Origin of the sequence: Altererythrobacter sp. CAU 1644, from assembly GCF_029623755.1 — a bacterium.
Lineage (GTDB): Bacteria > Pseudomonadota > Alphaproteobacteria > Sphingomonadales > Sphingomonadaceae > Erythrobacter > Erythrobacter arenosus.
The window spans coordinates 57,672-111,283 of the sequence record NZ_CP121106.1 but is presented as its reverse complement, the minus strand read 5'-3'; the positions used below and the strand labels follow the sequence as shown (position 1 = coordinate 111,283).

The following is a 53,612-nucleotide window of genomic DNA, read 5'->3' as shown; positions in this document are numbered from 1 at the left end:
TATCTCTTCGCAGCACTCGTGATCGCCGTGCTCCTGGCGCTCGCGCCACGCGCGGCGATGGCGCAGGACGCCGCTGCAACAGAGACGACGGCTGAAACGGCGGAGGTCGCAGCGACTGCGGCAGACGTGGCCACTCCGGCAACGGAAACGGCTGGCGCCTACACGCCGATGGCACCGACCGAAGGCAAGGGCATGCCCGTGGATGGCTTGCTCGACGTCCAGGACCAGTATTCGCCCATCGGTCAGAGCGCGCTCGGCCTGCACAACGGCCTCGTCTGGGTAATGGCGATCATCAGCATTTTCGTGCTCGGCCTGCTGCTTTACGTCATCGTTCGCTATAACAAGCGCGCTAACCCCGTCCCTTCGAAGACGACGCACAATACACTGATCGAGGTAGTCTGGACGCTGGTACCGGTTCTCGTTCTGGTTGCGATCGCGCTCCCTTCAATCAGCCTGCTGGCGAAGCAATATGAGACCCCGCCGGCTGACGCGGTGACGGTGAAGGTCACCGGGTACCAGTGGTACTGGGGCTATAACTATCCCGACAACGGCGACTTCGAGATCATCTCGAACATGCTGCCCGAGGCTGACGCCATCGCCAATGGCGAGCCGCCGCAGCTGGCGGTGGACAACCGACTGGTCCTGCCGGTCGATACGCCGATCCGCATGCAGATCATCGCCGCCGACGTGATCCACTCGTTCGCGATTCCGTCGCTGTGGTTCAAGCTCGATGCGGTCCCCGGCCGCCTCAATGAAAAGCTGCTGACGATCAGCGAGCCGGGCGTTTACTACGGGCAGTGTTCGGAACTGTGCGGTATCAAGCACGGCTACATGCCGATCGCGATCGAGGCTCTGCCCCGCGATCAGTGGGAAGCCTGGGTCATCGCGCAGGGTGGAACCCTTGCCGGTGCGGAAGAAGCTGCCGAGGCCGATGAAGCCGCGGTTGCCGATGCCGGCGACACCGAAGGCGCTGCCGATACGGCCGCCGCTGCCGAATAAGCCCGAGACAGAATTCAAAGAAGGTCCAGAGAAGCACCATGGCCACTACCGCAGACGGTTTCGACGCTCACCACGACGATCACGCGCACCACGCTGATCACAAGCCGGGTTTCTTTGCCCGCTGGTTCATGTCGACCAACCACAAGGATATCGGCACGCTCTACCTGATCTTCGCGATCTTCGCGGGGATCATCGGCGGCGTCATTTCGGGCATCATGCGTGCCGAACTGGCGGAACCGGGCATCCAGGTCCTGGGCTATTGGGTCGAGCTTCTCGGTGGCGAAGCCAGCTTCGACGCCAATCTGCACATGTGGAACGTGTTCATCACTGCGCACGGCCTGATCATGGTCTTCTTCATGGTCATGCCCGCCATTATCGGCGGCTTCGGCAACTGGTTCGTCCCGCTGATGATTGGTGCGCCGGACATGGCGTTTCCGCGCATGAACAACATCTCGTTCTGGCTGACCGTCGCTGGCTTCTGCAGCCTGCTGTTCTCGATGTTCGTGCCGGGCGGCGCGGGCGGTAACGGAGCGGGCGTGGGCTGGACGGTCTATGCGCCGCTGTCGACATCGGGTTCGACCGGTCCTGCGGTCGACTTTGCGATCTTCTCGCTCCACCTTGCAGGTGCGGGCTCGATCCTCGGGGCGACCAACTTCATCACCACCATCTTCAACATGCGTGCGCCGGGCATGACCCTGCACAAGATGCCGCTGTTCGTATGGTCGGTTCTAGTCACCGCATTCCTGCTGCTGCTGGCACTGCCGGTTCTGGCGGCCGCGATCACCATGCTGCTGACCGACCGCAACTTCGGCACGACCTTCTTCGATGCCGGCGGTGGTGGCGATCCGGTGCTCTACCAGCACCTGTTCTGGTTCTTCGGTCACCCCGAAGTCTACATCATGATCCTGCCGGGCTTCGGCATCATCAGCCAGATCATCGCGACCTTCAGCCGCAAGCCGGTGTTCGGCTACCTCGGCATGGCCTATGCCATGGTTGCAATCGGCGTGGTCGGCTTCGTCGTGTGGGCGCACCACATGTACACTGTCGGCCTCGACGTGAACACGAAGATGTATTTCACCGCGGCGACCATGGTCATCGCAGTGCCGACCGGCGTGAAGATCTTCAGCTGGATCGCCACGATGTGGGGCGGCTCGATCGAGTTCAAGAGCCCGATGGTCTGGGCGCTCGGCTTCATCTTCCTGTTTACCGTCGGCGGCGTGACCGGCGTCTACCTCGCCAATGGCGGCATCGACGATGTCGTGCATGACACCTATTTCGTGGTCGCGCACTTCCACTACGTGCTGTCGATGGGTGCGGTCTTCGCCCTCTTCGCCGGGTTCTACTATTGGTTCCCGAAGATGAGCGGCAAGATGCACAGCGAGTTCCTCGCGCATCTCCACTTCTGGGGCTTCTTCGTCGGGGTGAACGTGATCTTCTTCCCGCAGCACTTCCTGGGCCTCCAGGGCATGCCGCGTCGTTATCCCGACTTCACCCCGGCTTATTCCTACTGGAACGAAATCAGCTCGATCGGCTACGAAATCATGGCCGCTTCGATGCTGCTGTTCTTCGCTAACGTGATCTACGCGTTCGTCGCCGGCAAGAAGGCAGCCGACAACTATTGGGGCGAAGGTGCGACCACGCTCGAATGGACCCTGTCGAGCCCGCCGCCGTTCCACCAGTACGAAACGCTTCCGGTGATCGAAGACCACCACGACTACCACGATCACCGTCCCGCCACGGCCTGAGGCTGAGAGCAGGGCGAACAGCTTCCGGCCAGTCCGCAAGGGCTGGCCGTTTGCTTTGAGACGAGGACTTGACCATGCCCGAGATGCGCCAGATCGACACCGGCGAGGTATCGCTGCGCTGCGCGATCGAGGGCGAGGGCCCGCTGGTCATATTTGTCCACGGCTTCCCGGAAAGCTGGTACAGCTGGCGCCATCAGCTTGGCCCCGTCGCAGAGGCCGGCTTTACAGCCTGCGCGATTGATGTGCGCGGATACGGCGGATCGGACAAGCCACCGGAGATTGCCGACTATTCTCTCGAAAAGCTCGCAGGGGACCTGGTGGGCCTAAGGCAGGCGTTGCAACCCGACACGCCCGCCATCCTCGTGGGCCATGATTGGGGTGCGCCGATCGTGTGGAACACGACGTTGACGCATCCGGAACATTTTCTCGCGGTCTGTGGGATGTCGGTACCTTTCGCCGGGGCGCCGCAGCGACCTTTCAACGAGATCTACCACGAGCATTTCATCAGCCAGGGCAAGTTCTTCTACCAGGAGTATTTCCAGGAGCCTGGTGTAGCCGAGGCAGAGGCTGAGGTAGACCCGCGCGACTTCGTGCAGCGCATGATGTATTCGATCAGCGGCGATGTTCCGCCCGGCGACTATTGGAGCAAGCCCTATGGGGCGACCTTCCTCGAGGGTTTGCCTGATCCGCAACCGGTGCCGTGGCTGACCGACGAGGATATGGATTACTACGAGCAAGAGTTTCGCCAATCGGGTTTTCGCGGACCGCTCAATCGCTATCGCAATCATCAGCGCGACTTCGAGTGGCTGCAGGCGTGGCGAGGCCAGCGCATTGAGCAACCCGCGCTCTTCATCGGCGGAACGCGCGATCCGGCCACTTACCTGTTCGGCGCGGTCACCGATCCGGTAGCGATGATGAAGCTGTTCGCGCCCCGGGTCGAAGGCCACATCCTGGACGGCGTGGGCCACTGGACTCAGCAGGAACGCCCCGATGAGGTGAACCGCTTGCTGATCGACTGGCTAAAGCGGCTATAGCCCCCTATATGCACGCCGATTCCATGACTCAGGCAACCACCTCCACCCAGCTCCCGGCTGACTGGCGCGATTTCTACGCGCTGACCAAGCCGCGCGTGATGAGCCTGGTGATTTTCACCGGTCTGTGCGGATTGCTGGCCGCGCCGGGCAGCATCAACCCGGTGATCGGCTTTACCGCCATCCTCTGCATTGCCCTTGGCGCTGGCGGGGCGGCGGCGCTTAACCAGTGGTGGGAGGCCGACCTCGATGCGGGGATGAAGCGGACCATGGCACGCCCCCTACCGGCAGGCCGGATGCAGCGGACCGATGCGCGCGATTTCGGGGTCATGCTGTCGGCCGCCTCGGTCGTCGTCATGGGAGTGGCGGTGAACTGGCTCGCGGCCGTCATCCTGGCTGCATCTATCGTCTACTACGCGGTGATCTACACCATCTGGCTCAAGCCGCGCACACCGCAGAATATCGTCATCGGCGGCGGGGCAGGGGCTTTCCCGCCGATGATCGGCTGGGTCGCGGTGACTGGCGACATCACGCTGATGCCGGTGCTGCTGTTTGCGATCATCTTCATGTGGACGCCGCCGCATTTCTGGGCGCTCGCGCTGTTCGTGCAGTCCGACTATGCCAAGGTCGGTATCCCGATGATGCCGGTTGTCGCGGGCGAGAAATCGACGCGGCGGCAAATCCTGGCCTATTCGATCCTGCTGGTGCCGCTGGCCGCGACACCGTGGTTCATCGGCGGCACCGGCGCGCTCTACGGCATCGCCGCGCTGGCGCTGTCCATCGCCTTCCTGGCGCTGTCGGTCCCGGTCGCATTCCGCACGGCAGGAGAGGGTGACAAGATGCGCCCGGAAAAGCGCCTGTTCGCCTTCAGCATTCTCTACCTTTTCGCGCTTTTCGCGGTGCTGGTCGTCGACCGGATCGCCGCGGCACAAGGATGGCTATAATGACCCCTGAAGATGAAGCCGAACTCCGCAAGCGCCAGAAACAGCGCAACCTCGTCCTTGGCGGGGTCCTGCTGTTTTTCGTGCTGCTGTTCTATGCCATAACCATCGTGAGAATGACGGACTGAGACCATGACGACCGCTACGTTGGAACGGAAGAATACGCGCACCGCCATGTTCGCCTTCCTCGGCGCGCTGGCGATGCTCGGCCTCGGCTATGCTGCCGTTCCGCTCTACGATCTCTTCTGCCGGGTGACCGGTTTCGGCGGCACTACCCAGCGCGCCAGCGAGAGCGACGCCGCGATCGCCGAACGTCTTGCCCAGAGTGCTGGCGGCAAGACCATCTCGATCCGGTTCGACGCATCGACCGCGCGCGACATGCCGTGGAGCTTCAAGCCGGCGCAGGTGACCGATACCGTGCAGATCGGCGTACGCGACATGGCAACCTATGTCGCGCGTAACGACAGCGGAGAGACCGTAACCGGTACCGCGAGCTTCAATGTCGAGCCCGAGCAGGCCGGGCGCTATTTCAACAAGATCCAGTGCTTCTGCTTTACCGAACAGACGCTCAAGCCCGGGCAGGAAGTGCACATGCCGGTGCTCTACTACGTCGATCCCAAGGCGCTCAACGATCCCAACATGGACGGGGTCGAACAGATCACGCTCAGCTACACTTTCCACCGCACAGAGGCTGCTTCTGCAAACTAAGCGCGCTTCCACTCTGGACCCACGCCGCCGAGGCGATTAAGGGCAGGCGCAACAGGCAACAGGACTTTTGGTAATGGCTGGTAACGTCACCCACGACTATCACATTCTCGAGCCCGATATCTGGCCGCTGATCGGCGCGGCATCGGCGCTCACCTTCACTACCGGCATGGTGCTGATGATGCACGAAATGGCCAGCTGGCAGATCGTGCTCGGCCTCGGTGTCATGGGGCTCATCGCCACGTTCTTCAGCTGGTTCGGCAATGTCGTGAAGGAAGCGCATGCGGGCGACCATACCCCGGTCGTGCAGCTGCACCTGCGTTACGGCATGATCCTGTTCATTGCCTCGGAAGTGATGTTCTTCGTCGGCTGGTTCTGGGCGTGGTTCGACTTCGCACTGTTCCCCAACGCGCTGACCGAGGTCGTCGGCGGGCAGTTCCCACCCAAGGCGATCGAGGCAGTGCTCGATCCGTTCGCGCTCCCGCTGCTCAACACGCTGATCTTGCTGTGCTCGGGCACCACCGTTACCTGGGCGCACCACTCGCTGATCCATGGCGACCGCGACGGGCTCAAGAAGGGCCTGTGGGCGACCATCCTGCTTGGCGCACTCTTCACCGCCATCCAGGCCTATGAATACAGCGTCGCGCCCTTCGCATTCGGTGGTAACACCTACAGCTCGGGCTTCTACATGGCGACCGGCTTCCACGGCTTCCACGTCCTGGTCGGCACGATCTTCCTGATCGTCTGCCTGGTCCGCGCCTACAAGGGCCACTTCACTCCGCGCCAGCACTTCGGTTTCGAAGCGGCGGCATGGTACTGGCACTTCGTCGACGTGGTGTGGCTGTTCCTCTTCATTGCCGTCTACATCTGGGGCGGCTGGGGCGCCGCGGTCCACTAATGACCGCGGACGGCGGTCCGCCAATTGAGAAAGGGCAGCCGGGCATCCCCCAGGCTGCCCTTTTCGGTTTGTGCCCCAAGTGCGGATCCCGCACGCTGTTCGACGGAGCCGCCAAGTTCGCGGATCGGTGCCGGGTGTGCGGGCTGGACCTCACGCGGTTCAACGTGGGGGACGGACCGGCGGCATTCCTGACGCTCATCATCGGGGCGATCATCGTCGCGCTTGCCCTGTGGCTTGATGCCACTGTCAGGCCACCGTTCTGGGTCCATGCGCTGATCTGGATTCCCGTGACGGCAGGGGCCGTCCTATGGGGCCTGCGCGTGTCCAAGGCTTGGCTGCTGCAGGCCGAACATCGCAACAATGCCGGAGAAGCAGGAAGCAAGGACCTGTGATCCGCAAGCTGCCGATCTTCTCGACGATTGTCGTGCTGGCGGCTGCCGCAACGATGGTTGCGCTGGGCGTCTGGCAATTGGGCCGGGCGCAGGAGAAAGAAGCGCTGCTCGAGCAGTATGCGCGGACCGAGACTATGTCGTCCGAAGTCGCCTGGCCGACCGACGCGGATGAAGTCGATACTGCGCTTTTCCGCCGCACCACAGTCGTCTGTGCAGAGGTCCTGGGAGTGGAAGCGAAAGCCGGGACGAGCGAAGCGGGTGCCAAGGGCTGGGCGCACTATGCCAGTTGCCGTCTGGCCAATTCGAACAGCTTTGCTGACGTAGTGCTCGGATGGTCGCGCGAACCGCAATTACCCACGTGGGAAGGGGGAGAGGTTCGCGGCGTGATCGCGCCGGGTCCGCGGCTCGTTGCCAGCCCCGCGCAAGCCGGTCTGGAGCAGGTCGCCTATCCCGACCCCAAGGACGTACCCAACAACCACCTCGCCTATGCAGGCCAATGGTTCTTCTTCGCGCTCACTGCGCTGGCGATTTACGGACTCGCCATTCGCAAGCGGATCAAAGAGCAGGCTTGATTGCCCTCAAGGCGAGCTTGCTTGCCCTGCGGAGCGCCTCCGTCTAACCGCACTGCCCAAATGGAATATATCTCGACCAGGGGGAGCGCGCCGGCGCTCGATTTCGAAGGGGTGACGCTGGCGGGGCTGGCCAGCGACGGCGGCCTGTACCTGCCGCGCGAATGGCCGCGTTTCAGCGAGGCCGAGATCGCCTCGATGGCGGGCCTGCCCTATGCGCAGCTCGCCGCGAGGGTCATGGCACCCTTTGTCGGGGACAGCCTGACCCAGGAAGAACTGCTGGCACTGTGCGAGCAGGCCTATGGCCGTTTCGCGCATGATGCCGTGACGCCGCTGGTCCAACTGAACGAACGGCAATGGCTGCTCGAGCTGTTCCATGGGCCGACCCTCGCCTTCAAGGATGTGGCGCTGCAATTGCTCGGTCTGCTGTTCGAGAAGTTCCTCTCCCGCCGCCAGGGCAATCTGACCATCGTCGGCGCCACCAGCGGGGACACGGGTTCCGCCGCGATCGATGCCGTGGCCGGGCGCGAGGGCGTCGACATCTTCATGCTCCATCCCAATGGCCGCGTCAGCGATGTCCAGCGCCGCCAGATGACGACCGTCCGCGCGCCCAATGTGCACAACATCGCCATCGAGGGCAGCTTCGACGATGCGCAGGCGATGGTGAAGCGCATGTTCGCCGACGAAAGCATGACCAATCGCTTCAACATCGGCGCGGTCAACTCGATCAACTGGGCGCGGCTGATGGCGCAGGTGGTCTATTACTTCTACGCTGCGCTGCAGTTCGGGGCGCCAGGTCGCAAGGTCGCCTTCAGCGTGCCGACCGGCAACTTCGGCGATGTGTTCGCAGGCCATGTCGCGGCGCAGATGGGCTTGCCGATCGAACAGTTGATTGTCGCCACCAATGTGAACGACATCCTGCATCGTGCGCTGACCAGCGGCGATTACTCGACCGGGACCGTCACCCCCACCGCAACGCCTTCGATGGACATCCAGGTCAGCTCCAACTTCGAGCGCCTACTGTTCGACGTTGGCGGCCGCGACGGTTCTGCGATGGCCGAACAGATGCGCTCGTTCGACGCGAACCGTTCGATGCAACTGACCAATGCCCAGCGCCAAGGTGCAGCAGGGCTATTCGCCAGCTATCGTGCCGATCAGGACCAGACATCGCGGGCCATGCAATGGGCTTACCAGCATGCCGGCGAAATTATCGATCCGCATACGGCGGTGGGGCTCAGCGCCGCGCTTGCGAGCGAACTCGATCCCGCGATCCCGATGGTCACGCTCGCCACTGCCCATCCGGCCAAGTTCTGTGATGCCGTCGAGCGCGCCACCGGCGTCCGCCCCATGCTCCCTGCCCGGGTTGGCGACCTGTTCGCGCGCGAAGAGGCCTACACCGAACTCCCCGGCAATTACGATGCGGTGCGCGATTTCGTCGCCGAGCGCGCCACGCCGGCCGGCTGATGGTGGAACTGCGCCGCGATCCGATCCTGATGGTGGGCGAGGGCTGGGATGCCTATCGCCTGCTCGACAGCGGTCATGGCCGCAAGCTCGAGAATTTCGGGCCGTACAGTTTCATCCGTCCCGAACCGCAAGCGATGTGGACGCCGCGGCTGGCGGAATGGAGCGCCGACGGCGAGTTCATTCCGGGCTCCGACGAGGATGGCGGCGGGCGGTGGAACCTCTCGCCTGACGTCCCCGACGAGGGCTGGCAACTGGCGTGGGAGGAAGCCCGCTTTACCGCGCTTCCGACGCCGTTCCGGCACCTGCAGTTCTTCCCCGACATGGCTCCGGTGTGGAGCTGGATGCGTGAGCTGCTGGTGGGGCGGACCGATGCCGAGACGCTCAATTTGTTCGGCTATACGGGTGTGGGTTCGCTGGCGCTCAGCGGGTATGGCCGCGTCACCCATGTCGATGCGAGCAAGAAGTCGGTGGCGCAGGCGCGCGAGAACGCCGCGCTGTCGGGCATGGAGGATCGCCCGATCCGCTGGCTTGTGGACGATGCGGCCAAGTTTGCTGCCCGCGAGGTGCGCCGCGGCAATCGCTACGACGGCATCATCCTCGACCCGCCCAAATTCGGGCGCGGGCCGAAGAACGAGACCTGGCGGCTGGAGGAGAGCCTGCCCGGCCTGCTCGCCGATTGCCGCCGCTTGCTCGACAGCGAGAGTCGGTTCCTGTTCCTGACGGTCTATGCGGTGCGGATGAGCAGTCTTGCGCTCGCGGGCCTGGTCGAGGAGTTGTTCCGCGACCTCCCCGGTACGATCGAGCATGGCGACCTTGCCGTCCGCGAGCAGGGCGAGGACGGGCGCCTCCTGCCCACCGCGATCTTCGCACGCTGGAGCAATTCGGGTTAAGGGCGGCACATGACCGATTCGCTGATCCTCGAAGTGGCCGATTTCGAACACGATGTCCTCACCGGCATCTATTCGGAGGAAACGGGTAAGCCGCAGCCGCTGCGCATTACCGTGCAGGCGCGGCTGGCCGTCGCCGAGCATTACGCCCCCGACACGCCGCTCGATGCCAGCAAGAACTATATGGACCTGAAGTTTGCCGCGTCCGATGCGCTGCCCGACGGGGTTCACTTCAAGCTGATCGAGGCGGTGGCCGAGCACATTTGCGAAACGCTGTTCGTGCAGGATCAGCGGGTCGAAGCGGTCACGGTGAAGATCGTCAAGCTGGCCATTTCCGAGGCCGGCGAGAAGATCGGCATCACGCTCCACCGCGAACGCCGGTAATCACGATGCAGGCGGTGCTCTCGGTCGAAACGCTGCCCGAATGCGCGATCGACGCTGCGGCGCAATTCATGAACGTCCATCTCGCCAGCGTCCGGTCGCTGCTGGCGGACGAAGCCGATGCGCTCGCCATCGTGCTTCCTTCGGCGCCGAGGGACCACGACGACTGGCGCCGAGCCGTTGCGCGCGACCTGGCGCGAGCTCACGCCCCCGCGCGGGTAAATGTGGTTGGCACATCGCAGGAATCGCAGCGAATCGCCCTGCTTGGCTATTTAGAGGGTGCACCCGGCATCACGGGGCAGTATCTTCCCGGACATGAGTAGGGTTCGTGACATCCTGATGCCCGAGGGCACTACCAAGCCGCTGGTCGACGGTTTCCAGCGGCGTATCTCCTATCTGCGGCTGTCGGTCACCGATCGCTGCGACCTGCGTTGCAGCTATTGCATGCCAGAGCGCATGAAGTTCCTGCCGCGCAAGGATGTCCTCAGCCTGGAAGAGCTTCACAAGCTGTCCCTGGGGTTCATCGCCCGCGGGGTCACCAAGATTCGCATCACCGGGGGCGAGCCGCTGGTGAGGCGGGACATCATCGAGCTGATCCAGGCGCTCGGTCGCAAGCTGGGTGACGGGCTGGATGAGCTGACGCTTACCACCAATGGCACACAGCTAGTCAGCCATGCCGGTGCGCTGGTCGATGCCGGCGTCAAGCGCGTCAACGTTTCGCTCGACACGCTCGATCAGCGCAAGTTCGCCGAGCTTTCCCGACGCGATGCCCTGCCACAGGTTCTGGCGGGGATTGCCGCCGCCAAGGATGCGGGCCTCAAGGTCAAGATCAACGCGGTCGCGCTGAAGGACATCAACGAGGGCGAGATCGCCGACCTTATCGCATGGGCGCATAGCGAGGGGCATGATTTGACCCTGATCGAGGTGATGCCGCTGGGCGAGATCGAAGCCGATCGGGTCGACCACTACCTTCCGCTGGCCGAAGTGCAGGCGCGGCTCGAGGAACGGTGGCAACTGATCCCCTCCAGCCACAAGACCGGCGGCCCGGCTCGCTATTTCGATATTGCCGAGACCGGCGGTCGCCTGGGCCTGATAACCCCACTGACCAACAACTTCTGCGCCGGCTGCAACCGGCTGCGCGTGACCGCCACAGGGCAGCTCTATCCATGCCTCGGTGGCGGCGAGCGGGTCGACCTGCGGGCGGCGCTTCGCTCAGACGATCCTGATGCCAATCTCAATGGGGCGCTCGACGAAGCGCTGCGCATCAAGCCGGAGCGGCACCATTTCGATATTTCGCAACGCGGCGAGGCCCCTGCGCAGCCGCGCCACATGTCGGTGACGGGCGGGTAGGGTGGCCGTCACGATCCTGTTCCTGGGGCCCTTACGTGATCTCGCGGGCACGGAAGCGCTCGAGGTAGGGGCTCCGCTGGACTGGGCCGGATTGCTGTCCGCCGTCGCTCCTGCGGTGGCGGAGCAACTGCGGCTCGAGCGGGTCAATGTCGCGTGTGCCGGACGGGTGCTGGCCGACAAGACCGGGCTTGCCGCCAAGGACGGCGACGAGGTGGCGCTCCTGCCGCCGGTCAGCGGCGGCTAGCCGATGCGCGATATCCGGCTGCTCACCGAGACCTTTTTTCCCGGCGCGCTGATCGGCCCCTTCACACAGGCCAATCCGGGGCTGGGAGGCGTGTGCACCTTCGTCGGCGAGGTTCGCGCCGAGGCAGATGTCGAGGCTCTCGAACTGACCCATTACGAACCGCTGACGCTGCCCGGCATGCACGAGTTGGCCGACCGCGCGTTCGACAGGTTCAATCTGATGGGTCTGCTGATGGTTCACCGGATCGGCCAGATGTGGCCCGGCGAACCCATCGTCTGCGTCTCGGCAGCTGCGGCGCACCGTCGGGACGCGATCGATACAGTCGATTTCTGCATGGATCACCTCAAGAGCGCGGCATGGTTCTGGAAGCGCGAGAAGCGCGCCGATGGCTGGCACTGGATCGAGCCGCGCAGCGAGGACTATGCCGACCGCGCCCGGTGGGAAAAATAGTTCCTGGCGTTTGACTTTAGTCAAGGTGGCGCCGCCCAGATCATGAAAGAACTTCTCTCACTGGAAGGGAGTTCTCGTCATGTCTCAGAAGGTTTCTGCCGATTTCGTCGCCGAGAAAGCGCGCATTGTGGATGCGCCCAAGATTCCGGTGGTGGTCGATCGCACATTCCAGATTCCCAAGGGTGTCTATGTCGCGACGGTGGCGGGCTATCTCGGCTTCCTGGCCATGATGACAGCAACTTTCGGCAATCCCGGCCTGATCATTCCGATGGCCATCTTCGTGTTCGTGATTGCGGCCGGCTTCGCCATCCCTGCGATCTGGACCCATCTTGCGCCAGAGGCGAAAAGTCGGCCTCTCACGCAGGGTCAAATGGAAATGAAAGGCATCATGACACACACGGGTTGGACCAGCGCCCGGGATGCCACCACACAGGTTTTGATACTGCCCGTGCTTATCCTCCTCTGGGGACTTGCGGTAATGACGATAGCCGCGACTATCTAGTCCTCTTCCTTCCCGGAAAGCATGCGCAGGTACGCGGGGTCGACCAGTTCGATCCCGCGTTTACCTTTGCGGCGAATGGCGCCTGAATCTTCGAGTTCCCCCAGCTTGCGGCTGACCGTTTCGATCGTCAGGCCGAGCATGTTGGCGATCTCGCCGCGTGAAAGCGGCAGTTCGAATTCCTGCGCCGGATGGCACGGCGAATCGCTTGCCGCGCGCGCGAAGTCATGGAGCAGCGCGGCGAGGCGCGCTTCGGCGCTACCGTGGGCGGTTAGTTCCAGCAGGCTCCGGGTCGAATGGAGGTCTTCCTGAGACCTGCGCAGGAGCGCGCGCGCGAGGGCAGGGTAATCTTCGATCGCGCGCTGCATGTCGCGCTTGGGAAAGACGCAGAGGCGGCTTTCGGTAAGTGCGACCACATCGTGATGCGCGAACGGCGCGAACATCTCGCCGATAAAGCCGGAGGGGTGGGCGAGGGCGAGGATCTGTTCGTTGCCGTCGCGGTCGGTAGCACAAATCTTGAGTGCACCGCTCACTAGCGTGGCGCAGGCCGCGTCCTCGTCGCCGGCGGCGAACAGCATTTCCCCGCGCTTCAAGACCCGAGTTCTCCCGGCCTGAGCCAGAGCATCGCGTTCCTTGTCGCTCAGGACCGAGCAGGCGGCGCTGTCGCGGACGGGGCAGGTTTCACAGGTCAGGTTCATTGGGCGAGCCTTCCTCGCAGGCGGGCGAGGACCGCATCCTCCTCGCTCACGAGCATGACGACGCGCTCGCGCGCGGCGCCGATCTGCTCCCGCTCAACAAAGCCAAGCGTCGCGTCAGTGAACATCAGGTCTAGCTCGCCAAGGGCGATCGCGGTTTCGCTACGTTGCGAATCCAGGTCCGCCAGCGCGACCTGGGCCGCGGCCCAGCTGTTGCTGCCCGGACCGGAACCCGCGGCGCCAACCGTCCGTTCGGCGCCGGGCGCAGCGGACAAGAACTGCTGATGTGAGGATTGCGCGGCGGCCAGCAGCGAATCGACGCTCGCCAGCATCTCGGCGCTTGCCGCGGCCGGGGCCGGGCGGTCGCTCTCGGCGGGTGCCGCGAAGCTGCCGCTTACCCTCTCTGCATCGCGAACTGCGAGCGATGGATAGCGATCCGAGCTGCCGGCGCAGGCGCCCAGCACGGTGCAGGCAAGCAGGACAAAAGGGTAACGATGGCTGGATGGACGATTCATCGTCTTGCCCCATAGCACGAGGAACGTGTGGTGCCAGACTTCGCATATGCAAAAACGCGCCAATCCGGCGTTGACTTGGCGCCACTTCTCCCTTAACGGCACCCATCTTTCCGGCAGCCCGCTTACAGGCGGTGCGTCGGGCGCGCCTTCTTCATGGGAAGGGGGCACAGCTTTAGATTGAGAGTATTACCACCATGTTCGCAGTAGTGCGCACGGGCGGCAAGCAATACCGGGTTGCCGCCGGAGACAAGATCGCAGTCGAAAAACTCGCTGGTGAAGCCGGCGACACCGTGACGCTGGGCGACGTCCTGCTCGCGGGTGAGGGCGACAGCATCGCCGACGCCTCGAAGGTCACCGTTTCGGCGGAGATCATCGCACAGGCCAAGAGCGAGAAGGTTGTCGTTTTCAAGAAGCGTCGCCGCCACAACTACCGCCGCAAGGCCGGTCACCGCCAGCAGATGACCCTGCTGCGCATCACCGACGTCGGCGAAGGCAAGAAGGCTGCTCCGAAGAAGGCTGAAGCCAAGAAGGAAGAAGCCCCCAAGGCAGAAGCCAAGAAGCCTGCTGCGAAGAAGGCCGCTCCCAAGAAGGAAACCGCCGAGAAGAAGGCACCGGCCAAGAAGGCTCCGGCTAAGAAGGCTCCGGCCAAGAAAGCCGCGCCCAAGGCCGACAAGAAGTAAGGATTACGGACGATGGCACATAAAAAAGCAGGCGGTTCATCGCGTAACGGTCGCGACTCAGCCGGCCGTCGCCTCGGCGTAAAGAAGTTCGGCAGCCAGGGTGTGGTCGCCGGTAACATCATCGTGCGCCAACGCGGCACCAAGTTCTACCCGGGCAGCAATGTCGGCATGGGCAAGGACCATACCCTCTTCGCGCTCGAAGACGGCGTGGTGCGATTCCACAAGGGCAAGCTCGGTCGCAAATACGTCTCCGTAGATGCGATTATGGAAGCAGCCGAATAACCGGACGGTTCGATAAAGGGATCGTCCAGACGGAACGGTCCCAGCCGGGGTAACCGGCAGACGAAGAGGGAGATGGGACCGACCCGTCTCCCTCTTGTCGTTTCTCCCTCACAGCCTGGCGAAATGATCTTTCGCCGCAATGCAACTGTCACGCATGCTCCGTAACGGGGTGCTGCGGGGCGATGAGGAGAAGACCGATGTTCCATCGCAGCGAAAGATTGCTGTTGAGACCGCCATGGCCCGAGGACTGGAAGCAGGTTCTGGGCGGGATCGCCGACGAAGGGGTCGTGCGCAACCTGGCCCGTGCGCCCTGGCCCTACAACCCGACAGACGCCCGGCAATTCGTCGAGCTGCCGATCGATCCGATGTTCCCGCGTTTCCTCATCACGCGAGCGGACAATGCGATGCTCGTCGGCTGCATCGGCATCGATCGAAACGAGGGCGAAGTCGAATTGGGCTATTGGATCGGGCGCCAGCACTGGGGACAGGGCTATGCCACCGAGGCCGGCCGCGCGGTGCTCGAGGTTGCCAGGATGCTGGGCCACCGGCGGATCGTGGCGGGCCACTTCCTCGACAACCCCGCGTCGGGCCGGGTGCTGGGCAAGCTCGGCTTCGAACCGACCGGGATCGTGCGCCCGCGCCACAGCTGTGGCCGGGGCGAGGCGGTGCTCGCCGCCGAATACGAGCTCGACCTCGCGGCCGAAAGCGGGCTGGCGGTGCAAGCCGCCTGATTCGCTTCGCCGTCTGACAAGGAAAAGCCCCGGTACCGCATGGCGGCGCCGGGGCTATTTCTTTGGAACGTCTCGCCGAGGTTATTCGGCGGGCATCAGCGCCGCTTCGAATTCACCTTCGTAGAGGTTGATCAGCTTGCGATCATCGTGGTCCCAGGGGTGGAAGCCGGGCTTGAAATAGGCCAGCCACGCCGGGAAGATGCGCCGCACGACGCCCGGGCTCACGGTCAGGTACTTGAACAGGCCCCAGCGTGCCTTCCAGCCGGTGATGCCGTCCTGCGCGAGCAGGTTCATGCTGTCTTCCCAGCGGTTTTTGAAGAACCGGCCGGTGACGATCAGCATCATCAGGCTGCGGACCTTCCAGCGCTTCAACGGCGTCCAGTCGCGGGTCGCGTGGTTCCAGACGTCATAGGCGACGCCCTTGTGCTCGACTTCCTCGACCGAGTGCCAGCGCCACATGTCGCGGACTTCTGGATCGGCCTTGGCGAAATGCTTCGGATTGGCGAGGAATTCATGCGCCATCATCGCGGTGTAGTGCTCGAGCGCCATGGTCGCGGCGAGATTGAGGATCTCGGGGCGGCCCTTGGTCAGGTTGAGCATTTCCTCGACGCGCTTGTCGATCGCCTTGATGTCGTAGCCGTGATCTTCGGCCAGCTTGTTGAAGGCGATGTGTTCGCGGGTGTGGTTGATTTCCTGCTTCACGAAGGCGCGGATTTCGGCGGCCAGCTTGGGCGGGGCGCCATCGCGGTGGGCCTTGACGGCCTCGATGAAGAACGCTTCGCCGCGCGGGAAAGTGGCGGAAAGCGCGTTGTGCCAGGCGGTGCCGAAGGGCTCGCCCGCCCACCAGCGACGCGGCGTGGTGTTGCGGTTGAAGCGCTCGTCGCGAACGGTGATTTCGAGATCGACGGGGGTCGGGCCGGTCATCGCGTCGCGGTCGAGTTCGAAAGTGGTCGGTGCATTCATCGTACTACTCGTTGAAACTGTTACTGACAGGGGTGTAAGTAGGCGTTACTTACATTCATGTCAATAGCGTTTTGATCAAGCGCAAATTCCCACGGAAAAACCCTACAGGATGGAACACTTGGAACACGGTCCAAGGGCAGAAAGCACCATTGTGTAAACGTCGGTCGCAAAAGTGTGACTGTCCGGCCGAGTCTGTGGATGTGAGCAGGCATTGTGTGACCTTGGCGCGTAGAGGTGTAACCCTGAACACCCGCGAAGTGTGGCCTTGTGGCACATGAAGCGTGATCAGTAAGTAGCGACATGTCTCTCGGGGAGAGGGCCGGACGAAGTGAAAGGGCGCCGAGGTTTTAGCCGCGCCTGCTTGTGTAGGGAATACGGAGATGGCCAACGCTGGCCTTACTTGCCGATCCTGAAATCCCGGCCCCAAATCCCATATGGTACCCGAATCTCGCTTCCGTTGTGGGCCACAGGTGAAATGGACAGAGAGCTCATTGGATATTGGCCCTTCACTCCTGAAATTCAGGAAGCTCTACCACCATACCGTCCAATGCCGGGGTGACTGGGATCTGGCATGACAAACGTGATGTCGCGCGCACGATGGTCGAACATTCGAGCATATCGCCTTCCATCTCCGAACGTTCATCCAGTTTGGATTGCCACTCGGCATCGATGAAGACATGGCATGTCGCGCACGCACATTGCCCGCCGCAATCGGCATCGATACCCTCAATACCATTGTCTCTCGCGATCTCCATGATCGTCGCGCCGGGTTCGGCCTCGACCTCATGCGTCTTGCCGTCGAAAGTCTTGAAGCTGATCTGAACCATTATTGCGCCTCCTTCGCGACAAGGCGGACAGGTAGGGTCTCAATTCCCATGACGATGCTCGATGGAACGCGCTTGGGTTCGGCGAGCACTTCGATGCGATCGAAGCGCTCGAGTATCTCTTCCCAAAGGATGCGCAATTGCATCTCTGCAACGCGATTGCCCATGCAGCGATGAATGCCGAATCCGAACGAAACATGGCGGCGGGCATTGGGTCGATCGATGATAAAATCATCCGCGTTTTCGAAGACTTCTTCGTCGCGGTTGCCCGAGACATACCACATTACCACCCGGTCACCCTTTTTGATCTTCTGACCCTGGAAGATGATGTCCTCTGTCGCAGTTCGCCGCATATGCGCCAGCGGCGTCTGCCAACGAATGACTTCCGAAACCATGTTGGGAATCAGCGAAGGATCGGATTTGAGCTTTGCGAACTGATCGGGAAATTCGTTCAGTAGATGCACGCTGGCAGACATCGAATTGCGCGTGGTATCGTTGCCACCCACGATGAGCAGCCCGATATTGCCGAGAAAATCTAGCGGATCGTCGATCAAATTCTTGGTCTTGGGGTTGTGGGCGAGCAGTGAAAGGAAATCGAACTTGGGAGGTTGGGCCGCGCGCTCGTGCCAGAGCTTCGTAAAGTAGGGCAGCATTTCGGTGAGTACGATTTGCTGCCGCTTTTCCTCGCCAAGCGACGTGTTGCTGAACGCCTCCGTCGCGGTCGCAACGTCCGACCAGTAGGGTAGCAGGCGTCTATCTTCCCATGGAAAGTCGAACAACGTGGCGAGCATCTGTGTCGTCAGCTCGATGGATACCTTGTCGACCCAGTCGAATTCTTCATTGACGGGAAGTTGGTCGAGCAGGCTTCCGATCCTTTCGCGGATCATCGATTCGAGCTGGGAAAGTTGTTGCGGCTTTACTGCCGGTGCAACGGCCACACGCTGTTCGTCATGCTCGGGCGGATCCTTTTGGATAAAATTGGTCGGTTGGAAGAACTCGGGCTGGTCCCCGACACCGATGTTGCCCTTCGATGAGAACACCCTGTGATTGGTGTCCACCGACATGATGTCGGCGTGTTTGGTGATCGACCAGAAGGGGCCAGTGGGGCCAGTTTTCGAGAAGTGCACCGGCGCTTCGTCGCGCAGCCGTTTGAAATAACGATGGTGCGCCCCGGTCTCGAACAGTTCCGCTTCGCTGACGTCGATGTCTTCCAGCGCGAGGCTGTATGGATCGGGAATTGATTGGGCCTGCATTAACGTGCTCCGATGACGATCTAGGTTGTATCACCTAATTAGGTTAATTAGCCTAGATTGCTGTCGTGTCAAGTCACGCGCGGCAGCAACGTCAGCGCTAGCCTGCTATTGCGTTCTTCAAGTGCGTCAGGGATGAGGCGGGCATATATGGCTTAAGCAACGACAGGTGCTGCAAAAGCGATTGCCTGATGATGCCCGAACCCGCACGTTCGGTCGCTTGAGTTTCGCGGACGAAATCAAGGAAGTAGCGAACCACAATTATTGCACTGATTACCAATGGCTCAACGTCGTCATCGTCGATGTGAAGGTGCCCCTCTTTCTCCAACGCCTTGAAATAGAGCCGAAATTGCCGCCTGGCATCCTTATACAAGCGCTGGAGGTTCTCCTGTATCTCAGGCGCATGGGTACCATAGTCGGCCTGATCGCGGAACAGGAAGCGATAGTCGCGCAGATCAACTGCGACCACATTGAGAAACTCGGCATATTCATCGAGAACGTCACCGCCCGTTGGATGGAGTTTCGCGCGATCCTTCGAACGTTCGACAAACCTCGCGGCAATGGCTGAAAGCAACGCCCGCTTGTCGCGGAAGTGATACCACAGATTGCCAACGCGAATTCCGAGCCGATCTGCCAGGACGGCGTTAGTCACATTTCCGTAGCCTAGTTGGTTGAAGATCGACGTCGCTTGCTCGACTATCCGGTCTTTCGTGCCGCTGGCCATGCCAGGCTTTTGTGGCAGCGCCGACCAAGATGCAATGGAGATTAGGTGGTGGCTCTGCCGAACTTGCCCCACTGGTTCGCATTTTGGGATACTGAGGAGCACAGCTATGAGAGTGGGTAACACCGCCCTTTCATCTGCCGAATTGCTCAGCGGCCCATCCGCCTCGATCATTCCGCCGGCATCACCGCATCGGCATAGGGGCTTTCAAGCTTCCCGATCAGCGCGCGGTCATCATGCTTCCACGGATGGAACCCGGGCGTCAAAATGGTCGCCCATTCGAAGAACATCCGCCGCATCATGCCGGGTTTCCACCAGAGGAAGGCATAGAGGCTCCACTTGGCCTTGCGGCGTGAATAGCCGTCCTGTTCGAGCAGGCCGATCGCATCGCGAATGCGGTTGCCGAAATATTTCTTGGTGATCAGCGCGGCGACCAGCGCGCGGGTCTTGTAGCGTTTCCAAGCTGACCAATCGCGGGTGGCATGAAGCCAGATGTCGTAAACTAGCCCCTTGTGCTCGATTTCCTCGGTTGCGTGCCAGCGCCAGATATCGGCGGCGACCGGGTCGGCGCCGTCGAGATATTCGGATTTGGCCAAGAGCTGGCGGCTGATGATCGCGGCGAAATGTTCGAGCGCGATGGTGATGGCGAGGTTGAATTCCTTGGGCCGTCCGGCGGCGAGGTCGAGCATCGCCTGGATGCCCTGGTCGATGCTCTCGACGTTATAGCCGTGATCGGCGACGAGGCGGTTGAACGCGACATGCTCGCGCGTGTGATTGATTTCCTGGGTGGTGAAAGCCTTGATCTCGCGCGCCAGCTTGGGCGGCAGGCCCTCGCGGAAATCGCGCAAGGTATCGATGAAGAAGGCCTCGCCGCGCGGCAGGCTGGCCGATACCGAATTGTACCAGGCGGTCGCCACCGGGTCGTTAGAGTGCCACCAGCGCGGCACCATCGCCCCGCGATCGAACCGCCGGTCGCGCACGATCAACTCGTGTTCGGCAGGGGTCGCAGACCCTCTGGCGGTGATGCTTTCCACCGGGCCCTTGCCGGGCCGGTCCACGCGTTCTAGGTCAATGCCGGTCCGCTCTTCCATGGGTTAGGATTCTATTAGGCATAAGATTCAATGGCAAGTCGCAAGAGATTAACACCCGAGGAATCGCGAAGTAGTGCGCTCGAAGCGGCACGGGCGTTATTGATCGAAACCGGTCCTCAATCGGTAACATTGAAGGCTGTCGCAGGTAGAATCGGCCGCACGCATGCGAATTTGCTGCACCATTTCGGATCGGCTTCCGGACTCCAGAAAGAACTGGCGCGCCATATTGCCGAGACTGTCTGCGAAACGATCAAACAAGCGGTCGAAGCTAGCCGTGCAGGACTTGGAAGTCCGCGTGAAGTTGTCGACCTCGCTTTCGACGCATTCGACAAGGAAGGGGCGGGCGCACTCGCCAGCTGGATGATTCTCACCGGCAATGAGGACGCGCTGACACCGATCGTCGAGACGATCCACCAGCTGGTTGACGATATCGCTCCGGGCGAAGCGGATGGGCACGAAGGCGTGTTGCGGATGCATCAGGAGACGCTGGCGCTGGTGCTGATGGCGATGGGAGATGCGCTGATCGGATCGGCACTGGCGCGCTCGCTCGGCTTGCCGGAGACTGCCGCGCGCGATCATGCGCAGCGCATGCTCGAAGGCTCGCTCGACCTCGTCAGCCAGCCGCGATAAGCGAAGCCTTCAGCCATTCGGGCGCGAGCGAGGGATCGATGTTCTCGACCCGAATGTGATCGATCGCCCGGCCAAGCTCTTCATGCTGGTGCTTGCGGCGTTTCTCGTCGGACTGGTCGAGCGGCACCACCACCAGGCGCCGGTTGACTTTCTGCCGCCAGTTCATCCGGGCGGTGTTCTCCTGCCCGATGTAGCAACCCTTGTCGAAGCTGACGCCGCGCAGTTCGACGGCATTGGTTTCGAGCCACAGGATATCGCCCAGTTCGGCGCGGCCTTCCGGAACGCCGAGGTCGAGGCGGTGCTTGCGATAGGCGCCATCGGCGCTCTCGTCCGAGTCGCGGGCCGGGGCGATCCAGCGCTGGCCGAGTGCCGCGAGGCGCGGATCGGCGGCCCCGCCAGCGCCCATCTGTACCTGCCAATAGGCCCCGAGGCTGTCGTCGCGCGCAATCGTGATTTTGCGGCGCAGGCGATAGAGCGAAAGGCGCTTGACCAGGTCATCGGCCGCGTCGGCCTCGCACTCGATCAGCAGTTCGCCATTACCCGCTGGCCAGACGAAGAAGTCGAACATGGTCTTGCCCTGCGCGGACAGCAGCGCGGCATAGACGGGGAGCTTGCCGGTCACGTCATTGGTGACGAGGCTCTGCAGGAACCCCGCGACATCTTCCTCGTCGCTTTCGGGGGAAAGCCGGATCAGGGCGCGGGTGAACAGGCGATTTGCGGTCATGGATGACAAGGTGGGGCGCCCGCGGCCACGATCAAGCTTTGAGGCGTCGCTCGATCGCCTCGGCCATCAGTTCACCCAGCCGTGGTCCCTGCTCGGGATAGAGGTAGGGCTCGATCATTTCCGCCTCCATCACCAGCAATCCACCGTCATCGCCGCGCACCATGTCGATCCGCGCATAGAGCGGCGTGCCGAGCGGGATGGCATCGACGATGGCCTGCGCCGCAGCGAGGTCGGCAGGATCTGGTTCGAGCGGTTGCTCGGTGCCGCCGTACAGCGACTGCACGCGATAGTCGCCGCTGGCCGGGCGCTTGACCAGCGCATGCGAGAACTGCCCGTCGACGAAGAGGAACGAGTACTCGCCGTCGGTGGTGATCTGCGCGAGAAAGGGCTGCAGCATCATCGGCTGGCCCATCCACCAATCGCCATCGAGCGAGCCCTTGCGGTGCATCGACTGGCCCTCGGCTCCGGCGCCCACCTGCCGCTTGGCCACGAGGGCGTCGCACCCGAATTCCGCCATGGCCGATTCGATATCGGCGGCGGAGGCACGATCGACCCAGATCGTCGGGATGGTCTGCGCGCCGCGCTCGGCAAGATCGCGCAGATAGGTCTTGCGCGAATTCCAGCGGACGATCCGGGCCGAGTTGCAGACCTGGTGCCCGGCACTTTCGAGTTCCTCGAGCTTGGCGAGGAAGGCCGCCTCGTCGTCCTGATAATCCCACGGCGTTCCCACCAGGATCAGCGGCAGCTCGGCGAAATCGCCGACCGGCGAGCGCCAGTCGATCTCGCGCAGTTCTATGCCGCGTGCCGCCAGGGCAGGGCGCAGCGCTGCGACCTGCACATCATGTTCGAAGGCATCTTCACGGCGGCGCGGCGAGCCGGGATGCGTGCCCGGGCAGGTCAGGAATCCGATTTTCATGGCCCGAGCCTCTAGCCACGCATCTGCTCACTGGAAAGATGCGTCGCACGCTTCTACAGGGGCGCGTGATGACAGAGAGCCTGACGATCCGCCGCCCCGACGACTGGCACGTGCATTTGCGTGACGGCGACATGCTGCACGATGTGGTGGCCTATACCGCGCGGCAATTCGCCCGGGCGATCGTCATGCCCAATCTGACCCCGCCGGTGACGGACACGGCCAGCGCTTCGGCATATCGCGAGCGGATCCTGGCTGCGGTGCCTGAGGGGCTCGACTTCACGCCGCTGATGACCTGCTATCTCACCGATAGCACCGACCCGGACGACCTGGCACGCGGTGCGGCCGAGGGCGTCTTTACCGCGGCCAAGCTCTATCCCGCCAACGCCACGACCAACTCGGCGCACGGCGTGACCGATATCGGCAATCTCTACCCCGTGCTCGACCGGATGCAGCGCGATGGGATCGTACTTTGTGTCCACGGTGAGGTAACCGAAGCCGACATTGACGTATTCGATCGCGAGGCGGAATTCATCGACCGCCACCTGTCGAGGATCGTCGCCGATTTTCCCGGCCTGAAAATCGTGTTCGAACACATCACCACCAGCGAGGCGGCCGAGTTCGTCATGGCCGCTGGCGAGAATGTCGCGGCGACGATCACGCCGCAGCATCTGCACATTAATCGCAACGCCATGCTGGTCGGCGGGATCAGGCCGCATGCCTATTGCCTGCCGGTCGCCAAGCGCGAGCAGCATCGGCTGGCGCTGCGCAAGGCGGCGACTTCGGGCTCGCCCAAGTTCTTTCTCGGCACCGACAGCGCGCCGCATACGCGCGAAGCCAAAGAGAGTGCCTGCGGCTGCGCGGGCATCTTCAACGCGCCCTATGCGCTCGAAAGCTATGTCACCGTGTTCGAAGAAGAGGGCGCGCTCGACCGATTCGAAGGCTTTGCCTCGCTCCACGGACCGGCCTTCTATGGCCTGCCGGTAAACGAAGCGAAGGTCACGCTCGAACGAAGCGAGGTTGCCGTGGCCGACTCGATCGATTTGCCCGCGGTCGGGACCGCCATCGTCCCGTTTCATGCCGGCGATACGCTCGGCTGGAAATTCGTGCCCTAGGCGACCGAGACGGCGCGGCTGCGCTTCCACATATCCCACAGGAACACGGCGATCGCCGTCCAGATAAGTGCGAAGCTCGCGGCCTGCGCGGGCTTGAGCTCCTGCTCGAACACCGTCAGCCCGATGATGAAGACCAGCGTCGGCGCAATGTACTGGAAGAAGCCGAGGGTCGAATACTCCATCCGGCGCGCCGCGACGGCAAACAGCAGCAGCGGGATCGCCGTCAGGAAGCCGCCCAGCACGATGTAGGAGCTCAGTTGCCACGACACGGCGAAGGACGAACCCTGCGGGCCCGAGGCGTACCACCATGCGATCGCGACCGCAGGGAAGAAGAGGACTGCGCTCTCGATCGTCAGCCCCGGCAGCGAACCGACATCCAGTTGCTTGCGCAGCAGTCCGTAGACGGCAAAGGAGGAGGCGAGGGCGAGGCTGATCCACAGCGTATCGAGCGCGCCTGCCAGCAGTACAGCCACTCCGCACCCCGCCAGCAACACGGCGATCCATTGCATTCGCGACAGCCGTTCGCCCAGCAGAACGGTGCCGAGCAGGATGTTGATCAGCGGGTTGATGTAATAGCCCAGGCTCGCCGCGTAGACGTTGCCGTTCTGGATGGCCCAGACATAGATCAGCCAGTTGGCACCGATGATCGAAGCGGTAAGGCACAGGATCGAAATGGAGCGGCGCTGCGCGATGGCCTGGCGCACGTTTGCCCACTGGCCGCGAATCAGCACGATCACGAGGCAGATCGGCAGCGTCCAGATGATTCGCCAGCCGACGAATTCGAACGGCGGGACGCTCTTAACCAGCAGCAGGTACAGCGGCAGGAAGCCCCATATCCCGTAGGCCGCGAGGGCGGCTGGCACCCCCGAAGGCGCGGGATTGGTTTTGTTCGCAGGCATGCACGGCGCTCGTATGCGGGGCGGGCAGTAGCTGCAAGCGCCAAGTTTCATTCGGCTCGTCGGCGAAAATCCTTCGGTTCGTCGCATGAACGGAATGCTGCACGCCGCGTTGCATTTCGTTCAGGTTCGACGTTCTAAAACTGAACACCTCGACAAACACCGCGGGTGGTGACCGCGAATAAGGACCGAAGGACCAAACCGATGCTAAAGCTCGCCAAGCAAGCCGCCATCATTTCTGCAGCAGGCCTCACACTGGCCGTTGCCGCCCCTGTTAGCGCAGCCGAAATTGCCGTGCCGGGTCAGCACGCGCAAACCGCGCATGTCCTGGGTGACATGACATTCGAACACAAGCGCAAGCGCCACAAGCATCGTCACTATCGCGACAGCTATTATGACCGCGGCGACCGCTATTCTGACCGTTATGATCGGTATGATCGGTACGGCGAGCCGGTCCATCGCAACACCCGCATCTGGCGCGGTCGCGACAATCGCTATTACTGCCGCAAGGAAAACGGCACCACCGGTCTGCTGATTGGTGCGGGCGTGGGCGCTCTGGCCGGGCATGAGATTGCCGGGCGCGGCGGCGACCGTACGCTCGGTGCGATCCTCGGTGCCGCGGGCGGCGCAATTCTCGGCAGGGCGATCGACCGCAGCAGCACCCGCTGCCGCTAGACACTAAATTTTCCCAACTTGGGCCATTCCCACCAAGTGGCCCCGGCGCGGCTCCCACCAGGTCGCGGAAGGCGCTCCTTTGCCTAGTGCAGAGGGGCGCCTTCAGTATGTAGGTGGAGGATCTGGGGCGAAAATTAACCATATTGCGCGATGATCGCGGGAGAATTCGTACAGGCGCGCATGGGCGCCGTCATTGAGGCAGGATTCTCGAGCGATGGATCGCGTTTTTCCGACGTTGATGTTGTGCAGCCTTGCAGTAGCGCTTGCGTCCTGCGCGGGTGAGGCGTCCGAGAACACCGCCAAGCAGGAGAGCGATCCGCTGCTGGTGCGCGCGATCAATCTCCCCTTGATGACCGATCCGGAGCTGGTGTCACAGAACGAGGCAAATGCCGCGCTCACGATCGGCTACGAACAGTCCCTGCCGCCGATCGACGCATCGCCGGCGGCGATAGCCACAGCGAGCGATGCCGCCCGCATCCGCCTGATCGAGGGAGGGCAGATTCCTGAGTTGCCTCGACCCATCGCATCGTCGGGCGTGCCCAATCTCGGTGAGGCGGTCACCTCGCAGCAACGTGCGGAAATGATCGAATTCTCGGCAAGCTGCGCGCCATCGGTCGAGTATTCCGCAATCTGGGCTGCGCGGCTCCCGAAGTTTGCCGAGATCGTCCCGCGCGGAGCGGTGGTGGAGGCCGCAGGTACCGACCGTGCAGGCTGCAAGCTGCGTTCGGTCACCTACCTGACGCCGTTGCCAGTCGAGGAAGCGCTCACCTTTCACTATACGGTGGCTCAGCGTTCCGGCCTTGCCCCGCAAATCCATGAAGGGCCCGAATACGCGATCCGCGGCAAGGGCAAGTCAGGTCATCTCGCCGTACACCTGCGCGAACGCGAGGGTGGGCTGCTCGCCGTCGATATCGTGACGCTCGAAGAGTAGCCGATCTACCGCGGATCCTTGAGCCCGACGCCGATATTGGCGCGCGGCTGATCCATTTCCGTGCTGGCGACGGGATAGGCGCAATAGTCGGCCGCATAATATGCCGCCGGACGGTGGTTGCCGGACAGGCCGACTCCGCCGAAGGGGGCCGTCGAAGAGGCGCCATTGGTCGGGCGGTTCCAGTTGATCACGCCTGCGCGGACATTCGCCCAGAAGCGGTTGTAGTCCTGCGGCCCGCCGCCGATGAGCGAGGCCGACAGGCCGAAGCGGGTGTTGTTGGCTTCGGCAATGGCGGCTTCGAAATCGGGCACGCGAATGACCTGCAGGATCGGTCCGAACAGTTCGACGTCGGGCCGGTCCTTCATGTTGGTCGTATCGACGATCCCCGGTGTCAGGAACGGTAGCTTGGGATCAGGCTTGCGCATGTACTCCAGCGCCTTGCCACCGGTGGTGATCAGGTGGAGAAAGCTCTCCGACAGCGCATCGGCGGTGTCGTTGTCGATCAACGGTCCCATGAAGGGCTGCGGATCGGCAAAGGGTTCGTCGATCACCAGGCGTTTGGTCAGCTTCAGCACCTCATCCATGACAACGCCGTAGAGGTGCTCGAGCACGATCAGCCGCCGCGCCGCCGTGCACCGCTGGCCGGCCGAGGTGAAGGCGCTCTGCACGATCAGGGCGGCTGCATCCTTGTGCAGCGGCGTGTCGATCATCACGATCGGATTATTGCCGCCCATTTCCAGCGCGACGATCTTGCCGGGGTTGGTCGACAGCGTGCGGTTGATCGCAATGCCCGCCTGGACCGAGCCTGTGAACAGCACCCCGTCGATCCCGTTGTTCGAAATCAGGCGCTTGCCGGCCTCCTTGCCGCCGACGATCAGCTGGATCACGTCTTCGGGCACGCCGGCCTTGTGCAGGCACTGGACCAGGAATTCGCCCACGGCCGGGGTCTTCTCGCTCGGCTTGAACAACACCGCATTGCCCGCGATCAGCGCGGGCACGATGTGGCCATTGGGAAGGTGGGCCGGGAAGTTGTAGGGGCCGAGCACGGCCATGACCCCGTGCGGCTTGTGGCGAACCGCGGCGGTCCCCTGGAGAGCGCTGTCGAGCTTCTTCCTTCCAGTCCGTTCGGCATAGGCGCGGATCGAGATCTCGACCTTGTTGATGACCGAATCGACCTCGGTTCGCGCTTCCCACAATGGCTTGCCCGTTTCGCGCGCGATGAGTTTGGCGAATTCTTCCTGCTCGCCGCGGACCTCGTTGGCGAAGCGGCGCATCAGTTCCATGCGGTTGGCGAGCGGCTGCGAGGCCCACTCGGGCCATGCCTTGCGCGCCTTCTCCACCGCAAAGCCGATGTCGCTGACCTGCTTTTCCCAGAACACCAGCCCGGTCGCAGGTTCTTGCGATATGATCGAAAATTCCGTCACAGCGCTTTTTTGTCTTCCTCGGCAATTCCGTTAGTCTGAAGCTTCACCAATGGGAAGTGGTGGACGTAAAACCGCGTAGCTAACTCTCGGAAAATATTGCGGGTGCAGTCGGTGGTGCGCCATGCGCCGCACCCAAACGGCGAATGCGCTCGATCTTGTCATGGAGCGGTGCCCAGTCGTCGCGCTGGTCGATTGCCGACCACAGCGTATCGACCTCGTCGATCAGCATGCTTTCGACGGCACCCTCCGACCAATAGGGATGGTCACAGGCGACGGGTGCGTAATCGGCCAGGGCTTCGGCCAGTTCCCCGTTCGCCGCGCGTCCGCCCCGATGGCGATAGAAGAACTCGTCGGGCTGTGCCTGGCTTTCCCGCATCGCCTTTTCGCTTGCGGATACGATTTGGGTGTCGCGCGCGTCGCCCTTGGTCTCGACGCCGAGCCGCCAGCACCACCGGCGCGAAATCGCCGCCATGTAGAGCTCGCCGAATCGGTTCATGGCGGCGAGCAGCGGTTCGGCATCGACCAGCAGGCGCATCGCGACCGCGAACTGCCCGCAATTCCAGTGCAGGGCTTCCGGCTGGCGCCCGAAGGCATATAGCCCTGCCTGGTCGAAATAGGCTGCGGTGAAGCCCGGGTTCCACGCCGGGAGGAAGCGCCATGGGCCATAGTCGAAACTCTCGCCGGTCACGTTCATGTTGTCGGTATTGAGCACACCGTGGACGAAGCCTGCCACCATCCAGCTCGCCGCGAGGTCGGCCAGGCGCTCGACCACCTGGTGCATCAGGATGACGGCCGGCTCGTCGCGGCCCGGCGCATCGGGTGGGGGCGGCGGCCCGGGAAACTGCGTAAGGCAATATGCGACCAGCGCCTCCATATGCTCACGATCCTCCAGCGCGAGCAGGCGCTGGAAAGTTCCGATCCGGATATGGCCGTGGCTGAGGCGGGTCATCACGGCGGACCTGGTGGGGGAAGGTTCGTCGTTGCGCTCGAGTTCCTCGCCGGTCTCGATCACGGAGAATGTCTTGGAGGTGTAGACTCCCAGCGCCTCGAGCATCTCGGTCGCAAGGATTTCCCTCACCGCGCCCTTCAGCGTCAGTCGGCCGTCCGCCGTGCGGCTGTAGGGCGTAGTGCCGGAACCCTTGGTGCCGAGATCGAGCAGGCGACCAGCGCCGTCCCGCATCTGGGCAAACAGGAACCCGCGTCCGTCGCCGATCTCGGGGTTGTACACGCGGAACTGGTGGCCGTGGTATTTGAGCGCGAGAGGGTGCGGAAGATTTTCGGCAAGCGGTTCGAAACGCCCGAAATGGCCGAGCCATTGCTCGTCGCTCAGGCTGGCGAGCCCGATCGTCGCTGCGGCCCGATCGTTGCGGAACCGCAGCAAGGTCTGCGGGAAATCGGCGGGAGCGACCGCATCTCCAAGCCAGTCGGCCAGTTCGAGAATCGCCGGATCGGGTCGATATTCGGCAGCCCTGTCGATTTTACTCAGGGCAGGTTGCGGTTCGCCTCGCATGTCGCGATAGTGGGCGCGCAAGAGGCAGGGCGCAACCCTGCCTTCTCGCATCTGACAACAAGACGCACTTCGGAAAGCCCCAAGAAGCATGGATCAGCCCTATAGCGACGGCTACTGGACGAGCCCGGACGACCTTACCCTGCATTATCGCGACTATGCCGGACCCGAAGATGCCGCATCGCGCGCTCCGGTGATCTGCATGCACGGGCTCACCCGAAACGCACGCGATTTTGCTCCGCTGGCTGAACACATCGCGCAGCACCGCCGGGTTATCGTGCCGGAGATGCGCGGACGCGGGCTGAGCGACTATGCCAAGGACAGCGCGACCTATAATCCGCTAACCTATGTCGGGGACGTGGCGGCGCTGCTTGCCGAGCAGAAGATCGAGCGGTTCGTTGCGATCGGCACTTCGCTCGGCGGACTGATGACCATGCTCATCGCCGCGACCGATCCTTCGAAGATCGTCGGGGCCGTGCTCAATGACATCGGGCCAGAAGTGAATCCCGACGGGATCGAACGGATCAAGGGATATGTCGGTCACGGCCGAAGCTTTCCGACCTGGATTCACGCCGCGCGCGCGATCAAGGAGACGCAGGAGGTCGCTTTCCCCGACTTTACCCTCGACGACTGGATCGACGCGGCCAAGCGCGGCATGGTGCTGGGGCAGAACGGCCGGATCAGCTTCGATTACGATATGGCGATCGCCGAACCCTTCCGTATTCCCGGCAATGCGGCCCCGCCCGATCTCTGGCCGGCGTTCGAAGCCCTCGGCGGCGCTCCGGTCGTGCTGTTGCGCGGGGAATTGAGCGATCTGCTGTCGGATACGACGGTGCAGCAAATGAAGACGCGCCATCCCGACATGACCGCTGTGACCGTTGCGCGTGTCGGACACGCCCCGACGCTCGACGAACCGGAGAGTAGGGCCGCGATCGACGCGCTGCTCGCCCGCGTTCCATGAGCACGCCATCGGGCGCGGGAAAACCGCGTATCCTGCATCTTCATTCGAGCTTCTCGCCGGGCGGGAAAGAACTGCGCTGCGTGCAGTTAATCAACGCATTCGGCCCTGGCTTGCGCCACGCCATTGTCTCTGGCGAGCCAGAACAAATGGGCGCGGCCAAGCTGATTTCGCGTTCGATTTCCGTTGATTACCCGCAGGACTTCCCGTCGCTTCAAGGCAGGCCTTGGCCCGGGCGCCTGCTCAAGCTCGCGAAGGCGATGAAGCCTTACGACCTGGTGCTCACCTACAATTGGGGAGCGATGGATGCGGTCATGGCGCACACGATCTTCAGCGAGGCGCTGGGACTTCCGCCGCTGATCCATCACGAGGATGGCTTCAACGAGGATGAGGCGGGGAAGCTCAAGGCATCGCGCAACTGGTATCGGCGGATCGGGCTGGGCAAGGCATCGGGACTGGTGGTCCCCTCCGAGCGGCTAGAGGAAATCGCCCTGCTCACCTGGCAGCAGCCGATCGGGCGCGTAAAGCGCATCGCCAACGGAATCGATACCAAGGCTTTTGCGAAGACGCCTCGCCACGACGTGTTGCGGGTCGTGAAGCGCGACAACGAGAAATGGGTCGGGACACTAGCCGGTCTCCGCCCGGTCAAGAATTTGACCGCGCTGGTCCGTGCATTCGCCGGCCTGCCCGAAGAATGGCAGTTGGTGATCGTTGGCGAGGGGCCGGAGAAGGATCGTATTCGCGGCGAAGCTGCCGCACTCGAGCTTAGCCACCGGGTTCACCTGCCGGGTCAGGTTGCCAATCCGGCCGACGTCGCGGGGCTGTTCGATATCTTTGCGCTGTCCTCCCACAGTGAACAGTTCCCCATCTCGGTGGTGGAGGCGATGGCAGCCGGCATACCGGTGGCGGCACCTGCCGTCGGGGATATTGCGCAGATGGTGGCGAGCGAGAATGCGCCGTACATTTGTGCCCCGGGTGACGAGGCGGCCCTGGCCGCCTCGCTCAAGCAGCTTGCGACCGACGATGTCTTGCGCGGCGACATCGGCCTGGCCAACCGCACCAAGGCGCGCGCCGAGTTCGACGAGCAGCGTATGATCGACACCTATCGCCGCCTCTATGCGAGCGCGCTGGGGCAGGAAATTCGCTGATGAATCGGGCCGAACGCTTCACCCGCCGTTCAACCTTTCGTGGACAGGGTATACGCGCCATTGCGGTTGTGCCCCGCCGTCCCTAAAAGCGGCGCCCAACCGATCATTCGAGTGAAGGAAAGAGCCCGGACGTGGCGCTGATACCGTCAAGCAACAAGACTGCCGAAGAAAAGAAGGCAGAGAAGAAGGCTGCGCAGGACGATGTCCTGCTGCGCGAGATCGACGACGCCGTGCGGCAGGAGGAATTCGCCGAGTTGGCGAAGACCTATGGTCGCCCGTTGCTCGCGCTGCTGGTGGTCGGATTGCTCGCCTTCGGCGGCTACCTGTTCTGGGATTCGCGGCAGGAGGCTGCGATGGAAGCACAGTCGGAGGCGCTTGTAGGTGCTCTCGACCAGCTCCAGGCAGGCAACCTCGACAGTGCTGATCAGCGCGCTGCCGCGATCGCCGACGAGAGCGACGGCGCTGTCCGTGCTTCCGCGCTGATGCTGCGCGCGGGTGTGGCGCTGCAGCAGGGCAAGGCGGACGAAGCGGCAGACCTGTTCGGTCAGGTGGCGGCGAGCGAGGATTCGCCTGCCGCGGTTCGCGACCTCGCCAAGATCCGGCAAATCGCTGCGACTTACGACAAGCGTTCGCCGGACGAAGTGATCGCGCTGCTCAAGCCTCTGACCGTCCCCGGCAATGCCTATTTCGGCAGCGCGGGCGAGCTGGTCGCGATGGCTTATCTCGAGAAGGGCGAGCGCAAGCAGGCCGGGACGCTGTTCGGCGAAATCGCCAAATCGGACGATGTTCCCGAAAGCCTGCGGTCGCGCGCGCGCCAGATGGCCGGTCTCCTCGGCGTGGATGCGATCGAGGATGTCGACGAATTTCTTGAAGAACAGCAGATCGGTGACTCCGCTGAAGCCCCGGCACCGACCGAATAACCCTCGCTGGAAAGCAGATTAATGATGAAACGACAGATGACCCGTTCTTTCCTGACTGCCGCCATCCTGGCCACTGCGCTTGCAGGCTGCAGCGGTGGCCTCTTCGGCGGCGGCGGTGACAAGAAGACCACGCCGACCATCGGCGAGCGGATTCCCGTGCTGTCGAGAATTGAAACCGGCGCGAAGGTCGATCCAGCCCTGGCTGGTGTCGCCGTGGTTCTGCCGACGCCGCAGGCCAATAGCGACTGGGCGCAGGCCGGTGGTTCGGCCAGCAAGTCCTATGGTCATCTGGCGCTCGCGGACAGCCCCTCGCGCGTCTGGACTGCCAATATCCCGGGTTCGAGCGAACGCCGCAGGCTTGCAGCGGCACCGGTGATCGGCGGCGGCAAGCTCGTTGTGGTCGACACCAGCGGGGTCGTGCATGCACTCGATGCGAAGACCGGCGCGAAGTTGTGGACCTATCGCATGGAGGTCGAGGGCAATCTGGCCAGTTCCGCCTTTGGCGGCGGCGCCAGCATCTTTGAAGGCAAGGTTTACGCCACCAACGGCGTAGGCGAGGTCGCGGCGCTCGACGCGCAGACCGGCTCCGAGCTGTGGAAGGTGAAACCGGCCGGCCCGCTGCGCGGCTCGCCGACCATCGCCTTCGGTCAGGTCTATGTGATGACTCAGGACAACCAGATCTTCGCGCTCGACACTAGCGACGGCTCGCAAGTCTGGCAGGAATCGGGCTCGGCCACGCAAGCGGGCGTGTTCGGCGTGGCAGCGCCCGCCGCCGGACAGGGCACGGTGATCGCCGGGTATTCCTCGGGCGAACTGACGGCCTATCGTTACGAGAACGGCCGTGTGCTGTGGGCCGACGCCCTGGCGCGGACCTCGATCTCGACCGAGGTCGGCTCGCTCACCGATATCGACGCCGATCCGATTATCGATTCGGGCCGGGTCTATGCGCTGGGCCAGGGCGGTCGCATGGCATCCTACGAGTTGGTGACCGGCCAGCGTATCTGGGAACTCAATCTCGCCGGTATCTCGACCCCCGCAATCGCGGGCGAGTGGATCTTCACGCTGACCGATGACGCGCGCCTGCTGGCGATTGCCCGTTCGAGCGGTCGGGTTCGCTGGATCACGCAGATGCAGCGCTACAAGGACGAGGACGACAAGAAGGGCCAGATTTTCTGGACCGGGCCGGTGCTGGCTGGCGGAAACCTCTGGGTCGCGAGCTCGCGCGGGTTGCTGTACAAGGTAAGCTCGGGCGAAGGTTCGGCGCAGCAGTATCTCGATCTCGATGCTTCGGTGAGCCTTGCCCCGGTCGTCGCCGACAACATGTTGTATATCCTCGACGATAGCGGCCGGATCAGCGCCTACCGGTGATTTGCCTGAGCATCGCTCGGGTGGGTCGGCAGTTCTAGCCTTTCCGGCCTCTTAACCCTTTCCCGCTATCACGCGCGGGCAATGACGATGCGCGCGCAAAAGGCCGGTGGATTGCCGCCGAGCGACGTTTCGGCAGGCGTGGGCCTCGCCGGACTGCTCGGGCTATTCGCGTGGATCCTGTTCTGCCGCACTTTCCCGTTGACCGCCGACTGGCTCGGGCTCGACGGATCGCGCGGAGTCCTGTCAGGCCCGCATGCCGCGCTCGCCGCCATGCTGTTCACCACCGTTCCGATGGTCGTGTGGTCGCTGCTCGTCGACAAGACGCATTTGCGCGCCTCGACCGGTATCGACTGGAGCCGCAAACGCGCGCTTTCCGACGTGGTCGACATTTCGATCGTCAAGCTGGCCGGCCTCTGGGCGACCTGGGCGATAATCGCCGGCCTCTACTGCCTGTGCCGCTGGTATTGGAACGGCCAGTACCTGTTCTCGATGGAGGTGCTGCGCACTGCGGCCATCCCGCTGTTCGTGCTGTCGGTGCCTTATGTCCTGTGGCTCGATCGATACATGATCGAGCCGCGCGACCATGCCTGGCATTTCGGCGCGATGCTTATCGGTCGCGAAGCCTGGGACGGCGAGGAGGTCAAGAAGCACTGGCGCGCCTGGATCATCAAGTCGTTCTTCGGTGCCTTCATGATCTCGATCCTGCCGCCTGGATTCGCCCAGGTTGTCGAGGCCGACATCCCCACGGTGGTTTCCGACCCGGTGCAATTCGGGCTGCTGCTGACGACCCTGCTGTTCGTGGTCGACGTCCAGATCGGCACCGTCGGCTACCTCGTAACGCTACGTCCGCTCGACGCGCATATTCGCAGCGGAAACCCTTTCCTGGGCGGCTGGCTTGCAGCGCTGATCTGCTACCCACCCTTCGTCTGGGGCATCATCGGCAATGGCGATGTGCTCAGCTACGAGCACAATGTCGCGGGCTGGGACGTCTGGCTGCAGGGCAACACCGCGCTGCTGTGGGTCTGGGCGCTATGGCTGGTGTTCCTCACCGCGATCTATGCCTGGGCCACCGTCGCCTTCGGCATTCGGTTCTCCAACCTGACCTATCGCGGTGTGCTGACCAATGGGCCATATCGCTACACCCGCCACCCGGCCTATCTGTCGAAGAACCTGTTCTGGTGGTGCGCAGTGATGCCGTTTCTCGTCACCAATGGCTCGGTCACGGATGCGATCCGCAACACCTTCTTCCTGCTCTGCGTCAATGCGATCTATTTCTGGCGGGCGAAGACCGAGGAAGCGCATTTGCTCGCCGAGGATGCGAAGTATCGCGAGTACCATGTCTGGATGGAGCAGAATGGCTTGATCACGGCGCCGCTCGCGCGCCTATTCAAACGGGTGCGTTCGCGCCACGTCGACGGCGCAATCGAACCGGCCGAATAGGGCGAATGTCGCCTAGATCGGCGTGCCCTCGTCGGTTTCGTAGACCTTGAGGTCCCGCTCGCTCACGCCTGCTTCGACAATTGCTTTCTGCCACGCGGCCATATGCGGGGCGGTAAAGTGCGCCTTGAGCGCGTCCATGTCCCGCCAGGCTTCCGACACATGCATGAGTTGCGGGTCGAGCACGTCCCGGGCGTAGGAATAGCGGATACAACCGTCCTCGGCCTGGGTTGCCTTGATGGTGGCCTCCATCGCGTCTTTCGCCTTTTCGAAGCCGCCTTCGGCGACGCGGACGGTCCCGACTACCAGGATCATTGCTCGCTCTCCCTCCTAGAAACTTTCCTCGTAGACGCGGCTGATGTCGCCGCCCCATTCGCCATGGTACTTGTCCAGCAGACGTTGCGCCGGGACTTTGCCGCTCTCGACGATCTCGTCGAGCGTTTCGAGGAAGCCGGTTTCATTGTCGCCGCTCGAATTGAGCTGACCGCGCGCGGCCAGCCCCTGCCGCGAGATCGCCATGACATCGCGCGCGAGGTCGCGCAGCTTGTGGCCGCCCGGAATGTCGGCGTCGAGCGCAAGCCTGGGCACTGCGTTGCGCAGCGCCTCTCGCTCTTCCATCGACCAGCCTTTGACCAGATCCCAGGCTGCGTCGAGCGCTGCGCCGTCGTAAAGCAGTCCGACCCAGAAGGCGGGCAGGGCGCAAATGCGGTTCCACGGGCCGCCGTCGGCGCCGCGCATTTCGAGGAAACTTTTCAGCCGGACTTCGGGGAAGGCGGTGGAGAGATGGTCCCACCAGTCGCTCTGCGTCGGCTTCTCGCCGGGTAGGACCGAAAGCTTGCCCGCAAGGAAATCACGGAAGCTGAGTCCAGCGGCATCGATGTATCTCCCGTCACGATAGACAAAGTACATCGGCACATCGAGCATGTAATCGACGTAGCGCTCGTAGCCAAAGCCGTCCTCGAACACGAAGGGCAGCATCCCGGTGCGGTGCGGATCGGTGTCCGACCAGATGTGGCTGCGGAACGAGAGGAAGCCATTGGGCTTGCCTTCGGTAAAGGGGGAGTTGGCAAACAAGGCTGTCGCAAGCGGCTGCAGCGCCAGCGAAGTGCGGAACATCTTCGCCATCATGGCTTCGCTGCAATAGTCGAGATTCACCTGGATGGTGCAGGTGCGCAGCATCATGTCGAGCCCGAGATTCCCGACGCGCGGCATATGCCGCATCATGATCTCGTAGCGCCCCTTGGGCATGATCGGCAGTTCTTCACGGGTCTTGTCGGGCCACATCCCGAGGCCGAGGAAGCCGACGCCGCACTTCTCGCCGATCTTCTTCACCTGAGTCAGGTGGCGCCCGGTCTCGGCACAGGTCTGGTGCAAGTTTTCGACCGGTGCGCCCGACAGTTCGAGCTGGCCCGCCGGTTCGAGACTGACGGTTCCGTCGTCTCCGCGCATCGCGATGACATTGCCGTTCTCTTCAACGGGTTCCCAGCCAAACTCCTGCAAGTTCAGCAGGATATCACGGATACCGCAGGGCTCGTCATAAGCCGGAGCATGGTGGTCGTAATCCTTGAAGACCAGCTTTTCATGCTCGGTGCCGATGCGCCATTTCTCGCGCGGCTTCTCGCCTGCCTGCATGGGCGCGACCAACTGGTCGCGGCTTTCGATGATCGGGTCTTCTGCCCCCGAAGCCTCGCGCGTGCTCATTCGGTTGCTCTAGAAAACGGGATGCGGGGGCGCCAGCAATTTATTCTTCGCCCTCGGAATCGCCCAGCCAGTCGCCGGCTTCGGCCATCCAGATCGCCGTCGCCGCGATGGTCGCGGTCTCGCCGCGCAGGATGCGGGGCCCAAGCGAAATCGGCCGGGCTTTGGGGTGGGCCCGGATTGCGGCCCGTTCCTGATCGTCGAAGCCGCCCTCTGGCCCCACCAGCAAGGCAACTGGGCCATGATTGTAGCAGAACGCGTCCGCGGCCGGTTCGCCGCCTTCCTCGTCGGCAAAGAACAGGACTCGGTCTTCGGGCCACTCCTTCAGCAGGGCATCCAGCCTCTGCGGTTCGCCTAATTCGGGGAGCGCGGTGCGTGCGCATTGCTCGGCGGCCTCGATGGCGACCACACGCGCGCGATCGAGATTGAGCTTGTCGGCAACGCAGCGCCGGGTGATGACCGGTTGGATCTTTGCCACGCCGAGCTCGGTGGCCTTTTCGAGCACGAGGTCGAAGCGATCCTTCTTGAGCAGCGCCGCGCACAGCCAGAAGTCGGGCACCTCCTCTCGTCCTCGCAAATGTTCGACCGGCTTGAGCACGACCGACCTCTTGCCCGCCTCGGCAACTTCGGCGGCCCATTCGCCGGTCACGTTGTCGCAGACAATCACAATATCGCCCGGGGACACGCGCATGACCCGCGACAGATAGTGTGCCTGGTTCCCGTCGATCGTGATCGCGATTGCTTCGCTGAGATGTTCCTCGACGAACAAACGGGGAGCGCTCTTGGGCGGCCAGGCAGGTTTCGCGGGCATGGCTAGGCAGTTGGCATGGCTCAGGTTAGGGAGCAAGCCATGACCGAGCAGATCGTCCCCGACACACAGCATCGTGGCTTCGTCGAACGTTTGCCGCAATTGCCGCGCGACCTGGCGCAGCTGGCGAGGTTCGATCGGCCGATCGGCTGGTGGTTGCTGTTCTGGCCCTGTGCCTGGGGCGTGTGGCTGGCAGGCGCGGGCCCGCAATGGGCTCTTGTCGCATGGCTGCTTTTCGGCAGCATCGCGATGCGCGGGGCGGGCTGCGTCTACAACGACATCGTCGATGCCGATCTCGATCGGCAGGTTGCGCGCACCGCGGTGCGACCCGTGGCGAGCGGACGGGTGAGCCGAAAACTTGCCTGGGCCTGGCTACTTGCGCTCTGCCTTGTCGGGCTTGCCGTGTTGCTCCAGTTGAGAATGGAGGCGCAACTGGTCGCGCTGGCGAGCCTCGCGCTGGTTGCAGCCTACCCCTTCATGAAGCGGATTACCTGGTGGCCACAGGCGTGGCTGGGGCTGGTGTTCACCTGGGGCCTTCTGGTGGGCTGGGTCGCCTTGCGCAGCGACAATTGGGACGTGCTGGCGAGCGTCTATGCGGGATCGGTGCTGTGGGTGATCGGTTACGACACGATCTACGCGCTGCAGGATCGCGAAGACGACGCTCTGGTGGGCATCCGTTCTTCTGCGCTGCGGATGGGTGGCAAGGTCAGGCAAGGCGTCGGCCTTTTCTATGGCGGCGCGCTGGCACTGTGGGCGCTGGGATTCTGGCTTTATCGGCCCGACTGGTTCGCAGTGCTGACGCTCGCGCCCGTCGCGCTCCATCTCTTGTGGCAGGTGGCGACGCTCGATCCCGACGATGCGGACAATCCGCTCGCCCGGTTTCGTTCGAACCGAATGGCCGGGGCGCTGATGGCTGCTGCATGCTTCGTCGTGGGGAACGCCTGATGTGCAACCTCTACCGCATGACCAAGGGCAAGGACGAAGTCGCCAAGTGGTTCGAGGCGATTGAGGAGCTCGGCGGCGCCAATTTCGGCGAGGAAGTCTATCCCGGATATCCCGGTGCGGTCGTTGCCGAGGGGAGGGTGCGCCAGATGAGCTGGGGTTTCCCGCTGGTAATGAAGGGCAAACAGGGCCAGCCGCTGAAGCCCAAGCCGGTCAACAACACGCGCACCGACAAGCTCGACAGTTTCTTCTGGCGCTACAGCTTCGAGGAGCGCCGCTGCCTGATCCCGGTCACTGCCTGGGCAGAAGCACAGGGCAAGAAGGGCAGCATGACGCGCACCTGGCTGTCGCTCCCCGATAACGAGCTATTCGCCTGTGCTGGGGTTTGGCGGACCTCGGACGAGTGGGGCGACTGCTATTCGATGGTGATGACTGACAGTGGCGGTGCCGCAGCCGAAGTGCATTCGCGCATGCCGGTCATCCTGTCGCGCGCCGACTATACGCAATGGACGGACGGAACTCCCGATGAAGCGCGTGCGCTATGCCGCGCATGGGGCGGGGAGCTCTCGATCGATCGAACCGATCAGCCGTGGGCAGGTGGTGCCGCGGCGCAAAAGACGCTCCTATAGTGCCGGGGGCGCTTCAGTCCGCCTTGAACACTTCGCCGCCCTTCATGACCCAGTCGACATCGGCCAGCTCGCCGACATCGGCAAGGGGATCGCCGTCGACCGCGATAATATCGGCCCAGGCACCGGGCTTGACGACACCGACCTGACCAGCCTGGCCTAGGGCATCGGCGGCATTGACGGTCGCGGCCTGGATCGACTGCAGCGGCGTCATCCCATATTCAACCATGACCCGGAACTGGCCGCCGACATTCTCGTGCGGCATCACCCCGGCGTCGCTGGCGAAGACCATCTTGACCCCGGCCTTGTGCGCCTTGCGGAAATTGTCGCGCTGGATCTGGCCCAGCGCACGTTCCTTGGCGATATTTTCGGGCAGGACGCCGTTCGCCTCACCCTGGCTGAGGGTGTATTCGGTGTTGTAGATATCCATCGAGAAAAACGTGCCGCGTTCCTTGGCGAGCTTGATCGCCTCGTCGTCAGCATAGCTGGCATGTTCGATCGTATCGAAGCCGGCGCGGATGGCGGCCTTGATACCATCGGCACCGTGGGCATGGGCGGCCGCCTTCAAGCCCCAGAAATGGGCTTCATCGGCAATCGCGGTCAGCTCTTCCAACGACAATTGCTGGATTCCGGGCGCGGTATTGCGGCTGAAGACGCCGCCGGTTGCACAGGCCTTGATCACTTCCGCCCCGAACTTGCGCTGTTCGCGCACGCGCTTGCGTAGCTCGGCGGGGCTATCCCCCACTGCGGGGCTGGGTTCGTTGATGCTGGGCGGCAAGAAGGTGTTGTCGCAATGGCCGCCGGTGGCGCCGATCGAATGGTTTGCCGTCACGATGCGCGGCCCTTGCAACCAGCCGGCGCCGATCGCCTGGTCGAGCCCGACGACATTGTAGCCATCATCGCCGACGTTGCGCACAGTGGTGAAGCCCGCGCCGAGCATCTTTTGCGCGTTGACCACCCCAAGGACCGTCCAGAACTTGTCGGTAAACTGGAGACCGGAATAGCCGCCATACTCGGGGCGCCCGTCGAGATGGACATGCATGTCGATCAGGCCGGGCAGGATCGTATGGCCGGCGAGATCGATCACCTCCGCGCCATCGGGAGCGCTGCCATTGGGCGTGACGCTCACCACTTTGCCATCATCGATCGCGATCAGCGGTGCGGTGACATAGCGACCGCTCTCGACATCGAGCATGCGGTCGCCGGTCACGTAGATCGTCTCCGCTGCGGCGGGCAAAGCCGCCAGGGCTCCTATCGCGATGGCAAGGGGGGCGGCGAAGGCGGCGTATCGCATGATCGAAATTCTCCCGGTGAACTGGTCGTTGCCTGTGTGGCATTACCGGGGGATTTTGCAATCGGGCGAAACATGGGTTCGCGGGGGATGAACTCATTCATAGCTAACCACCTCGAACTCGATCCCGTCCCAGTCGAAGAAATAGAAGCTGCGCGGGCCCGGATCGTAATCGCTGTGGCTGAAGGTCTTAAGACCGGCCGCTAGGACGACCTGTTCAGCAGCGTCGAGATCATCGACCTGCAGGCCGACATGATTGAGCGGCACGCTCTTCGAAAAGCCACCTTTCACCTCGTCATTGGTGTAGATCGCGAGGTAATTGTCCTCGTCGCCGACGTGGATCGTGCGACCACCGAGCATGGACGGACCGCGCCAGCGTTCCTTCCAGCCCAGCAGCTTTTCGAAGAGGTGAAGGCTCCGGTCGGGATCGGTGACGGTGATGTTGACGTGTTCGATGTTGCCGTGGGGCATGGTGCATCTCCTTTGGGCCCTTGTCCGGGCGTTGCGATTGGCGATGCACCGACAGATGCAACCTCAAGTTAGGTTGAGGTCAAGGTCTAAAATGGCTATCACTGAGATCGATGAAAGCGAACGACCTGCTCACGATCGGTGAACTCGCCCGCCGGACCGGCCTCAGTGTCTCGGCAATCCGCTATTACGAGGACAAGGGATTGGTCGAGCCGTTCCGCACCGGCGGCAATCAGCGACGCTTCTTCCGCAGCGATATTCGCCGCCTCAGCTTTATCCTGATCGCGCAGCGGCTGGGCCTGGCATTGGCGGAGATAGAGGAAGAGCTTCGTGGGCTTCCGCAGGGGCGCACGCCCAATGCGCGAGACTGGCAGAGGATCAGCGTGGGGATAAAGCGCCGGATCGACCAGCAGATCGCATCGCTAGAAAAGGTGCGGGAGGATCTCGATGGCTGCATCGGCTGCGGTTGCCTCAGCCTCAAGAAGTGCGCGCTCTACAACGCCGCCGACAAATGGGCGGAGAAGGGGGCTGGGCCGCGCGTCCTGCTGCCCTGAGGCCTAGTGTTCCGGACCCAGCTCGGGGTCGAGGTCGCGCGGACGGGCGAAATATACCAGCTTGCCGCAGCCTTTCTTCAACTGCGCCCAATCGTCGATATCGCATTCGAACACCGCGTAGGTCGCGGTCGGAAACTTCGCTGACGCCGTGTCAAACAGCTCGTTCTCGTTCTCCGGCTTGACGAGGTCGAACAACACTTCCTGCAGCCCGGGGTTGTGCCCGACAACCAGCAAGGTGTTCGCGTCGCCCGCGTGATCGGTGATCGTTTCGAAGATCGTTTCGGAACTCGCGAGATAGAGCCGTTCGTCGAATTCGGGTTCCTCGCCGGGGAATGCATGTTCGACGGTGCGCCGCACGCGTTCCGCAGGGCTCGCAACCACAAGATCCCATTTCACCCCGTGCTCGCGGATATGGTCGCCGATCAGCTTGGCGCCGCGGCGGCCGCGATCGTTGAGCCCGCGATCGAAATCGCGGGTCGACATATCGTCCCAATCGGATTTGGCGTGGCGCAGGAGACCGAGAATTTTCACGTCAGGCTTGTTCCTCACCTTCTTCTTCGTTGCGCTCGCGACTTGCGTTACCTGACCCCGAAACACCAGCAGCCACCCGTTGTAAAGCTTCCTCAAGCGTCAACCTGATGACAGGCGTGCCATCGGGGAAGGCGGATAGGAGGCGGCTGGGGAAGGCGGGGGACAGCACGACGAAGTGGCCCGAGTCCTCGCCCGATCGGATCAGGCGGCCGAATGCCTGCGCCAATCGCGCCCGGATAATGCGATCGTCATAGGCGCTGCCGCCATTGGCGGCGCGGCGCGCCTTGTGCAGGATGTCGGGGCGCGGCCACGGGACCTGTTCCATCACCACGCAGCGGAGCGAATGGCCGGGGACGTCGACACCATCGCGCAGCGCATCTGTACCGAGCAGCGATGCACGCGGATCGTCGCGAAAGATGTCCACCAGCGTACCGGTATCGATCGGGTCGACATGCTGCGCGTAAAGCGGCAGGCCGGCGCGGGCGAGGCGGTCGGCGATCCTGCCGTGGACGGCGCGCATCCGCCGGATTGCAGTAAACAGGCCCAGCACACCGCCATCCGACGCCTCGATCAGTCGGGCATAGGCACCTGCGAGCGCGGGAAGGTCGCCCTTGCGGATGTCGGTTACGATCAGCACCTCGGCGCGCTGCGCATAGTCGAACGGGCTCTGCGATGCGGAAAGCAAGGGCTGGCTATCGATGTGTTCGGCGCCCGAGCGGGCGATGGCGGCATCCCATGGATCGCCCTCGGAACTGCGATCGATTAGTGTAGCGCTGGTCAGCATGACCCCGTGCGAGGGTTCGAGCACGACCTTCGCGAAGGGTTTCATCGGGTCGAGCCATCGGCGGTGAATCCCGACATCGAATTCGCGCGCGTCGCCGCGTTCGACCGAGAGCCAGTCGACGAATTCGGGATCTGCCGGTCCACCGAGCCGGTCGAGCAATGCCTCCCACGCACCGATCAGGTCGAGCCGCCAGCTGAGCGAATGGCGCGCACCTTCGATCCTTGCTCGTCCTTGCGCGTCGAGCCAGTCGGGCGCGTCGGTGAGGACTGCTTCGAGGCGCGTGCCAAGTTTCATCAGCGGCTTGCGAATCGCGGCCAGCGCTTCGGCGGCTTCCCCAGCCGCCTCGATCAGCTCGCCGGGCAGGCCCGAAGCCTCGGTCTCGATGCCGTAACCGGCTTCCTGCCCGCCGCTCTCGTCGCGGGCGTATGTCGTGGCGCGGACCTGCGCCAACAGGGCCTCGATCGGGCCGTAAGGTTCGCCTTCGTTGAGCCGTTGGAGCCAGCCGTCCGAAGGGAGCTTGTGCGCCGCCTCGACCGCGTCTTCGACCGCCAGCCCACCTTCTTCGTCATAGCTGGCGACATCGGCCAGTCGCGCGGCGAGCCCACGCCGCCGGCCGCGGCTGTTCTTCTCGGGTCCGACGATCCAGCGGCGCAGCTCGATCGCTTCCTGCCCGGTCAGCGCTGCGGCAAAGATTGAATCGGCAGCTTCGAAAACGTGATGGCCCTCGTCGAAGATGATCCGCGTGGGGCGCTGGGCGTGATCCCGTCCGCGCGCCGCATTGACCATCACCAGCGCATGGTTGGCGATGACGAGGTCGGCCTGTGCCGAGGCACGTGCAGCGCGCTCGATGAAGCATTTGCGGTAATGCGGGCAGCCCGCATAAACGCATTCGCCGCGCTGGTCGGTCAGTGCCGCAATCCCGCGCTTGCGGAACAGCGTGCCGAGCCAGCCGGGCAGATCGCCGCCGATCATGTCGCCATCCTGCGAAAATGCTGCCCAGCGTGCGACCAGCTGTGCCAGGATTGCCGGCCGGCCCGCGAATCCGCCCTGCAGCGCGTCCTCCAGATTGAGCAGGCAGAGGTAATTCTCGCGCCCCTTGCGTACCACCACGGGCGGCGAGCCATCAGGCCGCTCCTTGGGCCAGGCGCGCCTGCTTTCCTGCCGCAGCTGGCGCTGCAGGTTCTTGGTGAAGGTCGAAACCCAGACGGTCCCCTGGCTGGCCGCCGACCACAGCGAGGCGGGCGCGAGATAGCCCAGCGTCTTGCCGATGCCGGTACCCGCCTGCGCCAGCAGCAGATGCGGCACTCCGCGCTTGTCGCGGGGGGCGAAGACCTGCGCCGCATCCTGCGAATAGCTGCGCTGTCCGTCGCGGCGCTCCGCCCCTTCGCCGGTCAGGTATTCCAGTTGCGAGATCACGGCGTCGGCGGGCAAGGTAACTTGCGATGGCGCCGGGCGTTCGGGCGTCTCTTCCCATTCGGGCAGCTTGGAAAAAAGCCATTTCTCTGCCCGGTCGGGCTTGCGGATATGGGGCGAGATCACCTGCGCCCAGGGCCAGCGCAACCTGACCAGCGATTGCAGCGACGACCACGCCCCCTCTCGTTCCGGCCAATCCTCGCTCTCGCAAGTCTCGATCAGTGCGCCCGCTGCAGCCTGCAGGAAGGCGGGGACATGCTCATCGCCCTCGGGCTCGTCCAGCCCAAGCGATTGCGCCAGCCCGCGCGGGGTCGGCACGCAGAAGCGCGCCGGATGGATGAAGGCGAACAGTTCGAGCAGGTCGAGGCCCGACAGATCGGGATAGCCCAGCCGCGAAGCCACCAGCGGCGCGTTGAGCAGCAGCACCGGCGTATCTGCTGCCGCCATGATCGCATCGCCTTTCGACACCGCGCCGGTCGCGCCATTTGGCGGACGAAGCCAGGTGCCCGAATGGCTCGCATGCAGCGCGGGGAGGGGGAGCGGGGAACTCACGATTGGTTGAATGGGGGAGGAGGAACGAAAAGTAAACAAGCAGCAGCTCGGCACATCTTCGGCCTATTCTGTTCATCGCGATTAAACATCAGCATGGCGGGATTCCGAAATCCAAACACACATAAAATCAGCAACTTCGCGTTTCCTGAACGCCAGCTTACGGGAACGGGCTGCGATTATTCCCCGTTTTTGCCGAGCTATGAACAAGCCTCGAAACATCTCTCGCTGCGCCCCCATCGCGATTGCCGCGATGCTCGCGCTTGGTTCAACTCCGAGCTTTGGTCAGGAAGTCGCGACTACCGCGACGACGCCCACCGATCCTGTCTCGATTCTTCCAGAAGGACCGATGGTCTCGCCGGTCGCGGCACCCTCGACGATTACGCCCGCTGCGCCGGCTCCGAAGATGGTGACCAGTCCGACCGTCCAGCCAGTCGTCGAGACTTCAACAACTGAGCCGGTCACGGCCGCTGTTGAAGCACCGGCGGAGGAAACGGGCGCAACTGTCGCGAAGACAAGGGCACAGCCCGTCAGCCCGGCAGCTTCGACCGAGAACAGCAGCAATACCGGTGTTGCTGACTTGGTGCCGGCACCGATCGCTGCGCCTGCGAGTGAAAAATTTGATGAGATGGCCGCTCTTCCGGTCGCTAAAGCCGATGCTTCTGCCCTCGAGGAAGAAGCGCTCGGAACGGGAAGTTCGGTCGAGGCCGACTGGGTGGCATTGATTGCAATGGCACTGGTCGGCCTCATCCCCATTGGCCTGGCTGTCCTGGCCTTCGTGCTTTGGCGCGGTCGTTCGCGGCGGCTGAAGGCAGAGACCTTTGCCAGCTCATCGGTTGCCGCTGCCGCCTATGAAATGCCGACCGAGGAAGCGATCGAGGAAGAACGTGTCCCAGCGGAACCCGCGATCGACAGCACCGCTCCGATCGGTGCGAGCCGTTTCCTCGACACGGAGCCGATGGTTCCCGTCGATACGCCGATGGCTCCCGTTGCGCCCGCGACCATGGCACCGACCAACGGCAAAGTTGTGTTGCCCCGGGATGTTCCCGCGACTGTCGAGGAACGTGCCGCGCTTATCCGCGAACTGGCCAATTCCGAGCCCGATCGTGCCAACCCGTTCGTATCGCGCAAAGCCCGGCTCAAACGCGCCCGACTGATCGTGCAATCGCTGGGGCGCAGTTTCCGTAATGCGACGCCCCGAATCGATCTGAGCCAGTATTCCTATCGCTGGCCTCACCTCGCCCGACCGGCCACCGCCTGATCTCCTCCCTCAGGCGAACCGCGGGGCGCCCTCTTAACGGGGGCGCCCCAACGGCATTATCAGCGCAGGTGAGCATAAGCATGCGGTTGACCAGCCGCCTGCCGCAGTCCAACCCTCCCACTATGCCGAATCCAGACCGCGACGCGCTGATCGCCCGCCTGCCGAAGGCCGAGCTCCACCTGCATATCGAGGGCTCGCTCGAGCCGGAGATGCTGTTCGCGCTGGCCGCGCGCAACGGGGTCGAGATTCCCTTCGCCAGCGCGGAAGAAGTCCGTGCGGCCTATTCCTTCTCAAACCTGCAGGATTTCCTCGACATTTACTACCAGGGCATGTCCGTGCTGCTGCACGAGCAGGATTTCTACGACCTGACCTGGGCCTATCTCGAGCGCGCCAAGGCGGACAATGTCCGCCACGTCGAGATCTTTTTCGATCCGCAGGGGCACACCGAACGCGGGGTCGCATTCGAGACGGTGCTCGACGGTATCGAGCGCGCGTTGAAAGATGGCGAGGCCAGGCTCGGGATCACGTACCGGCTGATCATGTGCTTCCTTCGGCATCTGTCGGAGGAAGAAGCCTTTGCGACGCTCGAACAGGCCCGGCCCCACCTCGACCGGATCCACGGGGTCGGCCTCGATTCGTCCGAAGTTGGCCACCCACCTTCGAAGTTCGAGCGGGTATTCGCCAAGGCGCGCGAGCTGGGGCTGCACGTCACCGCACATGCCGGGGAAGAGGGGCCGCCTGAATATGTCCACGAAGCGCTCGACCTTCTGAAGGTCGAGCGGCTCGATCACGGCAACCGTGCGCTGGAGGATGACGCGCTGGTCGAACGGCTGGTGCGAGAGGGCACGACCTTTACCGTGTGTCCGCTTTCCAATTTGCGGCTCTGCGTGATCGACCGGATCGAGGACAGCCCGGTCAAGCGCATGCTCGAACTGGGGCTCAAGGCGACGGTCAATGCCGACGATCCATCCTATTTCGGCGGTTACATCAACGACAACTACCGGGCGGTTGCCGAGGGTCTCGACCTGTCGGCGGAGCAGATTGTCGAACTGGCCGAGAACAGTTTCACCGGCTCTTTCCTGCCACCTGACGAACAGGCTGCGCATCTCGCTGCGATCCGCGAGGTGGCACATGGTTGAGAAGACCTACCTCACCGCCGACCAGCTGCTTGAGGATTCCTGGCGGCTGGCGCGAAAAATCATCGATTCCGGTTTTCGTCCGACGCATATCGTGGGGATCTGGCGCGGCGGGGCGCCGGTCGGCATCGCGGTGCAGGAACTGCTCGATTACAACGATATCGAATGCGACCACATCGCCATCCGTACGTCTAGCTACACCGGGATCGACGAGCAGCGCGAGGTCAAGGTCTATGCGCTCGGCTATCTGATCGACACGCTCAATCCCGAAGATCGCCTGCTGATCATCGACGACGTGTTTGATTCAGGCCGCTCGATCGAGGCCTTCCTGCGCGAGCTCGGCCAGCGGTGCCGCAACAACATGCCGCGCACGATCAAGATCGCCACGACCTATTACAAGCCGAGCCGCAATTGCACCGAGCTTGAGCCCGATTACTACGTCCATGAAACGGAGGACTGGCTGGTCTTCCCGCACGAGATCTGCGGACTGACCGAGGAGGAAATCCGCGCCAGCAAACCCAGCTCGGACCTGATCCTCGGCCCCGAATAGCCCTCAGCGTCAGGCGGCGATGGCCAGTTCCGACGCGGCCAGCGCCTGCTCGAGATCGGCGAAGATGTCTTCCGCGTCCTCGAGGCCGATCGACAGGCGCAGCAAGCCTTCACCGATGCCATGTTCGGCGCGTTCTTCGGGCGTGTAGGTCGAATGGGTCATCGAGGCCGGATGCTGGATCAGCGTCTCGGCGTCGCCCAGCGACACGGCACGATGGATCATGCCGAGGCGATTCATGAAACGGATGCCCTGGTCGTAACCGGCGGCGAGATCGAAGGCGATCATTCCGCCTGGCAGCGCCATTTGTTTCGCGGCCAGCCCATGCTGCGCGAAGCTCTCAAGCCCGGGATAATAGACGGCAGCGACCTGCGGCTGTGCCTCGAGCCAGCGCGCGACTTCCGCGGCGGTCTGGCTGTGGCGTTCCATCCGCAGCTTCAGCGTCTTCAGCCCGCGCATGATGAGCGTAGCGGTAAACGGGCTCATGACTGCACCGGTCATGTCCTTGAGGCCCTCGAGGCGGACCCGCTGCATCGTCTCGGCATCGCCCGCGACGAGGCCACCGACGAGGTCGCCGTGTCCGCCAAGGTATTTGGTCGCCGAATGAACAACGATATCCGCGCCCAGTTCGACCGGGCGGGTGAGGGCGGGGGTGGCATAGGTGTTGTCGACCACGACGGTCGCGCCATGACGATGCGCGATCTCGCTAGCGGCGGCGATATCGACCAGGCGCATGTTCGGATTGGCCGGGGTTTCGAAGTAGAGCACCTTCACGCCGCGCTGCATGGCGGCTTCCAGTGCCGCGTGATCGGTCAGGTCTACGTGGGTGACCTTGATCCCGAACTTGCCGAGGCCGTGGCGGAAGAAGGCGAAGGTGCAGCCGTAGAGCGTCCGGTCGGTGACGATCTCGTCGCCCGCTTCCAGCAGGGTCCACATGACCGCGGTGATCGCGCCCATCCCCGAGGCGGTTGCCACCGCGGCCTCCGCGCCTTCGAGCACGGCCATGCGCTGCTCGAGCAGATCGACGGTCGGATTGCCGATGCGCGAATAGAAATAGCCGGGCTGTTCGCCGGCGAAGATCGCGCCGCCCTGTTCGGCCGTCTCGAACGTAAAGGTCGACGCCATGTGCATCGGCGGGGTGAGCGCGCCCATGTTTTCGGCTGGATCGTAGCCGTGGTGGATGGCGCGTGATGCGAAACCGGAAAGTGCTGTGCGGCTCATTGTGATGTGACCTCGATCTAATGTTGCAGGGGAACAATATCACGCTCCGACTGGAATTAATCGCCAAACTATGCCACTCAGATCTGCAGAATTGGCATAATCTGCCAATATGGGAACGATATGGACAAGAAAGACCGGCAAATCCTGCGCGAGTTGCAGCGCAATGCCAGGCTGACCAATGCCGAGCTGGCGGAGCGGGTTCACCTCTCGCCCAGTCCGTGCCTCAGGCGCGTGAAAAACCTCGAGAAGGCGGGCGTGATCGAGCGATATGTCGCGGTCGTTAACCGGGAGGCCGCAGGTTACCCGGTGACCGCCTTCGTCCAGGTCACGCTGGCGAAGCACGAGGGCGATATCGTCAAGGGCTTCGAACAGCGCATGCGCGATACCCCCGAAGTCCTCGCCTGCCATGTCATGACAGGAAATTCGGATTACCTGCTCGAGATCGTTGTTTCGGGTCTCGCTGCCTATGAGGATTTCATGCGCGAGGTGATGCACAAGACGCCCGGGATCGGCACGATCAACACGAGCCTGGTCTACGGCACGGTCAAGGATACGCTTCAACTTCCCTGAACTTGCCCGTGCGGGCGCCTCGGCGTCGAATTGACAGCAGTGTCAGTTGGCTGGATAACGCGGCCACAACCAGAAAAATCGAGTCGTCAGCCGAGCGGTCGCAACCACTCCCGACATTGGGCAGTGGGCGTTTTGTGCCGCTCCTTATCCGGGTCGCTTTGGTGGGAGAGACCCAATGAAAAATGCTGTGAAGATTGCCGCACTTGCTGCGATCATGACCTATGCCAGCGCGGCACAGGCCGAGATGGCGACCTATGTCACGACCGGGGGCGAGCAGACCGTGACCGGCACCGAGACCATGTTCGGCAGCATGCAGGTCGGGACGTCGGTCGCAACCTATGGCGACGGCTCCAAGCGTTCGGAAAGCTGGACCTGCATTGGCGCCAGCAACCCGCCCAACTCCAAGGTTTTCGACGTGCACTTCGTGTGCGATCTCAACTCGGATGCCGGTAGCTATGCAATCAACTTCGGCTGCCAGAACCTGCCGGACGGCTCGCAGGGATGCGTGGGCGGCCTGCAGGGCAAATCGGGTATCTACAAGGGCAAGGTCGGCGCGACGACCTGGGCCGGAACCGGGGGCACCGGTAGCGGCACGATCCACTGGAAAGACTGAGCCCTCGCTCAGAAAACGCGATGGGGCGTCTTTCCTGAGGCGCCCCATTTGCCAACCGTGTGGCGGCGATAGCTCTTCGCACTTGCAACATTGCGCTGCTTGGGCGAAGGGCAGTGCCCTATGAGCATGCAAGACCTGATCTCCGCCGCACGCGTCAACAAGGCCTGGCCCTTTCAGGAGGCCCAGCGGCTGCTCAAACGCTACCCCGATGGCAAGCCGGGCGGCGCCCCGATCCTGTTCGAAACCGGATACGGCCCATCGGGCCTGCCGCATATCGGCACGTTCCAGGAAGTGCTGCGCACCACGCTGGTCCGCCGCGCCTACGAAGCGATCATCGGTGCCAAGCCCGAGGACGGCAAGACGCGCCTCGTCGCCTTTTCCGACGATATGGATGGGCTGCGCAAGGTCCCGGACAATATCCCCAACGCGCACATCCTGCAGGAGAACCTCAACAAGCCGCTGTCACGGATTCCCGACCCGTTTGAAAAGGGTCACGAGAGCTTTGCCGCGCACAACAACGCGATGCTGCGCGACTTCCTCGACCGGTTCGGCTTCGATTACGAGTTCATCGCTTCGAGCGACATGTACAACTCGGGCCATTTCGACGATGCGCTGCGCCAGGTCCTGCGCAAGAACCAGGACATCCTCGACATCATGTTGCCGACGCTGCGCGAGGAGCGCCGGCAGACCTATTCGCCGGTCCTGCCGATCTCGCCCACGACCGGCTCCGTGTTGCAGGTGCCCATCGAGGTTGTCGATGCCGAAGCGGGGACGATCCGCTTCACGGACGAGGACGGCAGCGTCGTCGAACAAAGCGCGCTCGGCGGCATGTCCAAGCTGCAGTGGAAGGTCGACTGGGCGATGCGCTGGTACGCGCTTGGTGTCGACTACGAGATGAGCGGCAAGGACCTGACCGATAGCGTCACGCAATCTAGCAAGATCGTCCGTGCACTCGGAAGCCCGCCGCCGGTGACCTTTATCTACGAGTTGTTCCTCGACGCCAATGGCGAGAAGATCTCCAAGTCGAAGGGCAATGGCTTCACCATTGACGAATGGCTGACCTATGGCTCGGAAGAGAGCATGGGGCTCTATATCTTCCGCGAACCAAAGAGCGCCAAGCAGCTCCATGCCGGGATCGTGCCCCGCGCGGTCGACGAGTATTGGCAGTTCCGCGCTGCCTTGGCTGAACAGCCGCTCGACAAGCAATTGGGCAATCCGGTGTGGCACCTGTTGCGCGCCAATGGCGGGTTCGAAGGATCGGAAGCACCGGGCGCCGGCGACACACTGCCGGTCACTTACGGCTTGTTGCTCAATCTGGTCGGCGTGCTGGGAGCCGAGGCGGATCGCGAATCCGTGTGGTCCTATCTCGGCAATTATGTCGAGGACGCTGATCCGGCCAAGCACCCCGAACTCGACGCGCTGGTTGACAATGCGCTAGCCTACAACCGCGATTTCGTCGCCCCGACGCTCAGCAAGCGTGCGCCGAGTACGAATGAGCGCGAGGCGCTCAAGGCGCTCGATTGCGCGCTCTCGGTCATGGCGCCCGACATGCCTGCCGAAGACATCCAGACCATCGTCTACGAAATCGGCAAGCGCGAGGAGTTCGGTTTCGGCTCGCTGCGCGACTGGTTCAAGGCGCTCTATGAAACGCTGCTGGGCAGCGAGCAGGGGCCCCGGATGGGCAGCTTCATCGCGCTCTACGGGATCGAGAACAGCCGCAAGCTCATCGCCGAGGCGATCGACCGCAAATAGCTCTCAGGTCCACTTGCGAGTGCGGAACCACTTGGTGATGACGTACTTCGAGCCTTTGATCACCGGGGTTCCCGCGTGCATCGTGCCCTCGTTAGGCGTGCCGTCGGGGAGCGCGTTGTTCCACAGCAGCAGGACGCCAGGTTTGGGCTCGATCTTGATGCCCACTTCGGTGAAATGGGTTTCGCCACCTTCCTCGACTTCATTGAGGAAGGCCATCGCCGTCCAACTGCGCTGGCCGCCGCGCTTGCGCTCCAGTTCCCAGTACTTCTCGGTCGTATAGAACCAGTCGTTGTGCGGCTTGAACTGCTGCCCGGGCAGGTAGCGCTGCCCCTGGATCGCCTCTCCGCACGCCGGGTTCATGCCCATCAGGTCGTCGATCCTTCGCGAAATGCCCATGACGAACGGATCGAGCGGATCGAGATCGCCCGAATAGGAGGTGCGAAAGCCGGTCGAATAGTCCTCCTCGTGCAAGGTGCTCGGTTTGGCGACGAGGTCGATCATCAGGCACAGCCGTTCGCATTCCGCCGCGCTCAGGAAATCTCCCACGGCGAAGAGTTCGGCCTTGTCGGTCTCGATCTGGTAGACTTGGGGATCTGACTTCAAGCGCGCCCGAACGGCCTCTCCCACCCGGGCCAGTGCGTCCTTGTCGGGAATCATTTCGGTCTTCGCCATCGCCCGCCTCCTAGCAAGCAAGGGGGCCTTGGCAAACCGTTGGCTTGCTGCCACGCGTTGCACTGCTAAACAGGGCCATCAACCGGGTTGGGAGAGAGAAGAATGTCTGAAGCTGCGCAAGCACGTTATTCGACAGGCGCGATGCTGTTTCACTGGATCATTGCAATCCTGGTGATCGTCAACTGGCGTATCGCCGAAGCCGCAGAGCATCTGGAAGGCGCTGAGAAGGCTGCAACGATCGCCCCGCACAAGGCGATCGGGATTACGATCCTCGTACTGACATTGCTGAGGCTTGGCTGGCGCCTCACTCACAAGGCTCCGCCGATGTCCAACTTGGTCCCTGCCTGGCAGCGCACGCTCGCCAAGAGCGTGCACGTGATCTTCTATGTCATGCTGATCGGCCTGCCGATCGGCGGCTGGTTGGCCGGGTCATATGCGGACAGCCCAGTAAACTATTTCGGGCTCTTCACTCTTCCGACGGCGCCGGTCGAACAGAACTACGACCAGGCCAAGGCGATCATCGACCTGCATGCCGCAGGCGGCGAGGCGATGATATACCTCATTGGCCTGCACATCCTCGGCGCGCTCAAGCACACCTTCATCGACAAGGTGAATGGGATCGGGCGCATGCTTCCCTTCGGGCGGACCTAGGCGCCAGGCCGCGTCAAACAAAAAACCCCGCCCGCGATAGCGCGAGCGGGGTTTTTTGTTTGACGCCCTTAGCGGATCATTCGATCCACTGGCCGGTTCCGACCGATGCGCCCTTGGCACCCAGATGCATGGTGATGACGCCTCTCATCCCCTTGAGAGTGCCGGCGCGCCCTTCCAGACCGCCGACGCAAGAGGCCCCGCGTCCTTCGGGCAGCGAATTGCAGCCATAGATCAGGCTGCTCTTGCTTTCGCCATCGGCCCGCGTCGCGGTGCACGAAAGGTGGAAGTCGAACAGCCCATTGTCGGGCTGGTCCATGCCGGCGCAGGTGATTGAGCCGCTGGCAGTCTCTCCGCTGGCGGTAACGGTGGTGTAGGCACCGTTCATTACTCCGGAACGACCGTCACGCCCTTCCTCGCCCATGCCGCCGTAGAATGTCGGCTCTTCGAACTGGACGTTGTATGTGAAGGTTTCTGCCTGTGCCGCGCTTGCGAACAGCGTGGCTACCATGATGGCTGCGATTGTTTTCTTCATGCATCTTCCCCTGTAGCGAGGCTCTGACGCATACGTTTGG

At 63.0% G+C, this 53,612-nt stretch carries 62 protein-coding genes (1 of these 62 only partly in view); 39 read left to right on the top strand and 23 right to left on the bottom strand.

What is annotated here, in order from left to right; translation table 11 throughout:
* The 17 genes from coxB to P7228_RS00510 all read left to right on the top strand — a co-directional run.
* Window positions 1-999 carry the 3' portion of a cytochrome c oxidase subunit II gene (gene coxB / locus P7228_RS00590; protein WP_278016287.1) on the top strand. It extends 33 nt beyond the left edge of the window, so the window shows 999 of its 1,032 coding nt (coding positions 34-1,032); the start codon falls outside the window, past its left edge; its stop codon occupies window positions 997-999.
* A gap of 38 nt (window positions 1,000-1,037) precedes the next feature.
* Window positions 1,038-2,744: a cytochrome c oxidase subunit I gene (gene ctaD / locus P7228_RS00585; RefSeq protein ID WP_278016286.1), complete on the top strand. Its 1,707-nt coding sequence runs from the start codon at window positions 1,038-1,040 to the stop codon at window positions 2,742-2,744.
* A gap of 74 nt (window positions 2,745-2,818) precedes the next feature.
* On the top strand, window positions 2,819-3,778 hold the full coding sequence (locus tag P7228_RS00580) for an alpha/beta fold hydrolase (protein ID WP_278016285.1): 960 nt from the start codon (window positions 2,819-2,821) through the stop codon (window positions 3,776-3,778).
* A 23-nt stretch (window positions 3,779-3,801) separates the two neighbouring features.
* The gene (locus P7228_RS00575) at window positions 3,802-4,719 is read left to right on the top strand and encodes a heme o synthase (RefSeq protein ID WP_278016284.1); all 918 of its coding nucleotides are present in this window, start codon (window positions 3,802-3,804) and stop codon (window positions 4,717-4,719) included.
* On the top strand, window positions 4,719-4,844 hold the full coding sequence (locus tag P7228_RS00570; RefSeq protein ID WP_278016283.1) for a hypothetical protein: 126 nt from the start codon (window positions 4,719-4,721) through the stop codon (window positions 4,842-4,844). Before P7228_RS00575 ends, P7228_RS00570 begins: the two co-directional genes overlap by 1 nt.
* A gap of 4 nt (window positions 4,845-4,848) precedes the next feature.
* Window positions 4,849-5,424 carry a cytochrome c oxidase assembly protein gene (locus P7228_RS00565; RefSeq protein ID WP_278016282.1) on the top strand — a complete coding sequence of 192 codons (576 nt, stop codon included), beginning with the start codon at window positions 4,849-4,851 and terminating at the stop codon, window positions 5,422-5,424.
* A 73-nt stretch (window positions 5,425-5,497) separates the two neighbouring features.
* Window positions 5,498-6,319, top strand: coding sequence for a cytochrome c oxidase subunit 3 (locus tag P7228_RS00560; RefSeq protein ID WP_278016281.1), 822 nt, complete (start codon window positions 5,498-5,500; stop codon window positions 6,317-6,319).
* Complete coding sequence (locus tag P7228_RS00555) at window positions 6,319-6,711, top strand: DUF983 domain-containing protein (RefSeq protein ID WP_278016280.1); 393 nt, start codon at window positions 6,319-6,321, stop codon at window positions 6,709-6,711. Before P7228_RS00560 ends, P7228_RS00555 begins: the two co-directional genes overlap by 1 nt.
* On the top strand, window positions 6,708-7,283 hold the full coding sequence (locus P7228_RS00550; RefSeq protein ID WP_347402848.1) for an SURF1 family cytochrome oxidase biogenesis protein: 576 nt from the start codon (window positions 6,708-6,710) through the stop codon (window positions 7,281-7,283). The genes P7228_RS00555 and P7228_RS00550 overlap by 4 nt, the downstream gene beginning before the upstream one ends.
* A 60-nt stretch (window positions 7,284-7,343) precedes the next feature.
* Window positions 7,344-8,744, top strand: coding sequence for a threonine synthase (gene thrC / locus P7228_RS00545; protein ID WP_278016279.1), 1,401 nt, complete (start codon window positions 7,344-7,346; stop codon window positions 8,742-8,744).
* A complete protein-coding gene (locus P7228_RS00540) occupies window positions 8,744-9,634 on the top strand; it encodes a class I SAM-dependent methyltransferase (protein ID WP_278016278.1) in 891 nt (296 codons plus the stop codon). Before thrC ends, P7228_RS00540 begins: the two co-directional genes overlap by 1 nt.
* 9 nt (window positions 9,635-9,643) lie before the next feature.
* A complete protein-coding gene (locus tag P7228_RS00535; protein ID WP_278016277.1) occupies window positions 9,644-10,015 on the top strand; it encodes a dihydroneopterin aldolase in 372 nt (123 codons plus the stop codon).
* A 5-nt stretch (window positions 10,016-10,020) separates the two neighbouring features.
* Window positions 10,021-10,335 (top strand): Rossmann fold domain-containing protein, encoded by a 315-nt coding sequence (locus P7228_RS00530; protein WP_278016276.1) that lies wholly within the window; start codon window positions 10,021-10,023, stop codon window positions 10,333-10,335.
* On the top strand, window positions 10,328-11,362 hold the full coding sequence (gene moaA, locus P7228_RS00525; RefSeq protein ID WP_278016275.1) for a GTP 3',8-cyclase MoaA: 1,035 nt from the start codon (window positions 10,328-10,330) through the stop codon (window positions 11,360-11,362). The genes P7228_RS00530 and moaA overlap by 8 nt, the downstream gene beginning before the upstream one ends.
* Window position 11,363: 1 nt before the next feature.
* Entirely contained in the window at window positions 11,364-11,606 is a 243-nt protein-coding gene (locus P7228_RS00520; RefSeq protein WP_278016274.1) for a MoaD/ThiS family protein, read from the top strand.
* A 3-nt stretch (window positions 11,607-11,609) separates the two neighbouring features.
* Window positions 11,610-12,056, top strand: coding sequence for a molybdenum cofactor biosynthesis protein MoaE (locus P7228_RS00515; protein ID WP_278016273.1), 447 nt, complete (start codon window positions 11,610-11,612; stop codon window positions 12,054-12,056).
* Between the two features lie 79 nt (window positions 12,057-12,135).
* The gene (locus P7228_RS00510) at window positions 12,136-12,558 is read left to right on the top strand and encodes a hypothetical protein (RefSeq protein WP_278016272.1); all 423 of its coding nucleotides are present in this window, start codon (window positions 12,136-12,138) and stop codon (window positions 12,556-12,558) included.
* Here the strand turns inward: P7228_RS00510 and P7228_RS00505 are convergent.
* Window positions 12,555-13,253: a Crp/Fnr family transcriptional regulator gene (locus P7228_RS00505; RefSeq protein ID WP_278016271.1), complete on the bottom strand. Its 699-nt coding sequence runs from the start codon at window positions 13,251-13,253 to the stop codon at window positions 12,555-12,557. The genes P7228_RS00510 and P7228_RS00505 overlap by 4 nt on opposite strands.
* The gene (locus tag P7228_RS00500; RefSeq protein ID WP_278016270.1) at window positions 13,250-13,765 is read right to left on the bottom strand and encodes a hypothetical protein; all 516 of its coding nucleotides are present in this window, start codon (window positions 13,763-13,765) and stop codon (window positions 13,250-13,252) included. The genes P7228_RS00505 and P7228_RS00500 overlap by 4 nt, the downstream gene beginning before the upstream one ends.
* A 194-nt stretch (window positions 13,766-13,959) precedes the next feature.
* Between P7228_RS00500 and rplU the strand changes: the two genes are divergently transcribed.
* The 3 genes from rplU to P7228_RS00485 all read left to right on the top strand — a co-directional run bounded on the left by rplU (window position 13,960) and on the right by P7228_RS00485 (window position 15,458).
* Window positions 13,960-14,445, top strand: coding sequence for a 50S ribosomal protein L21 (rplU, locus tag P7228_RS00495; protein ID WP_278016269.1), 486 nt, complete (start codon window positions 13,960-13,962; stop codon window positions 14,443-14,445).
* A 12-nt stretch (window positions 14,446-14,457) separates the two neighbouring features.
* A complete protein-coding gene (rpmA, locus tag P7228_RS00490; protein WP_278016268.1) occupies window positions 14,458-14,727 on the top strand; it encodes a 50S ribosomal protein L27 in 270 nt (89 codons plus the stop codon).
* A gap of 197 nt (window positions 14,728-14,924) precedes the next feature.
* Window positions 14,925-15,458 (top strand): GNAT family N-acetyltransferase, encoded by a 534-nt coding sequence (locus P7228_RS00485; protein ID WP_278016267.1) that lies wholly within the window; start codon window positions 14,925-14,927, stop codon window positions 15,456-15,458.
* Window positions 15,459-15,539: 81 nt separating this feature from the next.
* Here the strand turns inward: P7228_RS00485 and P7228_RS00480 are convergent, their stop codons facing one another.
* The 5 genes from P7228_RS00480 to P7228_RS00460 form a co-directional block, all read right to left on the bottom strand.
* Complete coding sequence (locus tag P7228_RS00480) at window positions 15,540-16,421, bottom strand: metal-dependent hydrolase (protein WP_278016266.1); 882 nt, start codon at window positions 16,419-16,421, stop codon at window positions 15,540-15,542.
* Between the two features lie 506 nt (window positions 16,422-16,927).
* The gene (locus P7228_RS00475) at window positions 16,928-17,248 is read right to left on the bottom strand and encodes a 2Fe-2S iron-sulfur cluster-binding protein (RefSeq protein WP_278016265.1); all 321 of its coding nucleotides are present in this window, start codon (window positions 17,246-17,248) and stop codon (window positions 16,928-16,930) included.
* Entirely contained in the window at window positions 17,248-18,498 is a 1,251-nt protein-coding gene (locus P7228_RS00470) for a cytochrome P450 (protein ID WP_278016264.1), read from the bottom strand. Before P7228_RS00470 ends, P7228_RS00475 begins: the two co-directional genes overlap by 1 nt.
* Window positions 18,499-18,595: 97 nt before the next feature.
* Window positions 18,596-19,390, bottom strand: a complete 795-nt coding sequence (locus P7228_RS00465) for a TetR/AcrR family transcriptional regulator (RefSeq protein ID WP_278016263.1) — start codon at window positions 19,388-19,390, stop codon at window positions 18,596-18,598.
* On the bottom strand, window positions 19,387-20,307 hold the full coding sequence (locus P7228_RS00460; protein WP_278016262.1) for a metal-dependent hydrolase: 921 nt from the start codon (window positions 20,305-20,307) through the stop codon (window positions 19,387-19,389). Before P7228_RS00460 ends, P7228_RS00465 begins: the two co-directional genes overlap by 4 nt.
* Window positions 20,308-20,337: 30 nt before the next feature.
* Between P7228_RS00460 and P7228_RS00455 the strand changes: the two genes are divergently transcribed.
* Window positions 20,338-20,937 (top strand): TetR/AcrR family transcriptional regulator, encoded by a 600-nt coding sequence (locus tag P7228_RS00455; RefSeq protein WP_278016261.1) that lies wholly within the window; start codon window positions 20,338-20,340, stop codon window positions 20,935-20,937.
* On the opposite strand, the gene ygfZ is transcribed toward P7228_RS00455, so the two are convergent.
* Window positions 20,921-21,661 carry a CAF17-like 4Fe-4S cluster assembly/insertion protein YgfZ gene (gene ygfZ, locus P7228_RS00450; protein WP_278017678.1) on the bottom strand — a complete coding sequence of 247 codons (741 nt, stop codon included), beginning with the start codon at window positions 21,659-21,661 and terminating at the stop codon, window positions 20,921-20,923. The genes P7228_RS00455 and ygfZ overlap by 17 nt on opposite strands.
* 31 nt (window positions 21,662-21,692) lie before the next feature.
* Complete coding sequence (locus tag P7228_RS00445) at window positions 21,693-22,577, bottom strand: ATP-grasp domain-containing protein (protein ID WP_278016260.1); 885 nt, start codon at window positions 22,575-22,577, stop codon at window positions 21,693-21,695.
* A gap of 68 nt (window positions 22,578-22,645) precedes the next feature.
* On the opposite strand from P7228_RS00445, the gene pyrC reads away from it, so the two are divergent.
* The gene (pyrC, locus tag P7228_RS00440; RefSeq protein WP_278016259.1) at window positions 22,646-23,689 is read left to right on the top strand and encodes a dihydroorotase; all 1,044 of its coding nucleotides are present in this window, start codon (window positions 22,646-22,648) and stop codon (window positions 23,687-23,689) included.
* Here the strand turns inward: pyrC and rarD are convergent.
* On the bottom strand, window positions 23,686-24,588 hold the full coding sequence (gene rarD / locus P7228_RS00435) for an EamA family transporter RarD (RefSeq protein ID WP_278016258.1): 903 nt from the start codon (window positions 24,586-24,588) through the stop codon (window positions 23,686-23,688). The genes pyrC and rarD overlap by 4 nt on opposite strands.
* Window positions 24,589-24,789: 201 nt before the next feature.
* On the opposite strand from rarD, the gene P7228_RS00430 reads away from it, so the two are divergent.
* Together P7228_RS00430 and P7228_RS00425 are read left to right on the top strand one after the other, a co-directional pair.
* Window positions 24,790-25,260 (top strand): glycine zipper 2TM domain-containing protein, encoded by a 471-nt coding sequence (locus P7228_RS00430; protein ID WP_278016257.1) that lies wholly within the window; start codon window positions 24,790-24,792, stop codon window positions 25,258-25,260.
* Between the two features lie 214 nt (window positions 25,261-25,474).
* On the top strand, window positions 25,475-26,191 hold the full coding sequence (locus P7228_RS00425) for a hypothetical protein (RefSeq protein WP_278016256.1): 717 nt from the start codon (window positions 25,475-25,477) through the stop codon (window positions 26,189-26,191).
* Between the two features lie 5 nt (window positions 26,192-26,196).
* Here the strand turns inward: P7228_RS00425 and astD are convergent, their stop codons facing one another.
* Window positions 26,197-27,615 (bottom strand): succinylglutamate-semialdehyde dehydrogenase, encoded by a 1,419-nt coding sequence (astD, locus tag P7228_RS00420; protein ID WP_278016255.1) that lies wholly within the window; start codon window positions 27,613-27,615, stop codon window positions 26,197-26,199.
* A gap of 79 nt (window positions 27,616-27,694) precedes the next feature.
* On the bottom strand, window positions 27,695-29,125 hold the full coding sequence (locus tag P7228_RS00415) for a protein adenylyltransferase SelO family protein (protein WP_278016254.1): 1,431 nt from the start codon (window positions 29,123-29,125) through the stop codon (window positions 27,695-27,697).
* Between the two features lie 88 nt (window positions 29,126-29,213).
* Here P7228_RS00415 and P7228_RS00410 point away from each other — a divergent pair, with 88 nt between their 5' ends.
* From P7228_RS00410 to P7228_RS00390, 5 genes are all read left to right on the top strand, one after another.
* Window positions 29,214-30,083, top strand: coding sequence for an alpha/beta fold hydrolase (locus tag P7228_RS00410; RefSeq protein WP_278016253.1), 870 nt, complete (start codon window positions 29,214-29,216; stop codon window positions 30,081-30,083).
* Window positions 30,080-31,228: a glycosyltransferase family 4 protein gene (locus P7228_RS00405; RefSeq protein WP_278016252.1), complete on the top strand. Its 1,149-nt coding sequence runs from the start codon at window positions 30,080-30,082 to the stop codon at window positions 31,226-31,228. The genes P7228_RS00410 and P7228_RS00405 overlap by 4 nt, the downstream gene beginning before the upstream one ends.
* 131 nt (window positions 31,229-31,359) lie before the next feature.
* A complete protein-coding gene (locus P7228_RS00400; protein ID WP_278016251.1) occupies window positions 31,360-32,148 on the top strand; it encodes a tetratricopeptide repeat protein in 789 nt (262 codons plus the stop codon).
* Window positions 32,149-32,184: 36 nt separating this feature from the next.
* Entirely contained in the window at window positions 32,185-33,516 is a 1,332-nt protein-coding gene (locus tag P7228_RS00395; protein ID WP_278016250.1) for an outer membrane protein assembly factor BamB family protein, read from the top strand.
* 87 nt (window positions 33,517-33,603) lie between these two features.
* Window positions 33,604-34,956: a methyltransferase family protein gene (locus P7228_RS00390; protein WP_278016249.1), complete on the top strand. Its 1,353-nt coding sequence runs from the start codon at window positions 33,604-33,606 to the stop codon at window positions 34,954-34,956.
* Window positions 34,957-34,968: 12 nt separating this feature from the next.
* Here the strand turns inward: P7228_RS00390 and P7228_RS00385 are convergent, their stop codons facing one another.
* The 3 genes from P7228_RS00385 to P7228_RS00375 are packed head-to-tail and all read right to left on the bottom strand — an operon-like array spanning window position 34,969 to window position 37,462.
* A complete protein-coding gene (locus P7228_RS00385) occupies window positions 34,969-35,268 on the bottom strand; it encodes a putative quinol monooxygenase (RefSeq protein WP_278016248.1) in 300 nt (99 codons plus the stop codon).
* Between the two features lie 15 nt (window positions 35,269-35,283).
* Entirely contained in the window at window positions 35,284-36,654 is a 1,371-nt protein-coding gene (locus P7228_RS00380) for a glutamate--cysteine ligase (RefSeq protein ID WP_278016247.1), read from the bottom strand.
* A 40-nt stretch (window positions 36,655-36,694) separates the two neighbouring features.
* On the bottom strand, window positions 36,695-37,462 hold the full coding sequence (locus P7228_RS00375) for a 16S rRNA (uracil(1498)-N(3))-methyltransferase (protein ID WP_278016246.1): 768 nt from the start codon (window positions 37,460-37,462) through the stop codon (window positions 36,695-36,697).
* Window positions 37,463-37,501: 39 nt separating this feature from the next.
* Here P7228_RS00375 and ubiA point away from each other — a divergent pair, with 39 nt between their 5' ends.
* Together ubiA and P7228_RS00365 are read left to right on the top strand one after the other, a co-directional pair.
* Complete coding sequence (gene ubiA / locus P7228_RS00370; protein ID WP_278016245.1) at window positions 37,502-38,404, top strand: 4-hydroxybenzoate octaprenyltransferase; 903 nt, start codon at window positions 37,502-37,504, stop codon at window positions 38,402-38,404.
* Complete coding sequence (locus P7228_RS00365; protein ID WP_278016244.1) at window positions 38,404-39,030, top strand: SOS response-associated peptidase; 627 nt, start codon at window positions 38,404-38,406, stop codon at window positions 39,028-39,030. Before ubiA ends, P7228_RS00365 begins: the two co-directional genes overlap by 1 nt.
* Window positions 39,031-39,043: 13 nt before the next feature.
* Here the strand turns inward: P7228_RS00365 and P7228_RS00360 are convergent, their stop codons facing one another.
* Both P7228_RS00360 and P7228_RS00355 read right to left on the bottom strand, forming a co-directional pair.
* Window positions 39,044-40,321: a Xaa-Pro dipeptidase gene (locus P7228_RS00360; protein WP_278016243.1), complete on the bottom strand. Its 1,278-nt coding sequence runs from the start codon at window positions 40,319-40,321 to the stop codon at window positions 39,044-39,046.
* A gap of 93 nt (window positions 40,322-40,414) precedes the next feature.
* Window positions 40,415-40,789 (bottom strand): VOC family protein, encoded by a 375-nt coding sequence (locus P7228_RS00355; RefSeq protein ID WP_278016242.1) that lies wholly within the window; start codon window positions 40,787-40,789, stop codon window positions 40,415-40,417.
* A 110-nt stretch (window positions 40,790-40,899) separates the two neighbouring features.
* Between P7228_RS00355 and soxR the strand changes: the two genes are divergently transcribed.
* Complete coding sequence (gene soxR / locus P7228_RS00350) at window positions 40,900-41,340, top strand: redox-sensitive transcriptional activator SoxR (RefSeq protein ID WP_278016241.1); 441 nt, start codon at window positions 40,900-40,902, stop codon at window positions 41,338-41,340.
* Between the two features lie 3 nt (window positions 41,341-41,343).
* Here the strand turns inward: soxR and P7228_RS00345 are convergent, their stop codons facing one another.
* The 3 genes from P7228_RS00345 to P7228_RS00335 all read right to left on the bottom strand — a co-directional run bounded on the left by P7228_RS00345 (window position 41,344) and on the right by P7228_RS00335 (window position 45,181).
* Window positions 41,344-41,871, bottom strand: coding sequence for a SixA phosphatase family protein (locus P7228_RS00345; RefSeq protein WP_278016240.1), 528 nt, complete (start codon window positions 41,869-41,871; stop codon window positions 41,344-41,346).
* A gap of 1 nt (window position 41,872) precedes the next feature.
* Complete coding sequence (locus P7228_RS00340) at window positions 41,873-44,620, bottom strand: ATP-dependent DNA helicase (protein WP_278016239.1); 2,748 nt, start codon at window positions 44,618-44,620, stop codon at window positions 41,873-41,875.
* Between the two features lie 282 nt (window positions 44,621-44,902).
* Window positions 44,903-45,181, bottom strand: a complete 279-nt coding sequence (locus P7228_RS00335; RefSeq protein ID WP_278016238.1) for a hypothetical protein — start codon at window positions 45,179-45,181, stop codon at window positions 44,903-44,905.
* A gap of 64 nt (window positions 45,182-45,245) precedes the next feature.
* Between P7228_RS00335 and P7228_RS00330 the strand changes: the two genes are divergently transcribed.
* From P7228_RS00330 to P7228_RS00320, 3 genes are all read left to right on the top strand, one after another.
* Window positions 45,246-45,878 carry a hypothetical protein gene (locus P7228_RS00330; protein ID WP_278016237.1) on the top strand — a complete coding sequence of 211 codons (633 nt, stop codon included), beginning with the start codon at window positions 45,246-45,248 and terminating at the stop codon, window positions 45,876-45,878.
* Between the two features lie 122 nt (window positions 45,879-46,000).
* Complete coding sequence (locus P7228_RS00325; RefSeq protein ID WP_278016236.1) at window positions 46,001-47,017, top strand: adenosine deaminase; 1,017 nt, start codon at window positions 46,001-46,003, stop codon at window positions 47,015-47,017.
* A complete protein-coding gene (locus P7228_RS00320; RefSeq protein ID WP_278016235.1) occupies window positions 47,010-47,564 on the top strand; it encodes a phosphoribosyltransferase in 555 nt (184 codons plus the stop codon). The genes P7228_RS00325 and P7228_RS00320 overlap by 8 nt, the downstream gene beginning before the upstream one ends.
* Before the next feature lie 9 nt (window positions 47,565-47,573).
* On the opposite strand, the gene P7228_RS00315 is transcribed toward P7228_RS00320, so the two are convergent.
* Window positions 47,574-48,782: a methionine gamma-lyase gene (locus tag P7228_RS00315; protein WP_278016234.1), complete on the bottom strand. Its 1,209-nt coding sequence runs from the start codon at window positions 48,780-48,782 to the stop codon at window positions 47,574-47,576.
* Between the two features lie 120 nt (window positions 48,783-48,902).
* Here P7228_RS00315 and P7228_RS00310 point away from each other — a divergent pair, with 120 nt between their 5' ends.
* From P7228_RS00310 to P7228_RS00300, 3 genes are all read left to right on the top strand, one after another.
* A complete protein-coding gene (locus tag P7228_RS00310; RefSeq protein WP_278016233.1) occupies window positions 48,903-49,352 on the top strand; it encodes an Lrp/AsnC family transcriptional regulator in 450 nt (149 codons plus the stop codon).
* 175 nt (window positions 49,353-49,527) lie between these two features.
* A complete protein-coding gene (locus tag P7228_RS00305) occupies window positions 49,528-49,965 on the top strand; it encodes a hypothetical protein (RefSeq protein ID WP_278016232.1) in 438 nt (145 codons plus the stop codon).
* A gap of 120 nt (window positions 49,966-50,085) precedes the next feature.
* Window positions 50,086-51,717 (top strand): lysine--tRNA ligase, encoded by a 1,632-nt coding sequence (locus P7228_RS00300; RefSeq protein WP_278016231.1) that lies wholly within the window; start codon window positions 50,086-50,088, stop codon window positions 51,715-51,717.
* A 3-nt stretch (window positions 51,718-51,720) separates the two neighbouring features.
* Here the strand turns inward: P7228_RS00300 and P7228_RS00295 are convergent, their stop codons facing one another.
* Window positions 51,721-52,389, bottom strand: a complete 669-nt coding sequence (locus P7228_RS00295; RefSeq protein WP_278016230.1) for a prolyl hydroxylase family protein — start codon at window positions 52,387-52,389, stop codon at window positions 51,721-51,723.
* Between the two features lie 102 nt (window positions 52,390-52,491).
* On the opposite strand from P7228_RS00295, the gene P7228_RS00290 reads away from it, so the two are divergent.
* Window positions 52,492-53,040, top strand: a complete 549-nt coding sequence (locus P7228_RS00290) for a cytochrome b (protein ID WP_278016229.1) — start codon at window positions 52,492-52,494, stop codon at window positions 53,038-53,040.
* A gap of 76 nt (window positions 53,041-53,116) precedes the next feature.
* Here P7228_RS00290 and P7228_RS00285 read toward each other — a convergent pair whose 3' ends face one another.
* Window positions 53,117-53,572, bottom strand: coding sequence for a hypothetical protein (locus P7228_RS00285; protein ID WP_278016228.1), 456 nt, complete (start codon window positions 53,570-53,572; stop codon window positions 53,117-53,119).
* Window positions 53,573-53,612 lie beyond the last annotated feature (40 nt).

What these genes read in the sequence shown, in the direction of transcription:
- ctaD (WP_278016286.1), top strand. Translation starts at nt 1,038, where the DNA reads ATGGCCACTACCGCAGACGGTTTCGACGCTCACCACGACGATCACGCG.
- P7228_RS00580 (WP_278016285.1), top strand. Translation starts at nt 2,819, where the DNA reads ATGCCCGAGATGCGCCAGATCGACACCGGCGAGGTATCGCTGCGCTGC.
- P7228_RS00575 (WP_278016284.1), top strand. Translation starts at nt 3,802, where the DNA reads ATGACTCAGGCAACCACCTCCACCCAGCTCCCGGCTGACTGGCGCGAT.
- P7228_RS00570 (WP_278016283.1), top strand. Translation starts at nt 4,719, where the DNA reads ATGACCCCTGAAGATGAAGCCGAACTCCGCAAGCGCCAGAAACAGCGC.
- P7228_RS00565 (WP_278016282.1), top strand. Translation starts at nt 4,849, where the DNA reads ATGACGACCGCTACGTTGGAACGGAAGAATACGCGCACCGCCATGTTC.
- P7228_RS00560 (WP_278016281.1), top strand. Translation starts at nt 5,498, where the DNA reads ATGGCTGGTAACGTCACCCACGACTATCACATTCTCGAGCCCGATATC.
- P7228_RS00555 (WP_278016280.1), top strand. Translation starts at nt 6,319, where the DNA reads ATGACCGCGGACGGCGGTCCGCCAATTGAGAAAGGGCAGCCGGGCATC.
- thrC (WP_278016279.1), top strand. Translation starts at nt 7,344, where the DNA reads ATGGAATATATCTCGACCAGGGGGAGCGCGCCGGCGCTCGATTTCGAA.
- P7228_RS00540 (WP_278016278.1), top strand. Translation starts at nt 8,744, where the DNA reads ATGGTGGAACTGCGCCGCGATCCGATCCTGATGGTGGGCGAGGGCTGG.
- P7228_RS00535 (WP_278016277.1), top strand. Translation starts at nt 9,644, where the DNA reads ATGACCGATTCGCTGATCCTCGAAGTGGCCGATTTCGAACACGATGTC.
- P7228_RS00530 (WP_278016276.1), top strand. Translation starts at nt 10,021, where the DNA reads ATGCAGGCGGTGCTCTCGGTCGAAACGCTGCCCGAATGCGCGATCGAC.
- moaA (WP_278016275.1), top strand. Translation starts at nt 10,328, where the DNA reads ATGAGTAGGGTTCGTGACATCCTGATGCCCGAGGGCACTACCAAGCCG.
- P7228_RS00515 (WP_278016273.1), top strand. Translation starts at nt 11,610, where the DNA reads ATGCGCGATATCCGGCTGCTCACCGAGACCTTTTTTCCCGGCGCGCTG.
- P7228_RS00510 (WP_278016272.1), top strand. Translation starts at nt 12,136, where the DNA reads ATGTCTCAGAAGGTTTCTGCCGATTTCGTCGCCGAGAAAGCGCGCATT.
- P7228_RS00505 (WP_278016271.1), bottom strand. Translation starts at nt 13,253, where the DNA reads ATGAACCTGACCTGTGAAACCTGCCCCGTCCGCGACAGCGCCGCCTGC.
- P7228_RS00500 (WP_278016270.1), bottom strand. Translation starts at nt 13,765, where the DNA reads ATGAATCGTCCATCCAGCCATCGTTACCCTTTTGTCCTGCTTGCCTGC.
- rplU (WP_278016269.1), top strand. Translation starts at nt 13,960, where the DNA reads ATGTTCGCAGTAGTGCGCACGGGCGGCAAGCAATACCGGGTTGCCGCC.
- rpmA (WP_278016268.1), top strand. Translation starts at nt 14,458, where the DNA reads ATGGCACATAAAAAAGCAGGCGGTTCATCGCGTAACGGTCGCGACTCA.
- P7228_RS00485 (WP_278016267.1), top strand. Translation starts at nt 14,925, where the DNA reads ATGTTCCATCGCAGCGAAAGATTGCTGTTGAGACCGCCATGGCCCGAG.
- P7228_RS00480 (WP_278016266.1), bottom strand. Translation starts at nt 16,421, where the DNA reads ATGAATGCACCGACCACTTTCGAACTCGACCGCGACGCGATGACCGGC.
- P7228_RS00475 (WP_278016265.1), bottom strand. Translation starts at nt 17,248, where the DNA reads ATGGTTCAGATCAGCTTCAAGACTTTCGACGGCAAGACGCATGAGGTC.
- P7228_RS00470 (WP_278016264.1), bottom strand. Translation starts at nt 18,498, where the DNA reads ATGCAGGCCCAATCAATTCCCGATCCATACAGCCTCGCGCTGGAAGAC.
- P7228_RS00465 (WP_278016263.1), bottom strand. Translation starts at nt 19,390, where the DNA reads ATGATCGAGGCGGATGGGCCGCTGAGCAATTCGGCAGATGAAAGGGCG.
- P7228_RS00460 (WP_278016262.1), bottom strand. Translation starts at nt 20,307, where the DNA reads ATGGAAGAGCGGACCGGCATTGACCTAGAACGCGTGGACCGGCCCGGC.
- P7228_RS00455 (WP_278016261.1), top strand. Translation starts at nt 20,338, where the DNA reads ATGGCAAGTCGCAAGAGATTAACACCCGAGGAATCGCGAAGTAGTGCG.
- ygfZ (WP_278017678.1), bottom strand. Translation starts at nt 21,661, where the DNA reads ATGACCGCAAATCGCCTGTTCACCCGCGCCCTGATCCGGCTTTCCCCC.
- P7228_RS00445 (WP_278016260.1), bottom strand. Translation starts at nt 22,577, where the DNA reads ATGAAAATCGGATTCCTGACCTGCCCGGGCACGCATCCCGGCTCGCCG.
- pyrC (WP_278016259.1), top strand. Translation starts at nt 22,646, where the DNA reads ATGACAGAGAGCCTGACGATCCGCCGCCCCGACGACTGGCACGTGCAT.
- rarD (WP_278016258.1), bottom strand. Translation starts at nt 24,588, where the DNA reads ATGCCTGCGAACAAAACCAATCCCGCGCCTTCGGGGGTGCCAGCCGCC.
- P7228_RS00430 (WP_278016257.1), top strand. Translation starts at nt 24,790, where the DNA reads ATGCTAAAGCTCGCCAAGCAAGCCGCCATCATTTCTGCAGCAGGCCTC.
- P7228_RS00425 (WP_278016256.1), top strand. Translation starts at nt 25,475, where the DNA reads ATGGATCGCGTTTTTCCGACGTTGATGTTGTGCAGCCTTGCAGTAGCG.
- P7228_RS00415 (WP_278016254.1), bottom strand. Translation starts at nt 29,125, where the DNA reads ATGCGAGGCGAACCGCAACCTGCCCTGAGTAAAATCGACAGGGCTGCC.
- P7228_RS00410 (WP_278016253.1), top strand. Translation starts at nt 29,214, where the DNA reads ATGGATCAGCCCTATAGCGACGGCTACTGGACGAGCCCGGACGACCTT.
- P7228_RS00405 (WP_278016252.1), top strand. Translation starts at nt 30,080, where the DNA reads ATGAGCACGCCATCGGGCGCGGGAAAACCGCGTATCCTGCATCTTCAT.
- P7228_RS00395 (WP_278016250.1), top strand. Translation starts at nt 32,185, where the DNA reads ATGACCCGTTCTTTCCTGACTGCCGCCATCCTGGCCACTGCGCTTGCA.
- P7228_RS00390 (WP_278016249.1), top strand. Translation starts at nt 33,604, where the DNA reads ATGCGCGCGCAAAAGGCCGGTGGATTGCCGCCGAGCGACGTTTCGGCA.
- P7228_RS00385 (WP_278016248.1), bottom strand. Translation starts at nt 35,268, where the DNA reads ATGATCCTGGTAGTCGGGACCGTCCGCGTCGCCGAAGGCGGCTTCGAA.
- P7228_RS00380 (WP_278016247.1), bottom strand. Translation starts at nt 36,654, where the DNA reads ATGAGCACGCGCGAGGCTTCGGGGGCAGAAGACCCGATCATCGAAAGC.
- P7228_RS00375 (WP_278016246.1), bottom strand. Translation starts at nt 37,462, where the DNA reads ATGCCCGCGAAACCTGCCTGGCCGCCCAAGAGCGCTCCCCGTTTGTTC.
- ubiA (WP_278016245.1), top strand. Translation starts at nt 37,502, where the DNA reads ATGACCGAGCAGATCGTCCCCGACACACAGCATCGTGGCTTCGTCGAA.
- P7228_RS00365 (WP_278016244.1), top strand. Translation starts at nt 38,404, where the DNA reads ATGTGCAACCTCTACCGCATGACCAAGGGCAAGGACGAAGTCGCCAAG.
- P7228_RS00360 (WP_278016243.1), bottom strand. Translation starts at nt 40,321, where the DNA reads ATGCGATACGCCGCCTTCGCCGCCCCCCTTGCCATCGCGATAGGAGCC.
- P7228_RS00355 (WP_278016242.1), bottom strand. Translation starts at nt 40,789, where the DNA reads ATGCCCCACGGCAACATCGAACACGTCAACATCACCGTCACCGATCCC.
- soxR (WP_278016241.1), top strand. Translation starts at nt 40,900, where the DNA reads ATGAAAGCGAACGACCTGCTCACGATCGGTGAACTCGCCCGCCGGACC.
- P7228_RS00330 (WP_278016237.1), top strand. Translation starts at nt 45,246, where the DNA reads ATGGCCGCTCTTCCGGTCGCTAAAGCCGATGCTTCTGCCCTCGAGGAA.
- P7228_RS00325 (WP_278016236.1), top strand. Translation starts at nt 46,001, where the DNA reads ATGCCGAATCCAGACCGCGACGCGCTGATCGCCCGCCTGCCGAAGGCC.
- P7228_RS00320 (WP_278016235.1), top strand. Translation starts at nt 47,010, where the DNA reads ATGGTTGAGAAGACCTACCTCACCGCCGACCAGCTGCTTGAGGATTCC.
- P7228_RS00315 (WP_278016234.1), bottom strand. Translation starts at nt 48,782, where the DNA reads ATGAGCCGCACAGCACTTTCCGGTTTCGCATCACGCGCCATCCACCAC.
- P7228_RS00310 (WP_278016233.1), top strand. Translation starts at nt 48,903, where the DNA reads ATGGACAAGAAAGACCGGCAAATCCTGCGCGAGTTGCAGCGCAATGCC.
- P7228_RS00305 (WP_278016232.1), top strand. Translation starts at nt 49,528, where the DNA reads ATGAAAAATGCTGTGAAGATTGCCGCACTTGCTGCGATCATGACCTAT.
- P7228_RS00300 (WP_278016231.1), top strand. Translation starts at nt 50,086, where the DNA reads ATGAGCATGCAAGACCTGATCTCCGCCGCACGCGTCAACAAGGCCTGG.
- P7228_RS00295 (WP_278016230.1), bottom strand. Translation starts at nt 52,389, where the DNA reads ATGGCGAAGACCGAAATGATTCCCGACAAGGACGCACTGGCCCGGGTG.
- P7228_RS00290 (WP_278016229.1), top strand. Translation starts at nt 52,492, where the DNA reads ATGTCTGAAGCTGCGCAAGCACGTTATTCGACAGGCGCGATGCTGTTT.
- P7228_RS00285 (WP_278016228.1), bottom strand. Translation starts at nt 53,572, where the DNA reads ATGAAGAAAACAATCGCAGCCATCATGGTAGCCACGCTGTTCGCAAGC.